54 protein-coding genes, 2 tRNA genes and 3 pseudogenes (2 of these 59 only partly in view) are annotated in these 55,636 nt (G+C 72.3%); 37 read left to right on the plus strand and 22 right to left on the minus strand.

The genetic code is table 11. The features are described 5' to 3' along the window. Positions 1–741: the 3' end of an Asp-tRNA(Asn)/Glu-tRNA(Gln) amidotransferase subunit GatA gene (gene gatA, locus ASG70_RS09400; RefSeq protein WP_056883565.1), read on the plus strand. The gene continues 777 nt to the left of window position 1, outside the view; only the last 741 of its 1,518 coding nucleotides appear in the window; its start codon lies off the left edge, out of view; its stop codon occupies positions 739–741. Between the two features lie 5 nt (positions 742–746). Continuing rightward, positions 747–2,288, plus strand: a complete 1,542-nt coding sequence (gatB, locus tag ASG70_RS09405; RefSeq protein WP_056884110.1) for an Asp-tRNA(Asn)/Glu-tRNA(Gln) amidotransferase subunit GatB — start codon at positions 747–749, stop codon at positions 2,286–2,288. A gap of 78 nt (positions 2,289–2,366) precedes the next feature. Here gatB and ASG70_RS19935 read toward each other — a convergent pair. The 4 genes and pseudogenes from ASG70_RS19935 to ASG70_RS09425 all read right to left on the minus strand — a co-directional run. After that, a partial coding sequence (locus tag ASG70_RS19935; RefSeq protein WP_162253910.1) for a VCBS repeat-containing protein occupies positions 2,367–2,681 on the minus strand: 315 nt, incomplete at its 5' end. A 1-nt stretch (position 2,682) separates the two neighbouring features. After that, positions 2,683–2,835, minus strand: a pseudogene (locus ASG70_RS20375) (FG-GAP repeat domain-containing protein); the annotation flags it as partial. 1 nt (position 2,836) lies between these two features. After that, positions 2,837–4,423, minus strand: a pseudogene (locus tag ASG70_RS20380) (fibronectin type III domain-containing protein); the annotation flags it as partial. Between the two features lie 186 nt (positions 4,424–4,609). Continuing rightward, positions 4,610–5,830 (minus strand): sorbosone dehydrogenase family protein, encoded by a 1,221-nt coding sequence (locus ASG70_RS09425; protein WP_056883569.1) that lies wholly within the window; start codon positions 5,828–5,830, stop codon positions 4,610–4,612. A gap of 39 nt (positions 5,831–5,869) precedes the next feature. Here ASG70_RS09425 and ASG70_RS09430 point away from each other — a divergent pair, with 39 nt between their 5' ends. The 3 genes from ASG70_RS09430 (at position 5,870) to ASG70_RS09440 (ending at position 8,249) form a co-directional block, all read left to right on the plus strand. Continuing rightward, on the plus strand, positions 5,870–6,796 hold the full coding sequence (locus tag ASG70_RS09430) for a 2-hydroxyacid dehydrogenase (protein WP_056883570.1): 927 nt from the start codon (positions 5,870–5,872) through the stop codon (positions 6,794–6,796). 86 nt (positions 6,797–6,882) lie between these two features. After that, positions 6,883–7,968 (plus strand): sialidase family protein, encoded by a 1,086-nt coding sequence (locus tag ASG70_RS09435; RefSeq protein ID WP_235531425.1) that lies wholly within the window; start codon positions 6,883–6,885, stop codon positions 7,966–7,968. Next, positions 7,965–8,249, plus strand: a complete 285-nt coding sequence (locus tag ASG70_RS09440) for a MoaD/ThiS family protein (RefSeq protein WP_056883572.1) — start codon at positions 7,965–7,967, stop codon at positions 8,247–8,249. Before ASG70_RS09435 ends, ASG70_RS09440 begins: the two co-directional genes overlap by 4 nt. A 3-nt stretch (positions 8,250–8,252) precedes the next feature. Here ASG70_RS09440 and ASG70_RS09445 read toward each other — a convergent pair whose 3' ends face one another. Continuing rightward, on the minus strand, positions 8,253–9,362 hold the full coding sequence (locus ASG70_RS09445; RefSeq protein WP_056883573.1) for a PLP-dependent cysteine synthase family protein: 1,110 nt from the start codon (positions 9,360–9,362) through the stop codon (positions 8,253–8,255). Positions 9,363–9,372: 10 nt separating this feature from the next. Then, entirely contained in the window at positions 9,373–10,074 is a 702-nt protein-coding gene (locus ASG70_RS09450; RefSeq protein WP_082590407.1) for a TetR/AcrR family transcriptional regulator, read from the minus strand. Between the two features lie 85 nt (positions 10,075–10,159). Here ASG70_RS09450 and ASG70_RS09455 point away from each other — a divergent pair, with 85 nt between their 5' ends. The 9 genes from ASG70_RS09455 (at position 10,160) to serA (ending at position 21,217) form a co-directional block, all read left to right on the plus strand. After that, the gene (locus ASG70_RS09455) at positions 10,160–10,777 is read left to right on the plus strand and encodes an ABC transporter ATP-binding protein (protein ID WP_056883575.1); all 618 of its coding nucleotides are present in this window, start codon (positions 10,160–10,162) and stop codon (positions 10,775–10,777) included. Next, positions 10,777–12,840 (plus strand): YhgE/Pip family protein, encoded by a 2,064-nt coding sequence (locus ASG70_RS09460; RefSeq protein WP_056883576.1) that lies wholly within the window; start codon positions 10,777–10,779, stop codon positions 12,838–12,840. The genes ASG70_RS09455 and ASG70_RS09460 overlap by 1 nt, the downstream gene beginning before the upstream one ends. Positions 12,841–12,951: 111 nt before the next feature. Next, the gene (locus ASG70_RS09465) at positions 12,952–13,476 is read left to right on the plus strand and encodes a histidine phosphatase family protein (protein WP_056883577.1); all 525 of its coding nucleotides are present in this window, start codon (positions 12,952–12,954) and stop codon (positions 13,474–13,476) included. A gap of 58 nt (positions 13,477–13,534) precedes the next feature. Further along, entirely contained in the window at positions 13,535–15,250 is a 1,716-nt protein-coding gene (gene ilvD / locus ASG70_RS09470; RefSeq protein WP_056883578.1) for a dihydroxy-acid dehydratase, read from the plus strand. A gap of 252 nt (positions 15,251–15,502) precedes the next feature. Continuing rightward, positions 15,503–17,359 (plus strand): acetolactate synthase large subunit, encoded by a 1,857-nt coding sequence (locus ASG70_RS09475; RefSeq protein WP_369818906.1) that lies wholly within the window; start codon positions 15,503–15,505, stop codon positions 17,357–17,359. Between the two features lie 5 nt (positions 17,360–17,364). Continuing rightward, positions 17,365–17,877 carry an acetolactate synthase small subunit gene (gene ilvN, locus ASG70_RS09480; protein WP_056884111.1) on the plus strand — a complete coding sequence of 171 codons (513 nt, stop codon included), beginning with the start codon at positions 17,365–17,367 and terminating at the stop codon, positions 17,875–17,877. A gap of 89 nt (positions 17,878–17,966) precedes the next feature. Beyond that, complete coding sequence (gene ilvC, locus ASG70_RS09485; RefSeq protein WP_056883580.1) at positions 17,967–18,995, plus strand: ketol-acid reductoisomerase; 1,029 nt, start codon at positions 17,967–17,969, stop codon at positions 18,993–18,995. 36 nt (positions 18,996–19,031) lie between these two features. Beyond that, positions 19,032–19,508: a DedA family protein gene (locus tag ASG70_RS09490; protein ID WP_056883581.1), complete on the plus strand. Its 477-nt coding sequence runs from the start codon at positions 19,032–19,034 to the stop codon at positions 19,506–19,508. A gap of 122 nt (positions 19,509–19,630) precedes the next feature. Continuing rightward, a complete protein-coding gene (gene serA / locus ASG70_RS09495; RefSeq protein ID WP_056883582.1) occupies positions 19,631–21,217 on the plus strand; it encodes a phosphoglycerate dehydrogenase in 1,587 nt (528 codons plus the stop codon). Positions 21,218–21,317: 100 nt separating this feature from the next. Here serA and ASG70_RS09500 read toward each other — a convergent pair whose 3' ends face one another. Next, positions 21,318–21,857 (minus strand): GNAT family N-acetyltransferase, encoded by a 540-nt coding sequence (locus tag ASG70_RS09500; protein WP_056883583.1) that lies wholly within the window; start codon positions 21,855–21,857, stop codon positions 21,318–21,320. Positions 21,858–22,132: 275 nt separating this feature from the next. Between ASG70_RS09500 and ASG70_RS09505 the strand changes: the two genes are divergently transcribed. From ASG70_RS09505 to ASG70_RS09515, 3 genes are all read left to right on the plus strand, one after another. Next, the gene (locus ASG70_RS09505) at positions 22,133–22,249 is read left to right on the plus strand and encodes a 3-isopropylmalate dehydrogenase (protein WP_200949234.1); all 117 of its coding nucleotides are present in this window, start codon (positions 22,133–22,135) and stop codon (positions 22,247–22,249) included. A gap of 124 nt (positions 22,250–22,373) precedes the next feature. Next, positions 22,374–23,441 (plus strand): 3-isopropylmalate dehydrogenase, encoded by a 1,068-nt coding sequence (locus ASG70_RS09510; protein ID WP_056883585.1) that lies wholly within the window; start codon positions 22,374–22,376, stop codon positions 23,439–23,441. Positions 23,442–23,527: 86 nt separating this feature from the next. Beyond that, the coding region (locus ASG70_RS09515; RefSeq protein WP_235531426.1) for a branched-chain amino acid aminotransferase at positions 23,528–24,478 on the plus strand (951 nt) is incomplete at its 3' end. 265 nt (positions 24,479–24,743) lie between these two features. Here the strand turns inward: ASG70_RS09515 and ASG70_RS09520 are convergent. Continuing rightward, positions 24,744–25,509 (minus strand): annotated as a pseudogene (locus ASG70_RS09520) (M50 family metallopeptidase); the annotation flags it as partial. 518 nt (positions 25,510–26,027) lie between these two features. On the opposite strand from ASG70_RS09520, the gene cimA reads away from it, so the two are divergent. Beyond that, positions 26,028–27,608, plus strand: coding sequence for a citramalate synthase (cimA, locus tag ASG70_RS09525; RefSeq protein WP_056883587.1), 1,581 nt, complete (start codon positions 26,028–26,030; stop codon positions 27,606–27,608). 391 nt (positions 27,609–27,999) lie between these two features. On the opposite strand, the gene ASG70_RS09530 is transcribed toward cimA, so the two are convergent. Together ASG70_RS09530 and ASG70_RS09535 are read right to left on the minus strand one after the other, a co-directional pair. Further along, a complete protein-coding gene (locus ASG70_RS09530; protein WP_056883588.1) occupies positions 28,000–29,562 on the minus strand; it encodes a PAS domain S-box protein in 1,563 nt (520 codons plus the stop codon). Positions 29,563–29,673: 111 nt separating this feature from the next. Further along, entirely contained in the window at positions 29,674–30,099 is a 426-nt protein-coding gene (locus ASG70_RS09535) for a response regulator (RefSeq protein ID WP_156399915.1), read from the minus strand. Between the two features lie 154 nt (positions 30,100–30,253). Between ASG70_RS09535 and ASG70_RS09540 the strand changes: the two genes are divergently transcribed. Beyond that, positions 30,254–30,934 carry a response regulator gene (locus ASG70_RS09540; protein ID WP_056883590.1) on the plus strand — a complete coding sequence of 227 codons (681 nt, stop codon included), beginning with the start codon at positions 30,254–30,256 and terminating at the stop codon, positions 30,932–30,934. A 3-nt stretch (positions 30,935–30,937) separates the two neighbouring features. On the opposite strand, the gene argG is transcribed toward ASG70_RS09540, so the two are convergent. Together argG and ASG70_RS09550 are read right to left on the minus strand one after the other, a co-directional pair. Continuing rightward, complete coding sequence (gene argG, locus ASG70_RS09545; RefSeq protein WP_056883591.1) at positions 30,938–32,362, minus strand: argininosuccinate synthase; 1,425 nt, start codon at positions 32,360–32,362, stop codon at positions 30,938–30,940. A 62-nt stretch (positions 32,363–32,424) separates the two neighbouring features. Then, positions 32,425–33,306 (minus strand): hypothetical protein, encoded by an 882-nt coding sequence (locus ASG70_RS09550; protein WP_056883592.1) that lies wholly within the window; start codon positions 33,304–33,306, stop codon positions 32,425–32,427. 59 nt (positions 33,307–33,365) lie between these two features. Here ASG70_RS09550 and ASG70_RS09555 point away from each other — a divergent pair, with 59 nt between their 5' ends. Next, positions 33,366–34,304, plus strand: coding sequence for an SGNH/GDSL hydrolase family protein (locus tag ASG70_RS09555; RefSeq protein WP_056883593.1), 939 nt, complete (start codon positions 33,366–33,368; stop codon positions 34,302–34,304). A gap of 14 nt (positions 34,305–34,318) precedes the next feature. Here the strand turns inward: ASG70_RS09555 and ASG70_RS09560 are convergent, their stop codons facing one another. Further along, a complete protein-coding gene (locus ASG70_RS09560) occupies positions 34,319–34,498 on the minus strand; it encodes a hypothetical protein (RefSeq protein WP_056883594.1) in 180 nt (59 codons plus the stop codon). A 95-nt stretch (positions 34,499–34,593) separates the two neighbouring features. Here ASG70_RS09560 and ASG70_RS09565 point away from each other — a divergent pair, with 95 nt between their 5' ends. After that, a complete protein-coding gene (locus ASG70_RS09565; protein ID WP_056883595.1) occupies positions 34,594–35,547 on the plus strand; it encodes a GlxA family transcriptional regulator in 954 nt (317 codons plus the stop codon). A gap of 18 nt (positions 35,548–35,565) precedes the next feature. Next, positions 35,566–36,336, plus strand: coding sequence for a fumarylacetoacetate hydrolase family protein (locus tag ASG70_RS09570; RefSeq protein ID WP_056883596.1), 771 nt, complete (start codon positions 35,566–35,568; stop codon positions 36,334–36,336). Positions 36,337–36,388: 52 nt separating this feature from the next. Here the strand turns inward: ASG70_RS09570 and ASG70_RS09575 are convergent, their stop codons facing one another. Then, a complete protein-coding gene (locus ASG70_RS09575; protein WP_156399916.1) occupies positions 36,389–37,072 on the minus strand; it encodes a DUF2306 domain-containing protein in 684 nt (227 codons plus the stop codon). Positions 37,073–37,142: 70 nt separating this feature from the next. On the opposite strand from ASG70_RS09575, the gene gltX reads away from it, so the two are divergent. From gltX to ASG70_RS09600, 5 genes are all read left to right on the plus strand, one after another. Then, the gene (gltX, locus tag ASG70_RS09580; protein WP_082590413.1) at positions 37,143–38,669 is read left to right on the plus strand and encodes a glutamate--tRNA ligase; all 1,527 of its coding nucleotides are present in this window, start codon (positions 37,143–37,145) and stop codon (positions 38,667–38,669) included. Beyond that, a complete protein-coding gene (locus ASG70_RS09585) occupies positions 38,666–39,139 on the plus strand; it encodes an SRPBCC family protein (protein WP_056883598.1) in 474 nt (157 codons plus the stop codon). The genes gltX and ASG70_RS09585 overlap by 4 nt, the downstream gene beginning before the upstream one ends. Further along, positions 39,136–39,348, plus strand: a complete 213-nt coding sequence (locus ASG70_RS09590) for a DUF2945 domain-containing protein (protein WP_056883599.1) — start codon at positions 39,136–39,138, stop codon at positions 39,346–39,348. Before ASG70_RS09585 ends, ASG70_RS09590 begins: the two co-directional genes overlap by 4 nt. Before the next feature lie 107 nt (positions 39,349–39,455). Next, positions 39,456–39,527, plus strand: a tRNA-Gln gene (locus ASG70_RS09595). A 107-nt stretch (positions 39,528–39,634) separates the two neighbouring features. Then, a tRNA-Glu gene (locus ASG70_RS09600) sits at positions 39,635–39,710 on the plus strand. Between the two features lie 53 nt (positions 39,711–39,763). Here ASG70_RS09600 and ASG70_RS09605 read toward each other — a convergent pair. After that, the gene (locus tag ASG70_RS09605; RefSeq protein ID WP_056883600.1) at positions 39,764–40,366 is read right to left on the minus strand and encodes a MerR family transcriptional regulator; all 603 of its coding nucleotides are present in this window, start codon (positions 40,364–40,366) and stop codon (positions 39,764–39,766) included. A 91-nt stretch (positions 40,367–40,457) separates the two neighbouring features. On the opposite strand from ASG70_RS09605, the gene ASG70_RS09610 reads away from it, so the two are divergent. Continuing rightward, a complete protein-coding gene (locus tag ASG70_RS09610) occupies positions 40,458–40,952 on the plus strand; it encodes a monooxygenase family protein (RefSeq protein WP_056883601.1) in 495 nt (164 codons plus the stop codon). An 8-nt stretch (positions 40,953–40,960) separates the two neighbouring features. On the opposite strand, the gene ASG70_RS09615 is transcribed toward ASG70_RS09610, so the two are convergent. After that, entirely contained in the window at positions 40,961–41,704 is a 744-nt protein-coding gene (locus ASG70_RS09615; protein ID WP_056883602.1) for an IclR family transcriptional regulator, read from the minus strand. A 141-nt stretch (positions 41,705–41,845) separates the two neighbouring features. On the opposite strand from ASG70_RS09615, the gene leuC reads away from it, so the two are divergent. The 4 genes from leuC (at position 41,846) to murA (ending at position 46,479) form a co-directional block, all read left to right on the plus strand. Next, positions 41,846–43,291: a 3-isopropylmalate dehydratase large subunit gene (gene leuC, locus ASG70_RS09620; protein ID WP_056883603.1), complete on the plus strand. Its 1,446-nt coding sequence runs from the start codon at positions 41,846–41,848 to the stop codon at positions 43,289–43,291. Beyond that, complete coding sequence (leuD, locus tag ASG70_RS09625) at positions 43,291–43,884, plus strand: 3-isopropylmalate dehydratase small subunit (RefSeq protein ID WP_056883604.1); 594 nt, start codon at positions 43,291–43,293, stop codon at positions 43,882–43,884. Before leuC ends, leuD begins: the two co-directional genes overlap by 1 nt. 395 nt (positions 43,885–44,279) lie before the next feature. Then, the gene (locus tag ASG70_RS09630) at positions 44,280–45,089 is read left to right on the plus strand and encodes an HU family DNA-binding protein (RefSeq protein WP_056883605.1); all 810 of its coding nucleotides are present in this window, start codon (positions 44,280–44,282) and stop codon (positions 45,087–45,089) included. A gap of 73 nt (positions 45,090–45,162) precedes the next feature. Continuing rightward, a complete protein-coding gene (gene murA, locus ASG70_RS09635; protein ID WP_056883606.1) occupies positions 45,163–46,479 on the plus strand; it encodes a UDP-N-acetylglucosamine 1-carboxyvinyltransferase in 1,317 nt (438 codons plus the stop codon). A gap of 72 nt (positions 46,480–46,551) precedes the next feature. Here murA and ASG70_RS09640 read toward each other — a convergent pair whose 3' ends face one another. Together ASG70_RS09640 and cofC are read right to left on the minus strand one after the other, a co-directional pair. Next, positions 46,552–46,770: a hypothetical protein gene (locus ASG70_RS09640; protein WP_056883607.1), complete on the minus strand. Its 219-nt coding sequence runs from the start codon at positions 46,768–46,770 to the stop codon at positions 46,552–46,554. Between the two features lie 49 nt (positions 46,771–46,819). After that, positions 46,820–47,479 carry a 2-phospho-L-lactate guanylyltransferase gene (cofC, locus tag ASG70_RS09645; protein WP_056884113.1) on the minus strand — a complete coding sequence of 220 codons (660 nt, stop codon included), beginning with the start codon at positions 47,477–47,479 and terminating at the stop codon, positions 46,820–46,822. Positions 47,480–47,584: 105 nt separating this feature from the next. Here cofC and ASG70_RS09650 point away from each other — a divergent pair, with 105 nt between their 5' ends. Then, positions 47,585–48,346 (plus strand): 1-acyl-sn-glycerol-3-phosphate acyltransferase, encoded by a 762-nt coding sequence (locus ASG70_RS09650; RefSeq protein WP_235531427.1) that lies wholly within the window; start codon positions 47,585–47,587, stop codon positions 48,344–48,346. Continuing rightward, positions 48,343–49,341, plus strand: a complete 999-nt coding sequence (locus ASG70_RS09655; RefSeq protein WP_056883608.1) for an NAD(P)H-dependent glycerol-3-phosphate dehydrogenase — start codon at positions 48,343–48,345, stop codon at positions 49,339–49,341. The genes ASG70_RS09650 and ASG70_RS09655 overlap by 4 nt, the downstream gene beginning before the upstream one ends. A gap of 45 nt (positions 49,342–49,386) precedes the next feature. Here ASG70_RS09655 and ASG70_RS09660 read toward each other — a convergent pair whose 3' ends face one another. Next, on the minus strand, positions 49,387–50,460 hold the full coding sequence (locus ASG70_RS09660) for a PLP-dependent aspartate aminotransferase family protein (protein WP_056883609.1): 1,074 nt from the start codon (positions 50,458–50,460) through the stop codon (positions 49,387–49,389). Between the two features lie 58 nt (positions 50,461–50,518). Here ASG70_RS09660 and ASG70_RS09665 point away from each other — a divergent pair, with 58 nt between their 5' ends. After that, positions 50,519–51,664, plus strand: a complete 1,146-nt coding sequence (locus ASG70_RS09665) for a D-alanine--D-alanine ligase family protein (protein ID WP_369818907.1) — start codon at positions 50,519–50,521, stop codon at positions 51,662–51,664. A 195-nt stretch (positions 51,665–51,859) separates the two neighbouring features. Here the strand turns inward: ASG70_RS09665 and ASG70_RS09670 are convergent, their stop codons facing one another. Then, positions 51,860–52,348, minus strand: a complete 489-nt coding sequence (locus ASG70_RS09670) for a hypothetical protein (RefSeq protein ID WP_056883611.1) — start codon at positions 52,346–52,348, stop codon at positions 51,860–51,862. Between the two features lies 1 nt (position 52,349). Further along, positions 52,350–52,583, minus strand: a complete 234-nt coding sequence (locus ASG70_RS09675) for an Lrp/AsnC family transcriptional regulator (protein WP_056884115.1) — start codon at positions 52,581–52,583, stop codon at positions 52,350–52,352. 166 nt (positions 52,584–52,749) lie between these two features. On the opposite strand from ASG70_RS09675, the gene thiL reads away from it, so the two are divergent. Further along, positions 52,750–53,721, plus strand: coding sequence for a thiamine-phosphate kinase (gene thiL, locus ASG70_RS09680; protein WP_056883612.1), 972 nt, complete (start codon positions 52,750–52,752; stop codon positions 53,719–53,721). Between the two features lie 231 nt (positions 53,722–53,952). Here the strand turns inward: thiL and rpmB are convergent, their stop codons facing one another. Beyond that, a complete protein-coding gene (rpmB, locus tag ASG70_RS09685; RefSeq protein WP_055814433.1) occupies positions 53,953–54,147 on the minus strand; it encodes a 50S ribosomal protein L28 in 195 nt (64 codons plus the stop codon). A 167-nt stretch (positions 54,148–54,314) separates the two neighbouring features. On the opposite strand from rpmB, the gene ASG70_RS09690 reads away from it, so the two are divergent. Further along, on the plus strand, positions 54,315–55,636 hold the 5' portion of the coding sequence (locus ASG70_RS09690) for a DAK2 domain-containing protein (RefSeq protein ID WP_056883613.1). The gene runs 367 nt beyond the window's last position; only the first 1,322 of its 1,689 coding nucleotides appear in the window; it begins with the start codon at positions 54,315–54,317; its stop codon lies off the right edge, out of view.

Here is a 55,636-nt window from a genome sequence, read left to right on the forward strand (position 1 = left end):
AAGGGCCTGCGCGTCGGGGTCATCAAGGAGCTCGGCGGCGAGGGCTACCAGGCCGGTGTCCGCGCGCGGTTCGACGAGTCCGTCGCCCTGCTGCAGGAGGCCGGGGCCGAGGTCGTCGAGGTGAGCTGCCCTAGCTTCGACTACGCGCTCGCCGCCTACTACCTGATCCTGCCGAGCGAGGCGTCGTCCAACCTCGCCAAGTTCGACGCCATGCGCTACGGCCTGCGCGTCCTGCCGGAGGGGGTCGACGACCCCAGCGCGGAGCAGGTCATGGCGGCGACGCGCGACGCCGGCTTCGGCGACGAGGTCAAGCGCCGCATCATCCTCGGCACCTACGCCCTGTCCAGCGGCTACTACGACGCCTACTACGGCCAGGCCCAGAAGGTGCGGCGGCTCATCGCCAACGACTTCTCGGCCGCGTTCGAGAAGGTCGACGTGCTGGTCAGCCCGACCGCGCCGACCACGGCGTTCAAGCTCGGCGACAAGCTCGACGACCCCATGTCGATGTACCTCCAGGACGTCGCGACCATCCCGGCGAACCTCGCGGGCGTCCCCGGCATGTCCCTGCCGAGCGGCCTTGCCGACGAGGACGGCCTGCCGACCGGCATCCAGATCCTCGCCCCTGCCACGCAGGACCAGCGCCTGTACGGCGTGGGCTCGGCCCTCGAGCGGATGCTCAACGACCGCTGGGGTGCCCCGCTGCTGACCCGGGCCCCCGAACTCTCCGCGAAGGGAGCGTGACCCTGATGGCCACCGCCGTCACCGAGGCCGTCGTCGACTACGACGAGGCGCTCGAGCGCTACGACCCCGTCATGGGCCTCGAGGTCCACGTCGAGCTCAACACCGCGACCAAGATGTTCTGCGGCTGCGCCACGGAGTTCGGCGCCGCGCCCAACAGCCAGGTCTGCCCCGTCTGCCTCGGCCTGCCCGGCGCGCTGCCCGTCGTCAACGCCAAGGCCGTCGAGTCGGCCATCCGCATCGGCCTGGCGCTCAACTGCGAGATCGCGTCGTGGTGCCGGTTCGCCCGGAAGAACTACTTCTACCCGGACATGCCGAAGAACTTCCAGACCTCGCAGTACGACGAGCCCATCGCCTACGAGGGCCACCTCGACGTGGAGCTCGAGGACGGCACGACCTACCGCGTCGAGATCGAGCGCGCCCACATGGAGGAGGACACCGGCAAGTCGCTGCACGTCGGTGGCTCCACCGGCCGCATCCACGGCGCCGAGTACTCCCTCGTGGACTACAACCGCGCCGGTATCCCGCTCATCGAGATCGTCACCAAGCCCCTGACCGGGGCGGGGGAGCGGGCGCCCGAGGTGGCCAAGGCCTACGTCGGCGCGCTGCGCGAGCTGCTGCGCGCCCTCGGCGTCTCGGACGTGAAGATGGAGCAGGGCTCGCTGCGCTGCGACGCCAACGTCTCCCTGCGCCCGAAGGTGGGCAACGCGACCAGCGAGGAGCAGGCAGCGGTGCCGCTGGGCACGCGCACCGAGACCAAGAACGTCAACTCGCTGCGCAGCGTCGAGCGCGCCGTCCGTTACGAGATCACCCGCCACGCGGCCGTCCTCGACCGCGGCGAGAAGATCACCCAGGAGACGCGCCACTGGCACGAGGACACCGGCGTCACCACCAGTGGCCGCGAGAAGTCGGACGCGGAGGACTACCGCTACTTCCCCGAGCCCGACCTGGTGCCCGTCGCCCCGACGCGCGAGACGGTGGAGGCCCTGCGCCAGACCCTTCCGGAGCCCCCCGGTGAGCGTCGCAAGCGCCTCCAGTCCGACTGGGGCTACAGCGATCTCGAGATGCGCGATGTCATGAACGCGGGCGCCGTGGCACTCATCGAGGAGACCGTCGCAGCGGGCGCCACCCCCGCCGGCGCCCGCAAGTGGTGGACCGGCGAGCTGGCCCGGCGCGCGAACGCCGAGGGCCGCTCCGTCGAGGACTTCAACGTCACCCCGGCCCACATCGCCGAGCTCGACGGCCTGGTCCGCGAGGGCCGGCTCAACGACTCGATGGCCCGCCAGGTGCTCGACGGCGTCATCGCCGGCGAGGGCACCCCGACCGAGGTCGCCGACGCCCGGGGGCTCGAGCTGGTCCAGGACGACGGCGCCCTCGAGGCGGCGGTCGACAAGGTCATCGAGGCCAACGCCGACGTCGCCCAGAAGGTGCGCGACGGCAAGGTCCAGGCTGCCGGCGCGCTCATCGGCCAGGTGATGAAGGAGATGCGCGGCCAGGCCGACGCCGGCAAGGCGCGGGAGATGATCCTCGCCAAGCTCGGCGCGAGCTGACCCCACCACGCCGTAGCACCCCGGACACCACGGAGCCACCCCCACGACGTCGCGTGGGGGTGGCTCCGTCGTTCGTGCCTAGCCGCCCGAGAGGATGTCGTAGATGCCCCAGCCGTTGCCGATCTGCCGGTAGGACGGGCTGGTGAAGACGCCCCTGCCGTTGCCGGTGTAGAGGTAGAGCGCACCGGAGGACTTGCGGGTGATGACGTCCGGGTGGCCGTCACCGTTGAAGTCGCCCGGCGACAGCAGCCGGTCGAACGCCTGCCAGCCGCTGGTGACCTGCCGGTAGGCGGGGCTGGTGAAGGTGCCGGTGCCCGTGCCGGTGAAGACGTAGAGCTCGCCGGTGGGCTTGCGGGCGATGATGTCGGTGTGGCCGTCGCCGTTGAAGTCCCCNGGGTGAGACGAGCCGGTCCAGGCCCTGCCAGCCCTTGCTGATCTGGCGGTAGGCCGGGTAGGTGAACCCGCCCTTGCCGTTGCCGGTGAACAGGTAGAGCTCGCCGGTGGGCTTGCGGGCGATGATGTCGGTGTGGCCGTCGCCGTTGAAGTCNACCGGGTGAGACCAGCCGGTCGAGCCCCTGCCAGCCGACGCTGATGCGGGTGGGGGCCGAGCTGAGGAACCCGCCCTTGCCGTTGCCCCGGAAGAGGTACAGCTCGCCGGTGGGCTTGCGGGCGATGACGTCGCCGCGGCCGTCACCGTCGAAGTCCGACGGGGACAAGATCCTGTCGTACACCTGCCAGCCGATCGCGATCCGCCGGGCAGCCGGGCTGCCGAAGTGACCCGTGCCGCTGCCGCTGTAGAGCCACAGCTCGCCGTTGGGCTTGCGGGCGAGGATGTCCGACCTGCCGTCGCCGTCCAGGTCGCCCCAAACCGTGGCGACGCTGTGGACGCTGTTGCTTGCCGTGCTCGGCGCGGAGGGGCCGACCGAGTTCACGGCCTGGACGACGAACCGGTAGGTGCCGCCGAAGAGGTTGAGCTTCGTCGTCAGGCCCGGGGCCGCGACGACGGTGCTCGTGCCGCCGGGGCTGGCCGTGACGCGGTACTGCGTGACCGGGCTGTTGCCGTCGGAGGCCGGGGCGCTCCAGCGGATCGTGGCCGTGTTGCCCGTGGCCGTCGCGGTGACGCCGGTCGGGGCGCCGGGCGCGGTCTTGGGGGCCGCGACGGGGGTGACGGGGTTGCTCGGCAGGCTGGCGGGCGAGGCCCCCGCGCTGTTGTAGGCCTTGACGGTGAACGTGTAGGTCGTGCCGTTGATGAGACCGGTGAAGTCCGCCGTCGTCGCGGGGCTCAGGGTGTCGTACGACAGGGCGCCCGGCTGGACGTTCACGCGGTAGTGCTGGATCGCTGCGCCGTTGGAGGCCGGTGCCGTCCACGTGACGGTGGCGCGACCGTCCCCGGCGGTGGCCACGACGTTCGTGGGCGCGTCGGGTGGCGAAGCCGGCCCACCGGGGGTCACGGCAGCGCTCGGCGCGCTCGGCAGGGACCGTCCCACCGAGTTCACGGCGCGGACCGTGAAGGTGTACGCGGTGCCGTTTGCCAGCCCGGTGAAGTCGGTCGACGTCGTCGTGCCGTCCACGGGGAACGTGGTGCTGCCGGGCTGGCTCGCCACGATGTAGCTCTCGATCGCAGCGCCGCCGTCGTTGGCCGGCGGGGTCCAGCTGACGGTGGCCATGGAGTCGCCTGCCGTGGCGGTCACGCCGGTGGGCGGGTCGGGGTTGGTGGCGGGGGTGCCGCCGCCCACGACGACCGGGTCGCTCTTGGCGCTGGCGACGGAGGTGAGGCCGTCCGCGTTGGTCGCCTTCACCGTGAAGGTGTAGGTGACCCCGTTGGTCAGGCCGGTCACGGTCGCCGTGGTCTCCGTGCCCGTGATGGTGGACGCCGTACCCGGCTGGGCGGCGACCTTGTAGGACGTGATGGCTGCCCCGCCGTCGGACGCGGGGGCGGTCCAGGTCACCGTGGCCTGGCCGTCACCGGCGGTGGCGACGACGTTGGTCGGCGCGTCCGGGGCGACCGAGGCCACCGCCTGCGTCGCCGTGGACGCGAGGCCCCCGCCCACGAGTGCCATGACGAGGGCGCCCACGCGCCACCGTTGCCGCCAGGCCTTGGTGGTCCCCCTGCTGCTGCTGCGGCTCCTGCTCATGTCCCTGTCCCGTCCGAGTCCCTGCGTCCACGAGGGCGCGGTCTGCGCCTGCAATGGATTGGACCCCTGCAGGAGGACGACCACACGACCCTGCTGCTGTAGGCCCGGCTCCACCGTCTGGGGGAGACCTCGGTCGTGACCGCTTTGCGCCGGTATGGCGTGGCCGTGCGGGCCGGCGCGGCAGGGTCAGCCGAGGTCGCGCAGGGGGAAGGCGAGGAGCTTGTCGTCGTCGGCGGCCGGGGTGCCTCGCGCCGTGTTGTTCGTGAGCACCCACAGGCGGCCGTCGGGGGCGAGGACGGCGTCGCGCAGCCGCCCGTACCGGCCGTGCAGGAGGCGCTGCGGGTCGCCGGCGCGCCCGCCGGACACGGGGATGCGCCACAGCGACTCGCCCCGCAGAGCTGCCATCCAGACCGCTCCGTCGGCCCAGGCGATGCCGCTGGGGGAGGCGTCGGAGGTGGGCCACTGCAGCAGCGGGTCGACGTACCCCGCCCGGCCGACCCGGCCCTCGACGACCGGCCAGCCGTAGTCGCGCCCCGGCTCGATGCGGTTGAGCTCGTCCCAGGTGTTCTGCCCGAACTCGCTCGCGTACATCGTGCCGTCCGGCGCCCAGGCGATGCCCTGGACGTTGCGGTGGCCGTAGCTCCACACGGGCGACCCCGGGAAGGGGTTGCCCGGCGCGGGTTTGCCGTCGCGGGTGACCCGCAGGATCTTGCCCCCGAGCGAGGACCGGTCCTGCGCGCGCTGCGTCCGGCCGGCGTCACCGGTGGTCACGTAGAGGTAGCCGTCCGGCCCGAAGGCGAGCCGCCCCCCGTTGTGGTTGCGCGCCTTGGGGATGCCGGTCAGGATGGCGCGCTGGCTCGTGGTCCGGCCGCCCTCGAACGTCACCCGCACGACGCGGTTGTCCTGCGCAGCCGTCGTGTAGAGGAAGACGGTGTGGTCGCTGGTGAACGCGGGCGACACCGCCACCCCGAGCAGACCGCCCTCGCCACCCGGGACCACCCCGCCGACCCGGCCGAGGTCGACCGGTGGCCTGCCGTCGCGCACCTGCAGCAGGTGGGCCCGGTCGCGCAGCGTGACCAGCGCCGAGCCGTCGGGCAGGAACGCGGTCGACCACGGCACGTCGAGGTCGCGGGCCACGATCGACCGACGGGGCGAGAGGGCCGGCGACGACGGGCTCGCCGACGGGCTCGTCGGCCCCGAGGACGTGCCACCGGACGGCGCCGACGTCGCGGGCGCGGTGGTGCCGGGCGAGCTGCCGGACGACGAGCTCACGACCGGCGCCGTCAGGGACCCCTCGGCACCGGGGCCCCCGCTGCACGCGCCGACACCGAGGACGACGGCGAGTGCGACCGGCGCGACGAGCCCGGCTCGTCGGTGCCCGGAGGACGCGTCCCTTCGGTGCGGCATACCCCATTGTGCTCGACGACCACCGGTTAGCGTGGGCGCATGACGCTCGTGACGCTGCCGGGGCAGGACTGGGTCGACGCGGTCGGGCCGGTCCCCGGGCTCGAGCTCGTGGTGTGGGAGATGGACGGCCCACCCGAGCGCGCCGACGAGGTCAAGGTCGTCGTGCCTCCCTACATGGGCGCCGGTCCGCGCATGCCGGCGATCCGGTACGCCACCTCGCTCGAGCTCGTGCAGCTGCTCACCGCCGGCTACGAGGACGTGCAGCGGCTCCTGCCCGACGGCGTGGCCCTGGCCAACGCCGCGGGCGTTCACGACGCCTCGACCGCCGAGCTGGCCGTGGCCCTGGCCCTGGCCTCGCTGCGCGACCTCCCGGCGTTCCACGCGGCGCAGCAGCAGGGCCGGTGGCTGCCGTCGGCCATCCACCCGGCTCTGGCCGACAAGCGGGTGCTCATCCTGGGGTACGGCTCGATCGGCCGCGCCGTGGCAGCCCGCCTCACGCCGTTCGAGGTGCAGCTCACCGCGGTCGCGAGCCGCGCACGCGCGGGCGACGAGCTCGTGCGCTCGGTGCACGGGGTGGACGAGCTGCCTTCGCTGCTGCCGGAGCACGACGTCGTCATCGTCATCGTGCCGTTGAGCGACGCGACCTCGGGGCTCGTGGACGACGCGTTCCTTGCCGCCATGCCCGACGGTGCACTGCTCGTCAACGTCGCCCGTGGCGGCGTCGTCGACACCGACGCGCTCGTGCGGCACCTGGAGGCGGGGAGGCTCCGCGCCGCCCTCGACGTCACCGACCCCGAGCCTCTGCCCGAGGGCCACCCGCTGTGGTCCGCCCCGGGCGTGATCATCAGCCCCCACGTCGGTGGGGCGTCCACGGCGTTCATGCCGCGGGCAGTGCGCCTGCTGCGCGAGCAGCTCGGGGCGTACGCCGCGGGGCGCCCGCTGCGCAACCTCGTGCGGGGCGCCTGAGCAGCGACGCGATGAGTTTCCGCGACCGGGCGAGTCCACCTCGAAGGACGTAGTCGTCGAGAGCGAGGAGTGCCAGCATGGGGCGCATGGACACAACGATCGTGGGCATCGGGACGCGCAAGGGGCTGTGGCTCGCCCGCAGCAGCGACCGTCGCCGGTGGGAGCTCGACGGACCGCACTTCCTCATGAGCGAGGTCCTCTCACTCCTGTTCGACACCCGGTGGGAGACACCGCGCATGGTGGTCGGGTTCCGCTCCTCGCACTGGGGCCCGTCGCTGCAGCACTCGGACGACCTCGGGGCCACGTGGGTCGAGCACCCCGAGGGCTCGATCAGGTTCCCGGAGGACACCGACACGGCGCTCAAGGCCACGTGGCAGCTGGTCGCCGACCCGCACGACCCGCAGGTGGTCTGGGCCGGCACCGAGCCGCACGCCCTGTGGCGCAGCGAGGACGGCGGTGAGACCTTCGAGCTCAACCGCGGGCTGTGGGACCACCCGCACCGCACGCAGTGGGGCGACGGCGCAGGCGGGGGCGCCATCCACACGGTGCTGCCCAGCCCGACCGACGCCGGCTCGATGCTGGTGGCGATGAGCGCCGGCGGTGTCTACAACACCCGCGACGGCGGCCAGTCGTGGACGCCCGGCAACAAGGGCATCCACGCCTACTTCATGCCGCACGACGAGTGGCCGGAGTTCGGCCAGTGCGTCCACAAGGTGGCCCGTGACAGCGCCCAGCCGACGCGCCTCTACGCGCAGAACCACCGTGGCGTCTACCGCTCCGACGACGACGGGGTCACGTGGACCTCGATCGAGGCCGGGCTGCCGACCAACTTCGGCATGACCGCCGTGGCCAACCCCGCGCAGGGCGACAGCCTCTGGCTCGTGCCCATCGCCTCCGACGGCGAGCGCATCCCCCCGGGCGCCGTGCTGCAGGTCCAGCGCACCGACGACGCGGGTGCGACCTGGCGCACCCAGGACACCGGCCTGCCCCACCCGAGCTACACCAACGTCCTGCGGGACGCGGCCGGGACCGACCAGCACGACGAGCCGGGCCTCTACTTCGGCACCCGCAACGGCGACGTCTTCGCCTCGATCGACGGCGGCGACTCGTTCACCCGCATCGCCGAGCAGCTGCCCGACGTGCTCTGCGTGCGGGCGGTGACGCTGCAGTGACGGCGCGGGTGGTGCTCCCCGGGCTGCTGCGCGACCTCGCCGAGGGGGCGGCCGAGCTGCCCGTCGAGCTCGAGGGCCCGGCGACGCTCGCCGAGGTCCTCGACACGGCGTTCGGCCCGTGGCCGATCCTCGCCTCGCGCGTGCGGGACGAGCGCGGCCAGATCCGGCGGCACGTCAACGTCTTCGTCGACGGCGAGGACGCCAAGCGGGCCGAGGGCGTGCAGACGCCGGTCGGCCCGCAGGCCACCGTGCACGTCATCAACGCCGTGTCGGGCGGCTGAGGCTCAGCCGGTCCAGACGCCCTCGTCCCAGGCCCGTTCGAGGACGGCGGTGTAGGGCGCGAGGTCCAGTCCGCGCTCGGCGAGCCAGGCGTCGTCGTTGTACGTCGCGGCGTACCGCTCCGCCCCGTCGCACAGCAGGGAGACGATGCTGCCGCCTTCCCCGCGGCTGCCGAGCTCGCACGCGAGGCGCAGCACGCCGTACAGGTTGGTGCCGGTGGAGGCGCCGGCCCGGCGGCCGGTGCGCTCGGTGAGGAAGCGCATGGCCGCCACCGAAGCGGCGTCCGGCACGAGCATCATGCGGTCGACGACGGTCGGCACGAAGCTGGGCTCGACGCGGGGGCGACCGATGCCCTCGATCTGGGAGCCGCAGGCGCCGGCGACCCCGGCCTCGTCGGCGCGGAACGCCGGCAGGAACGCAGAGTGCTCCGGGTCGACCACGCAGACCTGGCTGGCGAGCCCGCGGTAGCGCACGTAGCGACCGATGGTCGCGCTGGTGCCGCCGGTCCCGGCGCCCACGACGACCCACCGGGGGACGGGGTGGCGCTCCAGGGCCATCTGCTCGAAGACCGACTCGGCGATGTTGTTGTTGCCGCGCCAGTCGGTGGCGCGCTCGGCGTAGGTGAACTGGTCGAGGTAGTGGCCGCCCAGCTCGGCGGCCAGCCGCCGGGCGACGTCGTAGACCTCGCCCGCGTCGTCGACGAGGTGGCAGCGGCCGCCCTCCCGCTCGATGAGGGCGATCTTCTCGGCGCTGGTGCTGCGGGCCATGACCGCGATGAACGGCAGCTCGAGCATGCGGGCGAAGTAGGCCTCGCTGACCGCGGTCGAGCCGCTGGAGGCCTCGATCACCGTGGTGCCCTCGCACAGCTCGCCGTTGCACAGGGCGTAGAGGAACAGCGACCTCGCCAGCCGGTGCTTGAGGCTCCCCGTGGGGTGGGTGGACTCGTCCTTGAGGTAGACGTCGACGTCCGGCAGCCCCGGGACCGGCACGCGCACGAGGTGGGTGTCGGCGCTGCGGTTGGCGTCGGCCTGGATGCGGCGGACGGCCTCGTCGAGCCAGGCCCGGTCGGTCGGGGTCGCTGCCATCACGTCCAGGATCGGGGGCGGCTGCTCCATGCAGAGGAGGCTAGCGGTCGGTGCGTGCCGCTCGGTCCGCTGCGGTCCCGTCCGCGGCGGCCCGCACCAGCAGGGGGAGGAAGCTGCGCTCCAGCGACCCGGGCGGCACGGCTTCCGGGTCGAGGAGGTGCTGCTCGAGCCCGCCGTGGAGCACGATGCCGATGAGCCGCACGAGCTCGGTGCTGGCGACTACCGGGCGCAGGTGCTGGGCCTGCGCGATGCGGTCGACGACCTCGGCGAGCTCCTCGCGCAGGGTGCGCTGCAGGTTCGCCCAGGCCACCCGGGCCTGGTCGTCGCGCAGGGCGTGGAGGGCGAACTCGCTCGTCAGCAGGTGCCAGCGCCGCCGCGCCTCCGGGTCGTCGGTCCACACGTCGAACACCGCCTCGAGGACCTGCTCGAGCGACAGCCCCGGCGTCTCGGCCACCTCGGCCACGCGGGCGTGCAGGCGTGCAGCGTGCTGGGCGTAGAGCTCGAGCAGGAGCTCGTCCTTGGAGGCGAAGTTGGAGTAGAAGGCGCCGCGGGTGAAGTCGGCCCGTTCGCACAGGTCCTCCACGCTGGCGCCGTGGAAACCGCGCTCGGCGAAGACCTCCTCGGCCGCGGCCATGAGCCTCGCCCGCGTGGCGCGTCGCCGGGGGCTGAGGGGGAGGGCATCGGGTGGGGATGCGTCGTGCGGCGTGGTGCGGCTCACGGCGTCCCGGCTGGCGGTCGGCATGCACGAAGAATACACTTCTGTATCGAATACAGTTGTGTATCGAAAGGTGCGGCCCCTCGAGACTGCACCGGAGAAGGCAGATCGCATGGAGCTCATCGCCGACCACGTCAGCGTCGCGGGCCTGCACGGCCCGTTGCTGCTGCCGACCTCGCTCACCGCCCGCCCGGGCCGGGTCACTCTCGTCGCCGGCGACCCCGGGCACGGCCACGTCGCCCTGGCCCTCGCGCTGGGTGGCCGGGTGGCGCTCGCCGAGGGTGAGGTCACCGTGGACGGCGACCCCGACGAGGGGCTGCGGCGCCGGCACGTGGCGCTCGTCGACGTTCCGGACGTCACGGCCCCCGAGGACGCGGTCAGCGTTCGCTCGGCCGTGGCCGAGCAGCTCGCCCTGGCGGGCCGTCCGGCGAGCCGGGCCGCGACGCGCGCCTTCCTCGGCGCCCACGACATCGACGACGGTCGAGGGCGGTTCGAGGGGCTGGAGCCGTCCGAGCGCACCCTGCTGCTCATGGACGTGGCGGCCGCACGTGCAGCCACGCGCGTCCTCGTCGTGGCTGCTCCCGACCGTTTCGGTGGGCACCCCCGGTCCTGGTACTCCGCGGCCGAGCGCCTCGCCGCCGAGGGGCTCACCGTGGTCGTCCAGGTCACCCACGCGACCGCGCGCCAGCTCGCCGCCCCGTCGGCCACGTTCGAGCTGGGGGTGGCGTGATGACCGCCCTGCGCCTCGCCCTCACCGAGCTGCGGCGGGTCACGGCGGGCCGCCTCCCGCGCGCCGCGCTCGCGGCCCTCGTCCTCGTGCCCACGCTCTACGGCGGCCTGTACCTCTACGCCAACAAGGACCCGTACGGGAACCTCGACCGGGTCCCCGCGGCGGTCGTCGTCGAGGACACGGGCACCACCCTGGCCAACGGAGAGCGGCTCGAGGTCGGCGACCAGGTGGCGACCGAGCTGGTGAGGTCGCACAGCTTCGGGTGGCACCGGGTGTCGCGGGCGAGCGCCGAGCAGGGTGTCGACGACGGCGACTACGACTTCGCCCTGGTCGTGCCGGCGAGCTTCTCGGCAGACCTGGCGTCCAGCGCCCGGTTCACGCCGAAGCAGGCCCAGCTGAAGGTGCTCACCAACGACGCCAACAACTACCTTGCCCGCACCATCGCCAACCAGCTCGTCGCCCAGGTGACCAAGAGCGTGGCCTCGCAGGTCAGCTCGACCGCGGCGAGCCAGCTGCTCGTCGGGTTCGCGACCATCCACGACAAGGTCGCCGAGGCGGTCAAGGGCTCGGGCGACCTCGCCGACGGCCTCGAGAGCGCTGACACCGGCGCCTCGAAGCTGCGCGCGGGGGCCGACCAGCTCGTGACGGGGGAGCAGCAGCTCGTCGCAGGGGCACGCGACCTCTCCGCCGGGGCCACCCGAGCGGCCGACGGCGCGCAGTCCCTCGCCTCGGGGGCCGACCAGCTGCAGTCCGGCCTCGACCGGCTCGACCGGGGCACCGCCTCGCTGCCCGCCGACACCAGGGCGCTGGCCACCGGTGCCCACCAGGTCGCCGACGGCAACGCGAAGGTCGCGACCGCGGGCAAGCAGGCCGCCACCGCGTCGGGGCAGCTCGTCTCGACCCTCACCTCGGCCCAGGGCGACCTGGCGACCCGCCTGCGCGCGGCAGGGTTCACCGACGCCCAGGTGCAGCAGGTGCTCGACGCCGCCACCCAGCTGAGCGGCCCTCTCACCGACGCCAACACCCGGGTGCAGGCCGCCTCCGGGCAGCTCGACCAGCTGGCGACCGGCTCGCAGCAGGTGGCCGCCGGGGCGGACCGCTTGGCCGCCGCCGCGGGACCGCTGCACACCGGGATCCACCAGGCCGCGACCGGCAGCCAGGACCTCGCCTCCGGTGCGCACGACCTGGCCGACGGCAACCGGGCGCTGGCCGATGGTGCGAGCAGGCTGGCGGCCGGCCAGCAGGACGCCCTGGACGGCGCGAACCGCCTGCGCTCCGGCGCAGGTGACCTCGCCGACGGGCTCGACCGGCTCTCCGCCGGCGCCACCAAGCTGCACGACGGGCTCGCCAAGGGTCTCTCCTCCATCCCCGATCCCAGTGCGGCGCAGCGCAAGGCGGTGGCGCAGACGCTCGGCAACCCGGTCGGGGTGCAGGGCAGCTCACTCGCCTCGGCGGCCACGTACGGCGCCGGCCTCGCCCCGTTCTTCCTCAGCCTGTCGCTGTGGATCGGTGCCTACGTGCTCTTCCTGCTGGTCAAGCCGCTCTCGTCGAGGGCACTCGCCACCGGTCAGCCCAGCTGGCGCAGCGCGCTCGGCGGCTGGCTCGCCCCGGCGCTGCTCGGGCTGGTCCAGGCCGTGCTGGTCTACGCCGTCGTCATGCGCGGCGTCGGCATCTCGGCAGCCCACCCCGTCGCGCTGGTGGCCTTCATGCTGGTGGTGTCGGCCACGTTCGTCATGGTGCTGCACGCGCTCGCGGCCAGGCTCGGGGCGCCGGGCAAGTTCCTCGGCCTGGTCCTCATGGTCGTGCAGCTGGTCAGCGCCGGCGGCACCTTCCCGTGGCAGACCCTGCCGACGCCGCTGCACCCGCTCCACCACGTGCTGCCCATGTCCTACGCCGTCGACGGCATCCGCAGGCTCATGTACGGCGGGTCGCTCGGGCCGTTGGCGCTCGACCTCGCGGTCCTGGCGGCATACCTCGTCGGCGCGTTCCTGGTGTCCACGTGGGCGGCGCGCAAGGCCGGCCGGTGGTCCGCGCTGCGCATCAAGCCCGAGCTCGCCCTGTAGCCCGTGACGACGGTCGGCCGGTCGGGCCCCGCGCCCTGCCGGCCTCACGCTCGAGGGTTCTCGCGCAGGTCCTGACTGGCTGTCGGGGCCCGGGAGGGCCATGCTCGACTCATGACCCGCGCCGGCGATGACAAGGTCCTCATCCTGGTCCGGCACGCCAAGGCGGAGCAGAACCTCGGCACCCCGGACCACGAGCGGCAGCTCACGATGAGGGGCCGCCGCGACGCACGTGCCATCGGGGCATGGCTGCACGAGCACGAGCTGGGCCCCGAGCTCGTGCTCTGCTCCACGGCGACCCGGACCCGGCAGACCTGGGTCGAGGCCGAGATGGGCGGTGCGTGCGGGGAGAGCGTCGCCTACGAGGCGTCGCTGTACTCCGGCGGCGTCGAGACGGTGCTGCGTACGGTGCGGGAGAGCGCGGGGGAGGCCCAGGTGGTGCTCGTGGTGGGGCACAACCCGACCATGGCCGCGCTGGCGAGCGGCCTGGCCGACGGCAACGGCTCGACCGCAGCCCACGACTGCCTCGCCGCCGGCTTCCCCACGAGCACCGTCGCCGTACTCCGCTACGCCGGCTCGTGGGACGACCTCGCCCTCGGCGCGGCCGCCCTCGAGCGCTGCCACGTCGCGCGCGGCTGACGGCTCGGCACGTGAGACCGGCGTCCCACGTGCTGGACCCCGGTCCTAGGATGCAGCCATGACGACCACCGAGCCCCCCACCACCGGCGTCGACATCAAGCCGCGCAGCCGCGACGTCACCGACGGCCTCGAGAAGACCGCCGCCCGCGGCATGCTCCGCGCGGTTGGCATGGGGGACGACGACTGGGTCAAGCCCCAGGTCGGGGTGGCCAGCTCGTGGAACGAGATCACCCCCTGCAACCTGTCGCTCGACCGGCTCGCGAAGGCCGTCAAGGACGGCGTGCACGCGGCGGGTGGCTACCCCCTGGAGTTCGGCACCATCTCGGTGAGCGACGGCATCTCCATGGGCCACGAGGGGATGCACTTCTCCCTGGTCAGCCGTGAGGTCATCGCCGACTCCGTGGAGACGGTGATGAACGCCGAGCGCCTCGACGGCTCGGTCCTGCTCGCCGGCTGCGACAAGTCGCTGCCCGGCATGCTCATGGCAGCTGCGCGCCTGGACCTCAGCTCGGTCTTCCTCTACGCCGGCTCGATCCTGCCCGGCATCGCGAAGCTGTCGGACGGCAGCGAGAAGACCGTGACGATCATCGACGCGTTCGAGGCCGTCGGTGCCTGCGCCGCGGGCCTCATGTCCCGCGCCGACGTCGACGCCATCGAGCGCGCCATCTGCCCGGGCGAGGGCGCCTGTGGCGGCATGTACACCGCCAACACGATGGCCTCGGTCGCCGAGGCCATCGGCATGTCGCTGCCCGGCTCGGCCGCGCCGCCGGCCACCGACCGTCGGCGCGACGGCTTCGCCCGCAAGTCCGGCGAGGCGGTCGTCGAGCTGCTGCGCCGTGGCATCACGGCCCGGGACATCATGACCAAGGAGGCGTTCGAGAACGCCATCGCCGTCGTCATGGCGTTCGGCGGATCGACCAACGCCGTCCTGCACCTGCTCGCGATCGCCCACGAGGCCGAGGTGGACCTGACCCTCGACGACTTCGCGCGCGTCGGCTCGAAGGTCCCGCACCTGGCCGACGTGAAGCCGTTCGGCCAGTTCGTGATGACCGACATCGACCGTGTCGGGGGAGTGCCTGTCGTCATGCGCGCCCTGCTCGACGCCGGCCTGCTGCACGGCGACTGCCTCACGGTGACGGGCAGGACGATGGCCGAGAACCTCGCCCACATCGCGCCCCCGGACGTCGACGGCAAGGTCGTGCGCGCCATGCAGGAACCGATCCACAAGACCGGCGGCATCACCATCCTCAAGGGCTCGCTCGCCCCCGAGGGCGCCGTCGTGAAGTCGGCCGGGTTCGACTCCGACGTCTTCGAGGGCACGGCTCGTGTCTTCGACGGCGAGCGTGCCGCCATGGACGCCGTCGCAGAGGGCTCGCTCAAGGCCGGCGACGTGGTCGTCATCCGCTACGAGGGCCCCAAGGGCGGACCGGGTATGCGGGAGATGCTCGCCGTCACCGGTGCCATCAAGGGCGCGGGGCTGGGCAAGGACGTCCTGCTGCTCACCGACGGGCGGTTCTCCGGTGGCACCACCGGCCTGTGCGTCGGCCACGTGGCGCCCGAGGCCGTCGACGGCGGCCCCATCGCGTTCGTCCGCGACGGGGACCGGATCACCCTCGACGTCGCCAACGGGCTGCTCGACGTCCACGTCGACGAGGCCGAGCTGGCGCGCCGCGCCGAGGGGTTCGAGCCGCCCGCGGCGCGGTACCCCCGGGGTGTGCTCGCGAAGTACCGCAAGCTCGTGGGCAGCGCCAGCGGCGGCGCCGTCTGCGGCTGACCCCTGCGGTTGACCGGCTCGGCGGTCCTGACCTGTGACTGAGACGACAGGTCCGGATCGCGAGACCGGTCGTCTCGCGCGTTGACACTGCGAAGGGGCGGGTGGAGAGTGCTCGTGTGGCACGAATTCTCGTACTTCCCTAGCGNCGAAACCAGTGAGCGAAACCAGCAGGACCAGCACGCAGAGCCAGACCGAACCGAAAGCGGTGCAGACGTGAGCGACACGAGGACGACGGCCCCCAGCCCGTCCCAGGTGGCCCAGAAGGCCCAGCAGGCGAAGCAGCAGGCGCGGGCGAACGAGCCGGTCGAGGTGACCGGCGCGCAGAGCCTCGTCCTCGCGCTCGAGGCGATGGAGGTCGACACGGTCTTCGGCATCCCGGGTGGCGCGATCCTCCCCGCCTACGACCCGCTGCTCGACTCGGTCAAGGTGCGCCACATCCTCGTGCGCCACGAGCAGGGCGCCGGCCACGCGGCCGAGGGCTACGCCAGCGCGACGGGCAAGGTGGGCGTCTGCATGGCGACCTCCGGCCCGGGGGCGACCAACCTCGTCACCGCCATCGCCGACGCCTACATGGACTCGGTCCCGGTCGTCGCGATCACCGGCCAGGTGAGCTCGGCGGCCATCGGCACCGACGCCTTCCAGGAGGCCGACATCCGCGGCATCACGATGCCGATCACCAAGCACAACTACCTCGTCACCGACGCGTCGCAGATCCCTCGCGTCGTGGCCGAGGCGTTCCACATCGCCTCGACGGGCCGCCCCGGACCGGTGCTCGTCGACATCTCCAAGGACGCACTCCAGGCCCGCACCACCTTCAGCTGGCCCCCGAAGTTCGACCTGCCGGGCTACCGCCCGGTGGCGCGTCCGCACACCAAGCAGATCCGCGAGGCGGCCCGCCTCATCGCCGCCGCCGAGCGGCCGGTGCTCTACGTCGGGGGTGGCGTGATCCGCAGCGGCGCCTCCGACGCGTTGCGCGAGTTCGTCGAGCTGACGCAGATCCCGGTCGTCACCACGCTGATGGCTCGGGGCGCGGTCCCGGACAGCCACCCGCTGCACCTCGGGATGCCGGGCATGCACGGGTCCGTCGCCGCCGTGACGGCCCTGCAGAAGTCCGACCTGCTCATCACCCTGGGGGCGCGGTTCGACGACCGCGTCACCGGACAGCTGTCGACGTTCGCCCCGCACGCCAAGGTGATCCACGCCGACATCGACCCGGCCGAGATCTCCAAGAACCGTGTCGCGGACGTGCCGATCGTCGGCGACGTCCTCGAGGTGGTCAAGGACCTCACCCAGATGGTGTCCGCCGACCATGCGGCCGGAACGATGGGCGACTACACCGCCTGGCGTGAGCAGACGGCGGCGTGGAAGGCCGACTTCCCGCTCGGCTACACCACCCCCGAAGGTGGGGAAACCGTTGCGCCGCAACACGTCATCGAGCGGATCGGTGCGATCAGCGGACCCGAGTCGGTCTACGTCGCCGGCGTGGGGCAGCACCAGATGTGGGCGGCGCAGTTCGTGCAGTACGAGCGCCCCAACTCCTGGCTCAACTCCGGCGGCCTCGGCACGATGGGGTATGCCGTGCCGGCCGCCATGGGCGCCAAGGTCGCCCAGCCGGACCGCACCGTGTGGGCCATCGACGGGGACGGCTGCTTCCAGATGACCAACCAGGAGCTCGCGACCTGTGTCATCAACAACATCCCGATCAAGGTGGCGGTGATCAACAACAGCAGCCTGGGCATGGTGCGCCAGTGGCAGTCGCTGTTCTACAACGAGCGCTACTCCAACACCGACCTGCACACCTCCGTCGGCAGCCGCATCCCCGACTTCGTCAAGCTCGCAGACGCGTATGGCTGCGCGGGACTTCGTTGCGAGCGTCCCGAGGACGTCGACGCGACGATCAGGGCCGCCATGGAGATCAACGACCGACCGGTCGTCATCGACTTCGTGGTCCACCGCGACGCGATGGTCTGGCCGATGGTGCCGGCGGGCGTGAGCAACGACGCGATCCAGGTCGCCAAGGACACGGCCCCGCAGTGGGACCGCGAGGAGGACGAGGCCACCGCGCAGCCCGAGGGCAACGACGGCACCGAGCGCAGGGACGGGAAGTGACCACGATGAGCAAGCACACCCTCTCGGTCCTGGTGGAGAACAAGCCCGGAGTCCTGGCGCGGATCGCCGCCCTGTTCTCCCGACGTGGCTTCAACATCGACTCGCTCGCGGTCGGTCCCACCGAGCACCCCGAGATCTCGCGGATGACGGTGGTGGTCGACGTCGAGGCCCTCCCGCTCGAGCAGGTCACCAAGCAGCTCAACAAGCTCGTCGAGGTGCTCAAGGTCGTCGAGCTCGAGCCGACCGCGTCGGTCCAGCGCGAGATCCTCCTGGTCAAGGTGCGCACCGACCTGCACAGCCGCAGCCACGTCCTGGAGACCGTCCAGCTCTTCCGGGCCAAGGTCGTCGACGTCGCCAGCGACACCCTGACGATCGAGGTCACCGGCAACCGCGACAAGCTCGCGGCCTTCCTCGAGGTCCTCGAGCCCTTCGGGGTCAAGGAGCTCGTGCAGTCGGGCATGGTGGCCATCGGGCGCGGCTCGCGCTCGATCACCGACCGGGCCCTGCGCAGCGCCTGACCCCGCGCCGTGGGGAGCACACGGCATACCGTGAACCGACCGATCCCCAAGAACCACAACGAAACCCGCAACCGAAGGAGTTGGCCACCGTGGCCGAGATGTTCTACGACGACGACGCTGACCTGAGTGTGATCCAGGGCAAGAAGGTGGCCGTCATCGGCTACGGGAGCCAGGGGCACGCCCACGCGCTCAACCTGCGCGACTCGGGGGTCGACGTCCGCGTCGGCCTGGCCGAGGGCAGCAGGAGCCGGGCGAAGGCCGAGGCCGAGGGCCTGACGGTCAAGACCGTCGGCGAGGCGGTCAAGGAGGCCGACCTCGTCGTGATCCTGACCCCCGACCAGGTGCAGCGCACGGTCTACGCCAACGAGATCGAGCCCAACCTCAAGGAGGGCGCGGCCCTGCTCTTCGGGCACGGCTTCAACATCCGCTTCGACTACATCAAGCCGCGGGCGACGTCCGACGTCCTCATGGTGGCCCCCAAGGGGCCCGGCCACCTCGTGCGCCGCGAGTACGTCGACGGCCGCGGCGTGCCGGTGCTCCTGGCCGTCGAGCAGGACCCGTCCGGCACCGCGTGGGACCTCGCGAAGTCCTACGCCAAGGCGATCGGCGGCCTGCGTGCCGGCGGCATCAGGACGACCTTCACCGAGGAGACCGAGACGGACCTCTTCGGCGAGCAGGCGGTCCTCTGCGGTGGTGCGAGCCAGCTGGTCCAGTACGGCTTCGAGACCCTCACCGAGGCGGGATACCAGCCGGAGATCGCCTACTTCGAGGTGCTCCACGAGCTCAAGCTCATCGTCGACCTCATGGTCGAGGGCGGCATCGCCAAGCAGCGCTGGTCGGTCTCCGACACGGCCGAGTACGGCGACTACGTCTCCGGCCCGCGCGTCATCGACCCGCGGGTGAAGGAGAACATGCAGGCGGTGCTCGCCGACATCAAGAACGGCGCGTTCGCCAAGCGCTTCATCGAGGACCAGGACGCCGGCGCACCGGAGTTCACGTCCCTGCGCGAGAAGGGTGCCCAGCACCCGATCGAGGCCACGGGCAAGGACCTGCGCAAGCTCATGTCGTGGATCAAGGACACCGACAACGACTACGTCGAGGGCTCCGCGGCCCGCTGACCGGACGGTGCTCCACGGCGCCCTAGGGTGGGCGCCGTGGACCACCTCGTCGACGGCTGGCCGTATGCGGCCGTGTTCGCCCTGTTCTTCGCCAGCGGCATGGCACGGTCCCACCTGACCTACTGGGCCGGTCGCGGGCTGCGCCACGGAGGTGGGCGCAGCCGCCTCGCGGGTCACCTCGACCGTCCCGTCGTGGCCCGGGCAGAGGGCGTGGTCCGCAGGCTGGGTGCGCCGGTCGTGACGCTGTCGTTCCTCACGGTCGGCCTGCAGACCGCCGTCAACGCCGCGGCCGGGTCGCTGCGGATGCCGATGTCGCGCTACCTGCCAGCGACGGTGGTGGGTTCGCTCGCCTGGGCCGCGCTCTACACGACCGTGGGGTTCGCGGTGGCCCGGGCGTGGGTGGACGGCCTCGCCTGGCCCTGGGCGGTCGGCGGTCTGGCCGCCGTGGCGCTGCTCGTCGCGACCTCTCTGGCGGTGGGTTCCCGGCTGCGCCGCAGGCCTGCCGCGGTGTGACGTGCGTTCCAGATGTCGAGCCACTGCATCCACATGGTGAGAGCGCGCCTATGCTGGCGACGGCACAGCGCGGTGCCGGAACACCTTCTGTCCACGCCCTTCCCACCCCAGAGGACTGACCTGTGAGCAAGCCGATCGTCCTGATCGCCGAGGAACTCTCGCCCGCCACCATCGACGCCCTCGGGCCCGACTTCGAGGTGCGCAACGTCGACGGCGCGTCCCGCGAGGCCCTGCTGCCGGCGCTGGCCGACGTCGACGCCGTGCTGATCCGCTCCGCCACGAAGATGGACGCCGAGGCCATCGCCGCGGCGAAGAACCTCAAGGTCATCGCCCGCGCCGGCGTGGGCCTGGACAACGTCGACGTCCCGGCCGCGACGCAGGCCGGTGTGATGGTCGTCAACGCCCCGACCTCCAACATCACCTCCGCCGCAGAGCTCGCGGTCGGCCTCCTGCTCTCCACGGCCCGCAACATCGCCCCCGCCAACCAGGCGCTCAAGGGTGGCGCGTGGAAGCGCAGCAGGTACGGCGGCGTCGAGCTGCTCGACAAGAAGGTCGGCGTCGTCGGCTTCGGCCGGATCGGCCAGCTCGTCGCCGAGCGTCTCAAGGGCTTCGGCGTCGAGATCCTCGCCTACGACCCGTACGTCTCGGCGCAGCGCGCGGGCCAGCTCGGTGCCCAGCTCGTCACCCTCGACGAGCTCCTCGAGCAGAGCGACTTCATCACGGTCCACCTGCCCAAGAGCCCCGAGACCCTCGGCCTCATCGGCAAGGAGGCGCTGACCAAGGTCAAGCCGACCGTGCGCATCATCAACGCCGCCCGCGGCGGGATCGTCGACGAGCAGGCCCTGGCCGAGGCGCTGCGCGAGGGCCGCGTCGCCGGCGCGGGCATCGACGTCTTCGCCAAGGAGCCGACGACCGAGAGCCCGCTCTTCGAGTTCGAGTCCGTCGTCGTCACCCCACACCTCGGTGCCTCCACCGACGAGGCGCAGGAGAAGGCCGGCGTGGCCGTGGCGAAGTCGGTGCGGCTCGCCCTCGGTGGCGACCTGGTGCCGGACGCCGTCAACGTGTCAGGTGGCGCCGTGCCCGAGGAGGTCCGCCCGGGCATCGCGCTCGTCGAGAAGCTCGGCCGCATCTTCACCTCGCTCGCGGGGTCGGTGCCGGTGCAGCTCGACGTCGACGTCAAGGGTGAGATCACCGCGCACGACGTCTCGATCTGGAAGCTGGCTGCCCTCAAGGGCCTGTTCACCGACGTGACCGAGGACCCGGTGACCTACGTCAACGCGCCGCTGCTCGCGGAGCAGCGCGGCTGCCAGGTGCGGCTGCTGACCGACCCGTCGACGCAGGACTTCCGCAACGTCACCACCCTGCACGGCACCCTGGCCGACGGCTCGTCGGTCAGCGTCTCGGGCACCCTCACCGGCCCGCGGCTCATCGAGAAGATCGTGGGCGTCAACGGGTTCGACATCGAGGTGCCGCTCACCGACCACCTCGCGTTCTTCACCTACGTCGACCGCCCCGGCGTCATCGGCACGGTGGGTCGCCTGCTCGGTGACGCGCAGGTCAACATCGCCGGAATGCAGGTCGCCCGCAACGAGAAGGGCGGCCAGGCGCTCGTCGCCCTGACCGTCGACAGCGCGATCCCGGCCGACGTCCTGCAGGCCATCGTCGCCGAGGTGGGGGCCGAGGTCAGCGTGGTCGACCTCGCCGGCTGACCTCTGACACACCCGATGCCGTGAGGCATCCCGGTACGCCGCCAGCTCACCCGAGCGGGCGGCGTACCCGTGTGCGGGTCGCAGGCGGGACCCGGCTGGGTCAGCCGCGCGGGGGACCGTCGTGCAGGACGCGGTTGAACAGCAGGCTGTCGCGCCAGTCGCCGTCGAGGTAGAGGAACGCCGGGATCCGGCCCACCTCCTCGAAGCCGCACCGCCGCAGGACGCCCTGGGAGGCGAAGTTGGCCACCATGGTGCTGCCACCGAGGCGGTGCAGCCCCAGGTCGTGGCCGCGCTGCACCAGGTGCTGCAGCAGGGCGACGGCCAGGCCGCGGCGCAGGTGGCCGTGGTCGACCCAGTAGCCCACGTCGGCGCCGCGCATCGCCCCCATGACGATGTTCTGGAGGTTGGCGGACCCGACGACGTCGTCCCCGTGCCACAGCAGCCAGCAGTCGAAGAGCCCGAGCTCGACCTGGCGCAGGCGCCCCGCGACCACCTCACGCTGGCCCGCCTCGGTGAAGAAGGACTCTGGGCGCGAGGGCTCCCAGGGGCGCAGGTGCTCGCGGTTGCGGGCTGCGGCGGCGGCCAGGGCGGGGGAGTCGTCCGCCGACAGGGGGCGCAGGACGTAGCCATCGGCGAGCACCGGCCCACCCTAGGACGCCGCGGCGGACGGGGAAGCCCCAGGACCGCCCTCCCGTCCAGAGGCGTCTCACTGCGTGGGAACTGGGTACCGAATAGTTGGACGTCCACCTAATCTCGAAGACATGGCGCAGCGGTTCGTAATTCTTATCCGCCGCGGCGAGCTCCGGTAGTCAGCCACCTCGCCGCGGAGATCCCGCGTGCACGGCTGACCGTGGCACCCCGTCATCCGGGAGTGGCCCCCGCAGAGCTCCACCCCATCCCAGACATCCAATCCCTGTGTCGCACAGGGAGATCCGCGAAGGATTGATCCACATGAGCGAAGAGGCGCAGAAGGCACGTCAGGCACTGCAGGAGTCGATGGACCTGCGCGAGCAGGGCCACTCCGACGACTGACGCAGCCCCATCACCGCGGGTGCGAGAGTGCACCCCACGACGAACGGCCCCAGGCAGCGCTCCGGGGCCGTTCGTCATGTGAGACGTCGATATCAGACTGCAAGACCCCTCCTAGGCTGCCTCCATGGCTCCGCACCCCACCGCCCCTGACACCGTCAACCTCGCCGTCATCGGCGGGGACGGCATCGGGCCCGAGGTCGTCGCCGAGGGCCTCAAGGTGCTCGACGCCGTGACCGGTGGCTCCGGTCCCAAGGTGCACACCACCGACTACGACCTGGGGGCGCGTCGCTGGCACGCCACGGGCGAGACCCTGCCCGACTCGGTCCTGGACGAGCTGCGCGGCCACGACGCGATCCTGCTCGGGGCGATCGGCGACCCGACGGTCCCGAGTGGTGTCCTCGAGCGCGGGGTGCTGCTGCCGCTGCGGTTCGCGTTGCAGCACTACGTCAACCTGCGGCCGGCCAAGCTCTACCCCGGCGTCCAGAGCCCGCTGGCGGTCGAGCGGGTCGCCCCCGACGGCATCGACTTCGTCGTCGTGCGTGAGGGCACGGAGGGGCCCTACGTCGGGAACGGTGGCTCGCTGCGTACCGGCACGCCGCAGGAGATCGCCACCGAGGTGAGCATCAACACCCGTTTCGGGGTGGAGCGCGTCGTCCGCGACGCCTTCGCCCGCGCCGCGGCGCGGCCGCGCAAGCACCTCACGCTGGTGCACAAGCACAACGTCCTGACCCACGCAGGGCACCTGTGGCGCCGGACCGTCGAGGAGGTCGGCGCGGAGTTCCCCGACGTCGAGACCGCCTACCAGCACGTCGACGCCGCCACGATCTTCCTGGCCACCGACCCGGGCCGGTTCGACGTCATCGTCACCGACAACCTGTTCGGCGACATCATCACCGACATCGCGGCGGCCATCGCCGGCGGCATCGGCCTCGCGGCGAGCGGCAACATCAACCCCGAGCGCACCACCCCGAGCATGTTCGAGCCGGTGCACGGGTCGGCTCCCGACATCGCGGGCCAGGGCAAGGCCGACCCCACTGCGACGATCCTGTCGGTCTCCATGCTGCTGGAGCACCTGGGGCTGCCCGAGGCGTCCGCCGCGGTCGAGCGCGCGGTCGCCGCGGACCTCGCAGAGCGCGGCGACCGGGTACGCAGCACCACCGAGGTCGGCGACGCGATCGCCTCCCGCCTCTGAGTCGCGGCTGCGCTGAGTCTCCTGCCGGGGGTGCCAGCCAGGCAGGTAACCTCGGCAGGAGATCCGCAACGACGCAGGAGGACTCCATGAGCCAGACCACCGCCCCGCTGACCTTCGAGGTCACCCGCCGCACCGACCCGCGGCCGGAAGCGGAGCGCGAGGCGGTACTGGCCAACCCCGGGTTCGGGACCACGTTCACCGACCACATGGTCACGGCGACGTGGACCAAGGGGCAGGGGTGGCACGACGGCAAGGTGACGGCGTACGGGCCCATCTCCCTCATGCCGTCGGCGGCGGTGCTGCACTACGCCCAGGAGATCTTCGAGGGCATGAAGGCCTACCGGCACGAGGACGGGTCGATCTGGACCTTCCGCCCCGAGGCCAACGCCCAGCGCATGATCCGCAGCGCTCGCCGGATGACCCTCCCCGAGCTGCCGGAAGAGGACTTCATCGCCTCGCTCAAGGCGCTCGTCGAGGTCGACCAGGCGTGGGTGCCGTCCGGCACGACGGGGGAGGCGAGCCTCTACCTGCGCCCGTTCATGTACGCGTCGGAGGCCTTCCTGGGGGTCCGCCCCGCCGCCGAGGTGACGTACTCGGTCATCGCCTCCCCGGCAGGCGCGTACTTCAGCGGCGGCATCAAGCCGGTGACGCTGTGGCTCACCACCGACTACGCCCGCGCGGGGGACGGCGGCACCGGCGCCGCCAAGTGCGGCGGCAACTACGCCTCCAGCCTGGCCGGCCAGCTCGAGGGCATCGAGCACGGCTGCGACCAGGCCGTGTTCCTCGACGCCTCGACGCACACCTACGTCGAGGAGCTCGGCGGCATGAACTTGTTCTTCGTGACGCGCGACAACCGGCTCATCACCCCCGAGCTCACCGGTTCCATCCTCGAGGGCGTCACCCGGTCGTCGGTGCTGGCCCTCGCCAAGGAGATGGGCCTCGAGCCCGAGGAGCGGCGCATCCCCATCCAGGAGTGGAAGGACGGCGCCGCCAGCGGCGAGATCACCGAGATCTTCGCGTGCGGCACGGCAGCCGTGNATCACGCCGGTCGGCGAGCTGCGGTGGGAGGGCGGGAGCTGCGACCACCGGGGCGGCGTCGACTACGGGCCGGTCACCCGCGCCATCCGCGAGAAGCTGCTCGACATCCAGTACGGCCGCGCCGAGGACACCTACCACTGGCTCACCCGCCTGGTCTGACGCACCCTGCGGCTGCGCGCCGGTCCCTGATGGGCCGGCGCGCAGCCGTGTCCGGCCCGTGGCCGGGAGGCCTCACACCATCGCGAGGACGCTGCGCACGGCCCNGCCAGCTCGCGGCGGCCAGCACGACGACGTACCCGGCGTTCCAGGTCCACGCCGGGAGGTGGGTGAGGCGGGCGAGCACCCCCGGGTCGGAGCCGGGGGAGGGGTGGGCCACGACGGCGCCGAGGTGCCGCCAGGCCCCGACCAGCAGGAAGATGCCCACACCCAGAACCACCGCACCCTGGAGCCTGGCACCGCCCTGCCACCACAGCGCGCCGGTCACCACGGTCAGCGCGACCATGACGACAGCCGTGTAGAGCGACCGCACCCGGACGAGGCAGGCGAGCAGCACCAGTCCGGTCGCGGCCAGGGCGGGTGGCGCCCATCCCGCGCGCGCGGCATGGACCGCGAACGCGCCCACCAGGGCCGGAGCCGGGTACCCCGCCCAGGTCGACAGGACCCGGCCGACGCCCCGCGCCGGGCCGACGGTGACGGCGTGGCCCGACATGTCGCCGCGCAGAACCAGTCCGGTGAACCTTCGCCCGAACAGCATCCCCACGAGGCCGTGCCCGAGCTCGTGGACGACGGTCACCACGACCCGCGACCGCAGCCACAGGGCCGGCACGCCGATGACCACGACCACGGTCACCAGCACCGTCCAGAGCCCGCTCGTGGTCGGGGTCGACAGCGGCTCGGGCTGCAACCGGGCGCTCACCTGGCTCCAGAGGTCGCTGCCGGTGGTCGACGGGGCCAGGGAGGTCGGGTGCACCGGGACATCCTCCCGGTCGAGGCTGTGCAGCCCCCACCGGGCTGGGTGCGGGCGGGGCATCGGGCGGGGTAGCACCCGAGGCGGCGGCGCCCATACCCCGAAGTCCCAGACCTCGGGGCATGAGCGGGCCTTTGACCCGAAGTCCCAGACCTCGGGGCATGAGCGGGCTTTTGACCCGAAGTCCCAGACTTCGGTGCAAGGTGCAAGGCGCGGGGGCGGGCATGGGGCCGGGGTGTCGGTCCCGGGTTCGGGGGCGGGGTATGGCCGCCGAGGGCGGGGTATGGCGCGGGGTGACCACGATCCGGACCGGGGGTTCAACCGGCGGACGTCGCGTGTCACAGTGCTCTCGTGACCTCCTGGCAAATGGCGACCGCCATGGTGATTATCGACTAGCGCGACGAGACCTCCTCGTCGCGCAGACCTCCCGCACCCGGGGGGTCTTTTGCTTTGTCAGGACCTCCGCCGGTCGCCACCCCCGGCCACGGAGGCGCGGCGGCGGAGAATGAACCACCAGGACCCACGGCCTGTGAAGCCACCCAGCACCACCCGACTCCGATGACCCGACGGGAACCACCACGATGAGCGACCTGCACGTCTACGACACCACCCTGCGCGACGGTGCGCAGCAGGAGGGACTCAACCTCTCCGTGTCGGACAAGCTCGCCATCGCGGCGCACCTCGACGAGCTGGGGGTCGGCTTCATCGAGGGTGGCTGGCCGGGCGCCAACCCGAAGGACACCGAGTTCTTCGCCCGCGCCCAGCAGGAGCTGCGGCTGCGCAACGCCACGCTCGCGGCGTTCGGGGCCACCCGGCGGGTCGGCGGTCGCGCGGCCGACGACCCGCAGGTCCGCGCCCTCCTCGACTCCGGCGCGTCCGTCGTCACCCTCGTCGCCAAGTCGCACGTCCGGCACGTCGAGACGGCCCTGCGCACGACGGTGCAGGAGAACCTCGAGATGGTGCGCGACACCGTCTCGTTCCTCACCGCGGAGGGCCGGCGCGTCTTCCTCGACGCGGAGCACTTCTTCGACGGGTATGCCGCGGACCGCGGCTACGCCCTCGAGGTGGTCCGCGCGGCGATGGAGTCGGGCGCCGAGGTGGTGGCGCTGTGCGACACCAACGGCGGCATGCTGCCCGACCAGGTGGCCGCGGTCGTCGCCGACACCGTCGGCACCACGTCGGCCCGCGTCGGCATCCACTGCCACAACGACACCGGCTGCGCCGTGGCCAACTCGATGGCCGCGGTCGAGGCGGGCGCGACGCACGTGCAGGGGACGGTCAACGGGTACGGCGAGCGCACCGGCAACGCCGACATCCTCACGGTCGTGAGCAACCTGCAGATCAAGCGCGGGCTGCCGTTGCTGGAGACCGAGCGTCTGCAGGAGGCGACGCGAATCGCCCATGCCATCAGCGAGATCACCAACGTCCCGCCCTACAGCCGTCAGCCCTACGTCGGCGCGAGCGCGTTCGCCCACAAGGCCGGTCTGCACGCCAGCGCCATCCGGATCGACCCCGACCTCTACCAGCACACCGACCCCGTCCACGTCGGCAACGACATGCGCATGCTCGTCTCCGACATGGCCGGCCGTGCGAGCATCGAGCTCAAGGGCCGAGAGATGGGCTACGACCTGGCCGGCAACGACGAGCTGCTCTCGCGGGTCCTCGCGACGGTCAAGGACCTCGAGCTGCGCGGCTACACCTTCGACGCCGCGGACGCGTCCTTCGAGCTGCTCCTGCGTCGCGAGGTCGAGGGCCACGGCTACGAGTTCTTCGACGTCGAGTCGTGGCGCGTGATCACCGACGCCCGAGGCAACGAGGACGCGCTGTCCGAGGCCACCGTCAAGGTGCGCGCAGGGGGTGAGCGCGTCGTGGCCACCGGCGAGGGCAACGGACCGGTGAACGCCCTCGACCACGCGCTGCGGCAGGCGCTCATGCCGGCCTACCCGGAGCTGGCCAAGCTCGAGCTCATCGACTTCCGCGTGCGCATCCTCGACGCTGCGCACGGCACGGATGCGGTGACCCGCGTCCTCATCGAGACCTCGGACGGGCAGACCTCGTGGGAGACCATCGGGGTGGCCGGCAACATCCTCGAGGCGTCCTGGCGGGCGCTCGTCGAGGGGGTCACCTACGGACTGGTCCGGGCCGGGGTGCCCGTCCGGTAGGGCGTGAGGCCGGCGGTCGTCCATCGCCGTGTCCCGAAAAGGGGACGAGCACCGATCGGCCCCGGTTGCAGGGGGGTAGGGCCGAACGGTGCTCGTCACGCGAGCTCCGGTGCGCATGACGCGAGGGGGACCACCCGAGCTCTTGGCACCAGTCTGGCCGGTGTCGCAGGGGGGTGAACCGATGCCTGCGTCGCATCTCCACTAGTACATCGACACCAGGAACGGTGTCGGGAGGTCGAGCGCCGGCCGGCCCTCAGGGGACGCAGGCCGACCGGCGTACCACCACGATGCGCCAGCGTTCACCTGCCGTCACGGTGCCCCCGCCCCAGCCCCTCTAGTGCGCGCGCACCCTACGGTGCCCCACCCCGCGTGTCCCGCGCCGTGTGGTGCCTCAGCCACGGGCGGCGGTGGAGGTCGACGCGTCCGGAATGCCTTGGGCGAAGCCGAGACTCGTGCTCCGGCTCGCCGCGAGGGTGAGGCCGAGACCCGCCCCGAGGCCCGGAGCCGCCGCTGGTGCTGCCGTCGGGCCGGGGAGCCAGAGCGACACGAGCGTGCCACCCAGCGGGCTGTCCCCGACCGTGCAGTGGCCGCCTGCGAGCGTGGCGCGGTCGCGCATGCCGGAGACACCCCGGTGTCCGGGGGCCGAGGCGCCGAGGGCATCCCCGGGGCCGACGCCGTCGTCGTGGACCTCGACCTGCAGGCCACCGTCGACCGCGGCGAGCGCCACCTGCACCTGAGTGGCCCGGGCGTGCTTGAGGACGTTGACGAGGGCCTCTTTGGTGATGCGGTAGGCGACTGCCCGGGTCGCCTCCGGCATCACCGGCTCGGAGCTGCCGTCCACACGGGCCCGCACGCCGGTGCCCTCGTAGATCTCCTCGGTGGCCCGCTGGAGCGCTCCGGCGAGCCCGCTGACCGAGAGCTCGGGGGGCTCGAGGTCGAACAGCAGTGACCGCAGCCGGTCGGTCGCCGCTCCCAGGGTCTCCTGCAGCCCGTCGAGCTCGGACATCAGCGAGGGGGCCTGTTCACGAAGTCGCTTGCGCAGCAGGCCCATGCGCAGGTCGACGGCCGCGACGGCCTGCACCGGGTCGTCGTGCACGTCGGCTGCGATCCGCGCGCGCTCGGCGTCCTGGGCGTCCACGAGCCGGGTGAGGAGCGCGGTCCGCTGCTCGAGGAGGTCGGCCATGGCCCGGTCGGCGGCGACCCGATCGCTGATGTCGCGCTGCACGGTGGCGAGGGCGAACGGGGCGCCGGTGGCCACGTCGAACATGAGGAAGCTGGCGACGGCCACCGGGATCGCGTGCCCGTCCTGGTGCTTGAGCGTCGTCTCGCCCTCGAAGTGGCCGTCGCGGACGACCGCGGGCTGCTCGACCTCCACGGACAGCTCGAGCCCTTCCGGCGTGAGGTAGTCGGAGATCGTCGTCGCGGACACGTCGGCGTCTAGGGCCATGCCGATGAGCTTGCGCCCACCGGGGTTGACGTACTCCACGGCGCCGTCGAGGCCGGCGATGGCGATGAAGTCGGGGGAGGCCTCGACGAGCGCCTTGAAGCGGCTCAGGTCAGCGGCCAGCTCGAGGGTGCGACGAGCCTGTGCGCGCGCCTGGGCCTCGGCGCGACGTTGCTCCGTCACGTCGGTCGCGATGCCCACGGCCCCGGTCAGCACCCCGGCCTCGTCGTGGATCGGCTCGAAGTACAGCGCCAGCCGGCGCCCGAGGTACTCGCGCTCGCCGTGGTATCGCTCGCCGGACAGTGCCGCGTCGAGCGCCTCCGTGCCCAGCGGGTCGTCGCGGTAGACCTCGCGCAGGTTCTGGCCGACCAGCTCGCCCGGGGCGAACCCGAGGGCCGCCAGGCCGGGGCCGACCGAGGTCGTGCACGTCCCGTTCGCGTCCATCCCGAAGACGACCTGCGGGCCGACCTCGATCCCGTCCTCGGCCGACAGCCACTTGTCCTGTGTCATCCCGGGGTCCCCTCACGTCGTCCTGCACGAGCCACGCGGCCACCCACCCCGGCCACTCGTGGCCCATCGTAGGCATGACGCGGTGCAGGCACCACGGTGCGACGCAGGGCGTCAGCGGTCCAGCAGCAGCCTCAGGGCGCCGGCGCCGGACCCGGTGGCGAGGACGACCTCGCCCGCGGCGCAGCGCGCCAGCACCTCGGGCAGGGTCTCCCCGATCCTGCCCTTGGCCAGGTAGCCGACAGCGCCCGCCCGCACCATGGCAGCCACCGTGCCGGCGGACGTCTCGGCCGACACCGCCACCACGGCTGGCGGGGAGGGCAGGGCGTGCAGGGCCCGGACCGCGGCCGGGCCGCCCCCGGGCATGCGCACGTCGAGCAGGGCGACGTCGACGTCCATCTCCCCGGCGAGGCGGATGGCGTCGTCCCCGGTCGTCACGGTGCCGACGACGGTGAAGCGGTCGTCGGAGTCGACGACGTGGGCCAGGGCCCCGAGCATCTGGGGGTGGTCGTCGGCGATGAGCACACGAACCGCTGACACGTGCCTGCCTGTCTGTCCTGGAGGGGGGCGCGGGGACGGCTGGGTCGACGACACCTGGAAGGTCAATGGTCGCGCTCGCGGGCCCCGGCCGGGCAGTGCGCGCGCGCCGGGGGGCCTAGTGCATGGATACTAGGCGCGGAGGAGGGGCCCATCCATGAGTGAAGCCGACGGTGCGCACCGCATGCACCGGACCGACCAGCCGATCAGGGTGCTGATCGTCGACGACCACGAGGTGATGGCGGCGAGCCTTGCCCGTGTGCTGGAGGACGAGCCCGACATCGTCTCCGTCGGCGTGGCCGCAACCCTGGCCCAGGCCCGCGCGCGGGTGCAGTCCAGCGCGCCCGACGTGCTCGTCCTCGACCGGCGGCTGCCCGACGGCGACGGTGTCGACGCCATCGCCGACCTGAAGGCCCTGCGCCCCAGCATGAACGTCCTGGTGCTCACGGGGTCGAGCTCGGACGACGTGCTCGTGCGGGCCCTGCAGGCCGGTGCGGCAGGCTTCCTCTCCAAGACCCGTAGCCTCGCCGAGGTGACGTCGGCGGTGCGCGCGGCGTCGCAGGGTGAGGCCTCGGTCTCGGCCGAGATGCTCGCGCGGCTGCTCCCACGGCTGACGAGGGTCAACGCGCCCGCCCCCACGCTCACGCGTCGGGAGGAGGAGGTGCTGGCGATGCTCGCCCAGGGCCTGTCCAACGCGGCGATCGCGGAGGAGCTGACGGTGAGCGTCAACACGGTCCGCAACCACGTCGCCAACCTGTCGGCGAAGCTCGGCGCCCACAGCAAGCTGGAGGCGATGTCGATCGCGATCCAGCGCGGCCTGCTCTCGCCGCCGCAGTAGCCGTCAGTCGGTGCCGAACTCGATCGCCGCGCGGTCGAGCGCCTCGTCATCGCCCTCGGACTTCACGAACGGGTTGGACGAGATCGCCTTGGCGCCACCGGGCTCGAGGTCGCCCACGAGCGCCTGGTGCCGCGCGACCAGCTGGCCCTGCGCGGCATACAGCTCGAGCTTGGCCCGCGAGTCGGCGATGTCGAGGTTGCGCATCGTGAGCTGGCCGATCCGGTCGACGGGACCGAACGCTGCGTCCTCGGTGCGCTCCATCGACAGCTTCTCGGGGTGGTAGCTGAACGCCGGGCCGGTCGTGTCGACGATGGAGTAGTCGTCGCCGCGACGCAGCCGCACGGTGACCTCACCGGTGACCGCGGAGGCGACCCAGCGCTGCAGCGACTCGCGCAGCATGAGTGACTGCGGGTCGAGCCAGCGGCCTTCGTAGAGCAGTCGTCCGAGGCGGCGGCCCTCTGCGTGGTAGTTCGCGATCGTGTCCTCGTTGTGGATCGCGTTGAGGAGACGCTCGTAGGTGAGGTGCAGCAGGGCAAGGCCGGGCGCCTCGTAGATGCCGCGGCTCTTGGCCTCGATGATGCGGTTCTCGATCTGGTCGGACATGCCGAGCCCGTGCCTGCCGCCGACGGTGTTGGCCTCGTGGACGAGCGCGACGGCGTCCCCGCCGAAGTCGTTGCCGTTGATGGCGACCGGGCGACCCTGCTCGAACCGCACGGTGACGTCCTCGGGGGCGATCGCCACCGACTCGTCCCAGAACCGCACACCCATGATCGGCTCGACGACCTCCATCGACTCCGAGAGGAACTCGAGCGTCTTGGCCTCGTGCGTCGCACCCCAGATGTTGGCGTCCGTCGAGTACGCCTTCTCGGCGCTGGCGCGGTAGGGAAGGTCGCGCGCGGTGAGCCACTCGGACATCTCGTGGCGTCCGCCGAGCTCGTTGACGAAGTCGGCGTCGAGCCACGGCTTGTAGATGCGCAGCGAGGGGTTGGCCAGCAGCCCGTAGCGGTAGAAGCGCTCGATGTCGTTGCCCTTGAAGGTGGAGCCGTCGCCCCAGATGTCGACACCGTCCTCCTTCATGGCGCGCACGAGCAGCGTGCCGGTCACGGCGCGGCCGAGCGGCGTGGTGTTGAAGTAGGTGCGGCCACCGCTGCGGATGTGGAACGCCCCGCAGGCCACCGCGGACAGACCCTCCTCGACCAGCGCAATGCGGCAGTCGACGAGGCGCGCGAGCTCGGCGCCGTACTGGCCGGCGCGGCTGGGCACCGTGTCGACCTCGGGCTCGTCGTACTGCCCGAGGTCGGCGGTGTAGGTGCAGGGGACCGCACCCTTCTCGCGCATCCAGGCAACAGCGACCGAGGTGTCCAGACCGCCGGAGAAGGCGATCCCGACACGCTCACCAACGGGCAGGGACGTCAGAACTTTGGACACGGCGCCCAGACTAGGGCCCCGGCCGTCGCGGCCACGAAACGGACCACCCTGCGGGCGCCGGCTCACGCGGGCGCGAGGGCGCGCACGGCGTCGATCGCGGCGACGAGCCGGTCGCGCAGCAGCTGGCCGCGCTCGGCGAACCCGCGCTGCGCCGCGGCGTACTCCGCCCTCCCGGCCGGTGTCTCCACCCGGACGGGCGCGTAGCCGAGGGCGGAGAGGTCGTACGGCGAGGCGCGCATGTCGAGCTCGCGGATCGCGCGGGCGTGGTCGAAGCAGTCGAGGACGAGGTCGCCGGGGACCGCGGGCGCGAGCTTCATGGCCCACTTGTAGAGGTCCATCCCGGCATGGAGGCAACCGGGCTGCTCGAGGGCGACCTGCGTCTCGCGCGTCGGCTGCAGCAGGTTGAGCGAGCGCGCCGGCGGCGTGTAGAAGCGGAACGCGTCGAAGTGGGTGCACCGGATCTGCAGGCCGTCGACCACGGCGTCGGTCCCGTCGGCACCGAGGCGCAGGGGCCAGTCGCGGTGCCGCACCTCGTCGGCGCCCTGGCGGTAGACCATGGCCCACTCGTGCAGACCGAAGCAGCCGAGCTGGGCAGGCCGAGCGGCGGTCGCTGTGAGCAGCTCGCGGACGAACTCCACGGTCCCACCGCGGGCGGCCAGGTATCCCGCGACGTCCAGCTCCACGTCGCGCCCCACCTCGCGGTAGTGCTTCCACCCGGCGCGGGGGAGCCCGGCGGCGTCCTCGAGGACCACGCCCGGGCCCGGGTGCCAGCGACGCAGGAGCGCGGGCCGGAACGGGTAGTAGGTGAAGAGGAAGTCCTCGACGGGGTGGGCGACCCGGTCGCTGCGGCGGCCGCGGTGCGCCTCGGTGGCCGCGTCGGCCCGCTGCTCGTGGGAGACCTCCAGGGCACGCCACAGCTCACGCGTCAGCACCCGGGACTCCATCGCCGGCAAGGGTAACCCGCACGGCCGGGCTCCCAGCAAGGCGTGGCACCGTGGCCCCCATGAGCAGACGGACCCTCGCCGCGGTGGTGACGGTGCTCGTGCTGCTCGTCGGCGCGGGGACCGTCGTCGGCTTCGCGTCCGGCCGCTTCAGTGACACTCCCCGGGCCGGCGGGACGTCCGCGCCGCCGACGACGTCGGCCGACGTGCCTCGGACCGGGGAGGCCGTCACCACCCCGGGCCCGGCTCCGTCAGGGGCGGGTTACCACCTCGCCCTGGGGGACTCGCTCGCCGCCGGTTTCCAGAACGGCAGCGACCACCGCACGCAGGGCTACGTCGGCGCCGTGCGCAAGGCGGTCGAGGTCCGCGACGGCCCGACCGAGCTGGTCAACCTCGCCTGCTCCGGTGAGACGACGACCTCGATGCTGCGGGGTGGCGGGTGCACCTACGACCGGGGCACGCAGCTGGCCGAGGCGGAGCAGTTCCTGCGGGCCCATGCGGCCGACGTGCGCCTGGTGACCCTCGACATCGGCGGCAACGACGTCGCCCGGTGCGGCTTCGGCGGGCTCGAGCCGTCGTGCACGGGGCCGGCACTCGCGACCCTGAGGACCAACCTGCCCCAGATCACGAGCCGGCTGCGCGCTGCGGCCCCGCACGTGCAGGTCGTCGTCCTCAACTACTACGACCCGTTCCTGGTGCTCGACCTGTTGGGGAACTCGGGTGGCACGGGTCCGGGGCAGCAGTCGGTGGCCGAGCTCGCCAAGGTCAACGCCAGCATCGCCGGCAGCGCGCGGGCCAGCGGTGCGCGGGTGGCCGACGTCGCGAGCGCCTTCGACACCACCGTCACGACCCCGACGGTCGTCAGGGACATCGGCACCCTGCCGACCAACCTCGCCCGCATCGTCACGTGGACGTGGATGGCCCCGCCGCGCTTCGACTTCCATGCCAATGACGCGGGCTACGCGGTGATGGCGCGAGCTGTGGTGCGCCAGCTGCGCTGAGCTCGGGGGGAGGTTCAGGCGCGGTGGGCCTCGACGTCGTGCAGCACGCGGTCGACGTCGTGGTCGAGGTCGATGAAGGCGATCGTGGAGTCTGCGCCGTGCGGTGCGCGGGGCAGCGACCACGTACGGCGGTGGTGCCGCTCGAGGGCGGCGACGACGGTGGTGACGAAGGCCAGGAGCAGGAGAATGGTCATGTCAGTAATCATGCGCTCGGCAAGATCCAGCCACGAGTGGCAGAACTGACGCACAAGGCTCTCTTTCTGCCATGTGACGTGGCACCATGGACGGTATGGCGCTCACGACGGTCGCAGCCCTGGCCTCCAACCCCATGGCCATGTTCGAGATGTCGGTGGCGTGCGAGGTCTTCGGCCTCGACCGCACCGACGACGGGGTGCCGCCCTTCACCTTCCTCACCTGCGGCGAGCGCGCGGGCGCACCGGTGGACACGACCAGCGGCGGCCAGTTCGTCCCCAGCCACGCGTGGGCCGACGCCGTCGACGCCGACCTGGTGGTCATCCCCGCCGGGGGCGTCCGCGACGAGTACCCCGAGGCGCTGCTCGAGACGATCCGCGAGGCGCACCGCCGGGGCGCCACCATCCTGTCCATCTGCACGGGCGCGTTCGTGCTGGGGGAGACGGGCCTGCTGGACGGACGCAGCGCCGTGACGCACTGGCGCTACGCCGACGAGTTCGCCCGGCGCTTCCCCCGCACACGGGTCTCGATGGACGTCCTGTATCTCGACGAGGGGTCGATCATCACCGGCGCCGGGACCGCCGCCGGCATCGACGCCTGCCTGCACCTCGTACGCCGCGAGCTCGGCTCCGCGGTCGCGACCCGGATCGCGCGCCGGATGGTGGTACCGCCCCAGCGCGACGGCGGCCAGCGCCAGTACGTCGAGTCGCCGCTGCCCGAGACCAGCTGCGAGAGCATCCAGCCGGTGCTCAACCACATCACCGAGAACCTCGACGAGCCGCATACCGTGCCCGACCTCGCGCGGCTGGCGATGATGTCCGAGCGCACCTTCGCCCGGCGGTTCGTCGCCGAGACCGGGACGACGCCGCACCGCTGGATCGTGCAGCAGCGCGTGCTGCGTGCCCGCGAGCTGCTGGAGCAGACGGACCTCCCGGTCGACTCGGTGGCCACCCACAGCGGCTTCGGCTCGGCGGCACTGCTGCGCACGCACTTCCAGTCCGTCGTCGGCACCTCGCCCCAGCGCTACCGCCGGGAGTTCTCCGCGCGGTAGGCGGTTAGTCTCGGGTGCATGCGCATCGCGAGATTCACGACGGGTGAGGACCCGGTCTTCGGGCTGGTCGACGGGGCAGGGGAGAAGATCGCCGAGATCACCGGCGACCCGCTCTACACGAAGATCGAGCTGACCGGGGTGACACACCTCGTCGAGGACGTGCGGCTGCTCGCGCCGGTCATCCCGCGCAGCAAGGTCATCGGCATCGGCAAGAACTACGCCGACCACGCCAAGGAGATGGGTGGCGAGGCGCCGGCCGAGCCGCTGATGTTCCTCATCCCCAACACCGCGGTCGTGGGCCCCGGCGAGCCCGTGGTCATCCCCGACCTGACCACCGAGGTCCACTACGAGGGCGAGCTCGCGGTGGTGATCGGCCGGCTGTGCAAGGACATCGAGCCGCAGGAGGTCCCCAAGGTCGTCTTCGGCTACACCTGCGCCGACGACGTGACCGCGCGCGACCTGCAGCGTGGCGACGGCCAGTGGGCGCGCGCCAAGGGCATGGACACCTTCTGCCCGATCGGGCCCTGGATCGAGACCGACCTCGACCCTGCCGACCTGAGGCTGCGCACGCGCCGCGACGGCGAGGTCGTCCAGGACGGCACGACGGCTGACATGGTCCACGACGTCGCTGCCCTGGTCTCCCACGCCTCGAAGGCGTTCACCCTGCTGCCCGGTGACGTGATCCTCACCGGCACGCCGGCCGGGGTCGGCCCGGTCGAGGAGGGCCAGCGGGTCGAGGTCGAGATCGAGGGCATCGGCACCCTGTCCAACCCGTTCGTCCGCCGCTGAGGCGAGGTGTGGCGTGGGGCCGGCCCCGCGCCGTACCCCTCACCTGACCGGCTCACCCGTCGAGGGCGGGGGTGCGGCGCAACCACCACTCGGCGAACGCCACGTGCATGGTCAGCCCCAGCCAGAACGCCACACCGAAGGTGGCTCGCAGCGGCATCGTGCGGTCCTGCATACCCAACAGGCCGAGCTCGATCCCGGTGAACACCCCCACCCAGATGCGGATCGTGGCCACGCCCACCCCGACGGCGAACGCACGCACCATCCACCGGCGGTGCTGCGCCACGTGTCCGCCCCGGATGGCCAGGAAGGCCAGCACCAGGCACGCGACGAACCACGACCCGAACACCAGGGTTGCCGTCGTCTCGGCGCCGCCGCCCCAGGCGAAGACGATGCCGAGGACGACGGACAGCGCGCCCGACAGCAGGGCGCACCCGAGCAGCACCCGACCCAGCCGCCGGTGCAGGGTGTAGTGCCGGCTCCTGAAGCGGTGCGACAGCTGGAGCGGCGCCCCGAGCAGGTACACGACGCCCGGCACCATGTGCCCGTAGGCCAGCCACGGGTGCGCGACGTACTTCTCGGCGAGGTCGTCGTCCGGCACGGTGCCGTCGAGGACGTGGGGCACGTCCGTGACGAGGCGTCGGACGAAGAACACCAGCACGATCGTCACCAGGACGCCGATCACGACCGCCACCGGCCGCGGCCGTCCCGTGCGCCCCTGCTGCGCCACCCCCGCCACGCTGGCAGTCTGGGCCGGTCCGCCCCGGAAAGCCACCCCCTGCGGTTCGCTCCCTAGAATCGGGTCCACCATGAGTGAGCAGACCCCCACCGCCCCCCGCCTGCGCGTCGCCCCGTCCCCGACCGGCGACCCCCACGTCGGCACCGCCTACATGTCCCTGTTCAACCTGGCGTTCGCGCGCCAGCAGGGTGGCAGGTTCGTGCTGCGCATCGAGGACACCGACCGCGCACGGTTCCGGGAGGACAGCGAGCGGCAGGTCTTCGACACGCTGCACTGGCTGGGGCTGCAGTGGGACGAGGGGCCGGACGTCGGTGGCGCCTACGCGCCGTACCGCCAGTCCGAGCGCCTCGACACCTACCGCCCCTACGTTGAGGGGCTCCTCGCCGAGGGCAAGGCGTACCACTGCTGGTGCTCCACCGAGCGGCTCGCCACGATGCGCGAGATCCAGCAGAAGTCCAAGCAGCCCACCGGGTACGACCGCCTCTGCCACGGCAAGACGCGCGAGGAGCGGGCGCAGCTGCCGGGGTTCTCCGAGACCCCCGTCGTGCGGATGCTCGTGCCCGAGGACGTGGAGCTGCACTTCGAGGACCTCATCCGCGGCCGGGTCTCCGCGCCCCGCCCCGACGACCAGGTGATCCTCAAGGCCGACGGGTTCCCGACCTACCACCTTGCCGTCGTCGTCGACGACCACGAGATGGGCATCACCCACGTCGTGCGCGGCGAGGAGTGGATCTCCAGCACTCCCAAGCACATCCTGCTCTACCGCTGGCTCGGGCTGGAGCCGCCGAAGTGGGCGCACATGCCCCTGCTGCGCAACACCGACAAGTCCAAGATCTCCAAGCGCAAGAACCCCGCGGCACGGCTGACGTGGTTCCGCGAGGAGGGCTACCTCCCTGAGGCGCTGGTCAACTTCCTCGCCCTGCTGGCCTACCCGCCGAAGGAGGGGGAGAGCGGCGAGGACGTCGAGGTCTTCACCTTCGAGGAGTTCTCGGCCGACTTCGACTGGCGCAAGGTCAACCCCGTCGGGCCGATCTTCGACCTCAAGAAGCTCGAGTGGCTCAACGGCGTGCACATCCGGCAGCTGCCGGTCGAGGAGCTCGCCTCGCGGCTGCTGCCCTACCTCGAGCGCGCGGGCGTCCTGCCGGCCGAGCCGAGCCTCGGGCAGCTTGCGCGGCTGGCCAAGGTGACCGAGCTCATCCAGACGCGTATGGCGCTGCTCACCGAGGCTGCCGCGCTCGTGGGTCCCTTCTACGTCGGTGACGACGAGGTCGTCGTGGCGGACGACGCGCGGGCGCAGCTGAAGGACGACGCCGGCGCGGTGCTGACCGCGGCCGTCGAGGCCCTCACCGCCGTCGACGAGTCGCGGGGCGGCGTCCTCGGCGACGAGAGTGCGTGGAACGCGGCGGCGATCGAGGCGGCCCTGCGATCGGCCATCGTCGAGGGCATGGGCATCAAGCCGAAGTTCGCGTTCGGCCCGCTGCGCGCGGCGGTGTCGGGCCAGCGCATCAGCCCGCCGCTGTTCGAGTCGATGGAGATCCTGGGCAAGGCCTCGACCCTGGCGCGCCTGACCCGCCTGCGCGACGAGCTCGCGGCATGAGCCGGGTCGTCTCGTCGTCCATCGACGTCGACGCCCCGGCCGCGACCGTGTTCGCGATCCTGGCCGACCCGCGCCAGCACGCCCGCATCGACGGTTCCGGCTCGGTGCGCGACACCGTGTCAGGGCCGCAGCGGCTGGAGCGCGGGGCGACGTTCGGTGTCGACATGAAGCTGGCCGGGGTGCCCTACCGCATCAGCAACCGGGTCGTGGAGTTCGAGGAGGGCCGGCTCATCGCCTGGCGGCACTTCGGCGGCCACCGCTGGCGCTACGAGCTCGAGCCGACCGCCGAGGGCGGCACCCGCGTGACGGAGTCGTTCGACTACTCCATGTATGCCGCGCCGCAGCGACTGCTCATCGAGGCGCTCGGCTTCCCTGCGCGCAACCGTCGCGGCATCGAGCAGACGCTGGTCACGCTGAAGTCCGTCGCCGAGGCCGACGCCCGCACCGCTCGAGAAGGAGATCGCCGATGAGCCTGCGCAAGGGAAGCTCCGTCTCCTGGTCCTGGGGCCAGGGGACGGCCGAGGGGACCATCGCCGAGGTCCACCACGACAAGGTCACGAGGACCGTCAAGGGGTCCGAGATCACCCGCGACGGCAGTGATGACGACCCTGCCTACGTCATCGAGCAGGAGGACGGCACGACCGTCCTCAAGCTGCGCAGCGAGCTCCGCGAGTCCTGACCGCAGTGGCCGGCGGGAGCCGATTTGGGCAGGGTCCGGCCGACCGGTAGTATCGCTTCTCGGTTCACCCCCTGAAGGCCTTCGGGCGCGCGGGGCGTGATACCCCTTGGGGTATGGTGTAATTGGCAACACTACGGTTTCTGGTACCGTCATTCTAGGTTCGAGTCCTGGTACCCCAGCTCAGGCGCAAGTCTCTTGGGACACACGCCGATTCGGAGAAATCCCCAACCTTTCGGTAAGGTTCTCTCCGCTGCCCGGAGCCGCAAGGCGCCGGGCGACCAGCTAGGGCCCCGTTGTGTAGCGGCCTAGCACGCCGCCCTCTCAAGGCGGTAGCGCGGGTTCGAATCCCGTCGGGGCTACCAGTTCGCGAAGGCCCCCGCCCAGTAGGGCGGGGGCCTTCTATGTCTGCCCCGGCTCATCCGCGTCGGGCGCTGACCGACTCCTGCGCGAGCCGCCGCAGCGCGACGAGCACGGGGTCCACCATCACGGTGCCGACCACGACGGTGTGCATCGCTGCGGCCGGGCTCTCGGCGGCCAGCGCCACGTCGAGGTCCACCGCGGCGACGTCGGCCATCGCCGCGGCGTAGCGGTGCAGCGACCCGGTGGACAGCTCCACGCCGGCGGCGCGCGCCGCGGCCACCGCTGCGCTCAGCGCCCGCAGGGCCGGCGCCTCGGGCCACACCGGCCAGCCGAGGTCGTCCACCAGCGCGCCGACCTCCTCGCTGACCGGCCCCTGGTCGCCCGGCGTCGGCAGCGCGCAGTGGGCGACCCCCAGCAGCTCGTGGTGCGAGGGCGGGGGAGCGGCGAGGGCCGCGAGGATCGAGTGCACGCCGGCGATGCCCACCCCGCTGTGCTCGACGAGCGCGCGCACCAGGCGCACCCGCTCCACGTGCTCGGCGCCGTACTCCGCGCGGGTGCGGCTCGTCGCCTCGCCGGGCATGAGCAGCCCCTCGCGCAGGTAGTACTTCAGGGTGTGCACGGGCACGCCGGTCGTCTCGGCGAGCTCGGAGATGCGCATCGGGACCGCTCCTGGTCTTGACATCGGATAGTGCTGCTGCCCAATATGGCAGAAGCGTCAATGGACAGCGGCACTATCCAAGGAGAACGTCATGGTCGAGCGCGTCACCCACGCCTACGAGGGCCCCCTGGCGGTCTTCCTCATCGGCCTGCGGGTCCACAAGCCGTGGCGGGTGGGCGTCGTCGGCTCCGCGGTGCGGGCGATGCCCAGGATGATCGTCGAGCTCGAGCGCAACAAGGCCGCCGCTGCCCGCGGCGAGGCCGAGTCGCTGGGCTACCTCGGGAGCCGGTCGACCGTGCACGGCCTCGGCACGACGATGATCCAGTGGTGGCGCAGCGTCGACGACATCTACGCCTACGCCAACGCGACCCCGCTCGAGCACCGGCCGGCATGGCTGGCCTTCTACCGCGCCGCCGGCACCGATCCGTCGGCCGTGACGATCTGGCACGAGACGTATGCCGTGTCGTCGGCGGAGAGCATCTACGCCGGGCCCGCGCCGTTCGGGCTCGCGGCCATCTCCGGCACCGTACCCGTCGGCCGCAGGGGTGATAGCGCGCACGAGCGGATCGCAGCCCCCGGGCGGTAGGGGAGCCCTCAGGCGTGGTTCTGCTGCTGCTGCTGGGCGTGGTGGCGGGCGAGGACCTCGGTGAGCTTGTTGGCGCCGGCGATGACCGTGGCCGCGTGCAGGCGTCCCGGCTGGCGGGACAGGCGCTCGATGGGACCCGAGATGGAGACGGCAGCCACGACGCGGCCCGAGGGCCCCCGCACCGGCGCCGAGACCGAGGCGACCCCGGCCTCGCGCTCGCCGACGCTCTGGGCCCAGCCGCGGCGACGGACGCCCGAGAGGGTCGTGGCCGTGAACTTGGCCCCGTGGAGCCCGCGGTGCAGCCGGTCCGGCTCCTCCCAGGCGAGGAGCACCTGGGCGGCGGAGCCGGCGAGCATCGACAGCGTGGCGCCGATCGGGATGGAGTCGCGCAGGCCGACCGGGCGCTCGGCGGCGGAGACGCAGATGCGGTGGTCGCCCTGGCGGCGGAAGAGCTGGGCGCTCTCGTTGGTGTGGTCGCGCAGGGCCCCGAGGACGGGGCCTGCGGCGGCGAGCAGCCGGTCCTCGCCCGCGGCGGCAGCGAGCTCGGCGAGGCGCGGCCCCAGCACGAAGCGGCCCTGCAGGTCGCGGGTGACGAGCCGGTGGTGCTCGAGGGCGACGGCCAGCCGGTGGGCCGTCGGGCGGGCGAGACCGGTGGCGGTCACCAGCTGCGCAAGGGTCGACGGCCCGGCCTCGAGGGCGCCCAGGACGATGGCCGCCTTGTCGAGAACGCCGACTCCACTCGTGTTGTCCATGGGATGATATTGCCGTCTCATCGGATGAGACGCAAATCCGTGGGCGTGTCGTGCGTGCCAACCTCGGAGAACCGCGCGGCGTGGCGCCCCCAGGCGCACGCGCGCGTGCAGCACGCAGGACGCGACGGAGGAGTGGGAGACGTGTCAGGAACTTTGGCCGAGAAGGTGTGGGACGCCCACGTGGTGCGTCGGGCGGAGGGTGAGCCCGACCTGCTCTACATCGACCTCCACCTCGTCCACGAGGTCACCTCGCCCCAGGCCTTCGACGGCCTGCGGCTCGCGGGGCGCCCGGTGCGCCGGCCCGACCTGACCCTCGCCACTGAGGACCACAACGTCCCGACGACCCCCGGACCCATCACCGACCTGGTCAGCAGGACCCAGGTGGAGACCCTGCGCCGCAACTGCGAGGAGTTCGGGGTCCGCCTGTTCCCGATGGGTGACGCCGAGCAGGGGATCGTGCACGTGGTCGGGCCCCAGCGCGGCCTGACCCAGCCGGGCATGACCATCGTCTGCGGGGACAGCCACACCTCGACCCACGGGGCGTTCGGCGCGCTGGCGTTCGGCATCGGCACCTCCGAGGTCGAGCACGTCCTGGCCACGCAGACGCTGCCGCTCAAGCCCTTCCGCACCATGGCCATCAACGTCGAGGGCGAGCTCCAGCCGGGCGTGACCGCCAAGGACATCGTCCTCGCCGTGATCGCCAAGATCGGCACCGGCGGGGGACAGGGCTATGTCCTGGAGTTCCGAGGCAGCGCCATCCGCGCGCTGTCCATGGAGGCCCGCATGACGGTGTGCAACATGTCGATCGAGGCAGGTGCGCGCGCGGGCATGATCGCCCCCGACCAGACGACCTTCGACTACCTGCAGGGCCGCGACCACGCCCCGACCGGCGCCGACTGGGACGCCGCCGTCGCCGAGTGGTCGCAGCTGCGCAGCGACGACGACGCGGTGTTCGACGCCGAGGTCCACCTCGACGCCGACGCCCTGACGCCGTTCGTCACCTGGGGCACCAACCCCGGTCAGGGCCTGCCGCTGAGCGCCGCCGTCCCCGACCCCGAGACGATGGGCGACGACAACGAGAAGGCCGCCGCTCGCCACGCCCTCGAGTACATGGGACTCACGGCCGGCACGCCGCTGCGCGAGATCAAGGTCGACACGGTCTTCGTCGGCTCCTGCACGAACGGCCGTATCGAGGACCTGCGCGCCGCCGCCGAGGTGGTCAAGGGCCGGCGGGTGGCCGACGGCGTACGGATGCTCGTCGTCCCCGGCTCGGCCCGCGTGCGGGTCCAGGCCGAGCAGGAGGGGCTGGACCGGGTCTTCACCGCGGCCGGCGCCGAGTGGCGCCTGCCCGGGTGCTCCATGTGCCTCGGCATGAACCCCGACCAGCTCGCCCCTGGGGAGCGCAGCGCCTCCACCTCCAACCGCAACTTCGAGGGCCGGCAGGGCAAGGGCGGTCGGACCCACCTGGTCAGCCCGCTGGTCGCCGCCGCCACCGCCGTGCGCGGCACGCTGTCCAGCCCCGCCGACCTCGTCGAGGTCGGTGCCACCGCAGGTGCCCCGGGCGCCTCGAGCGAGGGGAGCAAGTGATGGAGGCCTTCACCACCCACACCGGGATCGGCGTGCCGCTGCGGCGCAGCAACGTCGACACCGACCAGATCATCCCCGCGGTCTACCTCAAGCGGGTCACCCGCACCGGTTTCGAGGACGGCCTCTTCGCTGCCTGGCGGCGCGACGAGACGTTCATCCTCAACAACCCTGCGTACTCCGCCGGGTCGGTGCTCGTGGCCGGCCCCGACTTCGGGACGGGCTCGTCGCGCGAGCACGCGGTCTGGGCCCTGATGAACTACGGCTTCCGGGTCGTGCTGTCATCCCGGTTCGCCGACATCTTCCGGGGGAACAGCGGCAAACAGGGCCTCCTGACCGCGCAGCTGGCCCAGGACGACATCGAGCTCATCTGGAAGTACCTCGAGAACGAGCCGGGCGCCTCGGTGACCGTCGACCTCGTGTCCCGGAGCGTCACGGCGGGCGACATCGTGGCCCCCTTCGAGGTTGACGACTACACCCGGTGGCGCCTCCTCGAGGGCCTCGACGACATCAGCCTGACGCTCCGTCACGAGCAGGACGTGACCGACTTCGAGGCTCGTCGACCCTCCTGGAAGCCGTCGACCAAGGCGGGCTGAGGTCCGGCGCGCCGACACGGCGACGAAAACCTTTGGCGGACCGGCTGGTTCGCCGTCGCAGGGCCCGGGCGGGGTGTGCCCGGGCCCTCTCGGCGTCGCGGTACGGTGTCGCCGACTCCACTTGGGTGGGCGAATTGCGTTGCCTCGCAACGCAACTGCATGGCCGTCTGGTCTGGCGCGAGGCACATCCCTCCAACGGTGCGCGACGCGCCTACTGAGCCTCGCGGAGTACTCCCGAGCGCCTGAATCCGTTGCGACACAATGGATCAGCTGGTCCGGATGGTGGACGGGGCCCCCGTTGCGCCCTAACGTCAGACTCAAGTCGGGCACAGGCTCGGCCGCCCACCGCGTCGGACCCAGGGGTCCGGCACCACCAACCCTGTGGAGGGGAAGCCGTGAACAAGGCAGAACTGATCAAGGAGCTCGAGTCGCGACTCGGCAGCCGCAAGGCTGCCAGCGAGGCGCTGACCGCCGTCGTCGACGTGGTCATCCGTGAGGTCGCCAAGGGCGGCAGCGTGGCCATCACCGGCTTCGGCACCTTCGAGCAGGCCGCTCGGGCCGCCCGCACGGGCCGCAACCCCCGCACCGGCGCCGCCGTGAAGATCAAGAAGACCGTCGTCCCCAAGTTCCGCGCGGGCTCGGCGTTCAAGGATGTCGTGAAGAACCCCCGCTCGCTGCCCAAGACGGCGGTGGCGGGTGCTCGTGCCGCAGCCGGCACGGCCAAGACGACGACGGCGAAGTCGGCCACCGCCGCGAAGAAGACGGCCACGAAGGCCGCCCCCGCGAAGAAGGCAGCCACCAAGGCAGCCACCACCAAGTCGGCCGCCGCGAAGTCGACGACCGCCAGGAAGACGACCGCCACCAAGGCGGCGCCGGCCAAGAAGGCCACCGCCACCAAGGCGACCACGACCAAGGCCGCCGCCCGGAAGGCGACCGCGACCAAGGCCACCACCGCCAAGGCCACCACCGCCAAGGCCGCGACCACCCGGAAGTCGACCGCCACGAAGGCGGCCCCGGCCAAGAAGACCACGCCCGCCAAGAAGACGACGGCCACCAAGGCCGCCACGAAGGCCACGACCACCCGGAAGACGACCGCCACGAAGGCGGCGCCGGCCAAGAAGGCGGCCCCGCCCAAGAAGGCGACGGCCACGAAGGCGGCTCCCGCCAAGAAGGCCGCGACCAAGCGCACGGCCAAGCGCGCCTGACCCGGCGCACGCCCGTGGGGCCGGCACCCCCCTCGGGGTGTCGGCCTCTTCGGCTCTTTGGGATGCTTGCGCCATGGCAGACATCCTCACCGTGAACGGTGGCTCACCGCTGGTCGGAGACCTCGAGGTCCGCGGGGCCAAGAACCTGGTCTCGAAGGCCATGGTGGCGGCCCTGCTGGCCGAGGGACCCTGCCGACTGCGCAACGTCCCGGAGATCTCGGACGTCAAGATCGTCTCGGGTCTGCTCGAGCTCCACGGCGTCAAGATCGACTCCACCGACCGCGACGGCGAGCTGCTGCTCGACCCGACCAACGTCGAGCAGGCGCACGTCGCCGACATCGACGCCCACGCCGGCTCGTCCCGGGTCCCCGTGCTCCTGTGCGGCCCCCTCCTGCACCGCCTCGGTGAGGCCTTCATCCCCGACCTCGGCGGCTGCCGCATCGGTGAGCGACCGATCAACTACCACCTCGACGTGCTGCGCCAGTTCGGCGCCGACGTCCAGAAGCGTCCCGAGGGACTGCGCCTCACCGCGCCGGAGGGCCTCAAGGGCACCCGTATCCAGCTGCCCTACCCCAGCGTCGGCGCCACCGAGCAGGTCCTCCTGACGGCGGTCCGCGCCCAGGGCGTGACCGAGCTGCGCAACGCCGCCGTCGAGCCCGAGATCCTCGACCTCATCGCCGTCCTGCAGAAGATGGGGGCGATCATCAGCGTCGAGACCGACCGCGTCATCAAGATCGAGGGCGTCGACCGCCTCGGCGGCTACGACCACCGGGCCATCCCGGACCGCATCGAGGCCGGCTCCTGGGCCTGCGCCGCGCTCGCGACCCGGGGCGACGTCTACGTCCGCGGGGCCCAGCAGCTCGCGATGATGCCGTTCCTCAACGTGTTCCGGAAGATCGGCGGCGACTTCGACGTCGACGACGAGGGCATCCGGTTCTGGCACGCGGGGGGCACCCTCAACTCCCTGGTCCTCGAGACCGACGTCCACCCGGGCTTCATGACCGACTGGCAGCAGCCGCTCGTCGTCGCCCTGACCCAGACCACGGGCCTGTCGATCGTCCACGAGACGGTCTACGAGAACCGTCTGGGGTTCACCGAGGCGCTGGGGGAGATGGGCGCCGTCGTCCAGCTCTACCGCGAGTGCCTCGGCGGCTCGCCCTGCCGGTTCGGGCGGGCGAACTTCCGGCACAGCGCCGTCATCTCCGGCCCGACCCCGCTGCGGGGCGCCGAGATCACCGTGCCCGACCTGCGCGGTGGCTTCAGCTACCTCATCGCGGCCCTCGCCGCGGAGGGGCAGTCCAAGGTGCACGGCATCGAGCTCATCTACCGCGGCTACGAGCGGTTCTCCGAGAAGCTCGACGCGCTGGGCGCCGACTACCAGGTCGGCTGACCGGGGCGGCTGACCGGGGCGGACGACTCTCCGACGGGACAGCAGGAGGGCTTCCGGACCGGTCGGACGGCGTCAGCCGATGGGCTGGTCGTCGCCGATGCCGACGATCCACAACCGCTCGACGGCCCTGCCGCCGGCGTCGAGGTCGAGGCTGAGCCGCTGACCGGCGCGCAGGTGGCGCAGGGCGCTCGCGCCGAACACCTCGGCCGTGAAGGGCACCTCGCGACCGTCGTCCAGCAGCACCGAGCCCGCACCGGAGTGCTCGTCGAAGGTGTGCACGCTGCCCTGCATGCCCGGCAGCGTAGCCCGCAGCCGCAGGACCCGGTCGAGCCCCGGTCGGCTACCGGGCCGGGTCGCCCGCGAGCTCGAGCACCGCGGAGGTCAGGGGGCCCAGGCCCAGCCGCGCAGCTGCGGCGAGGTCCACGTCCTCGTCGACGTCGGTGCGCAGGCGCGGCAGGTCGACGTCGAGCCTGGTGTGACCTGCCTGCTCGTGTGCCCGCACCGAACCGGGCCCGAACCTCGGCACCAGTGCGCCGGCCTCGCGAGCCGTGAGCAGGACCGTCCCCTGGCCCGAGGCGTCGGGCACGACGGCGAGCCGGTGGTCGGTCGCCGCGCCGAGGGCGGCCACCAGGTCCTGCGGCCGCAGGGCCGGCAGGTCGCCGAGCAGGGCCGCCAGCGGTGCCCCCGGCGACGTCGACACGACGTGGTCCCGGCCGGCCACGACGGCGGCGTTCAGCCCGCGGCCCGGGTCGGCGACGAGCGCCGTACCGAGCCGGGTCGCCACAGCGACCACGCGGGGGTCGGACGTGACGACCACGACCTGCGACGCCGGGAGCGCAAGACAGCAGGCGGTGAGGCAGTCGCCGGCCAAGGCCAGGGCGAGGTCCTCGCGGGCCACGCCCGCGGGCGGGTGCAGGCGTGACTTGGCTGCCGTGCCACCCTTCACGGGCACCACGAGGTGCCAGGGCAGACCGGCTGGTCCGGGGCTCGCAGAGGTCATCGACCCGATCGTCGCAGTGGTGGCGCGGTCGCTCGACACCGACCCCCTGAGCCGCGAGGATGCACACTCGACCCGTCGCCCCCGACCTGACCACGGAGACCCCACGTGACCGCCAGCGGCACACGCACCCTGCCCTTCGCCTACCGCCTCGCGGTGGCGATCGTGCGTCCCCTGATGCTGCTGCTGACCAAGCGGACCTGGCGTGGGACCGAGAACCTCCCGACGTCCGGTGGGTTCATCGTCTGTCCCAACCACCTGTCCTACGCCGACCCGTTCACGTTCGCGCACTTCCTCTACGACAGCGGGCACCCGCCCTACTTCCTGGGCAAGGAGGCGGTCTTCCGGATCCCCGTCGCGGGCGCGATCCTGCGCGGGGCGCAGCAGATCCCGGTCTACCGCAACACCGGTCGTGCGGCGGACGCCTTCCGCGCGGCGGTGGCGGCGGTCAACGAGGGCAAGTGCGTCGGGGTCTACCCCGAGGGCACACTCACGCGGGACCCCGAGCTGTGGCCGATGGTCGGCAAGACCGGCGCCGCGCGCATCGCCCTGACGACCCGCTGCCCCGTCATCCCGGTGGCGCAGTGGGGACCCCAGGAGATGCTCGCGCCGTACTCGAAGAAGCCGAAGCTGTTCCCCCGCACGCGGGTCGTCATGTCCGCCGGTCCGGCCGTCGACCTGAGCGACCTCTACGACCAGCCGGTCACCGGTGCCCTGCTTCGACAGGCGACCGACCGCATCGTCGATGCGATCACGGTGCAGCTGGAGGCGATCCGCGGTGAGAAGGCCCCGCTGGAGCGCTTCGACTCGCGCAAGCACGGGCTGCCGGAGACGGGCAACTTCCACCGGCGCAAGGGTGGCGGCCAGTGACCAGGGCTGCAGTCTTCGGGACCGGCAGCTGGGGCACCGCGTACGCCGCCGTGCTCGCCGACGGTGGCACGCCCGTGACGATGTGGGGCCGTCGCCAGGCGATGGTCGACCAGGTCAACGCCGGCTGCAACGAGGACTACCTGCCGGGTATCGCGCTGCCGCCCGGGATCAGGGCCACTGCCGACCCGGCCGAGGCGGCCGCAGGTGCCGACATCGTCGTCCTCGCGGTGCCCTCGCAGACCCTGCGCACCAACCTCGCCGAGTGGGCGCACGTCCTGCCCCGTGAGGCCGCGGTCGTCTCCCTGATGAAGGGCGTCGAGCTCGGCACCACCAAGCGGATGAGCGAGGTCATCGCCGAGGCCGGGGGCGTGCAGCCGGGTCGCATCGTCGTGGTCTCGGGACCCAACCTGGCCAAGGAGATCGCGCAGAAGCAGCCCGCTGCCAGCGTCGTGGCGTGCGTCGACGAGCGCGTCGCCGAGATGGTCGCCGAGGCATCCAACCCGCCCTACTTCCGCCCCTACACCTCCAGCGACGTGATCGGCGTCGAGCTCGGTGGAGCGGTCAAGAACGTCATCGCCCTCGCGGTTGGCATGGCCGAGGGCCTGGGCATGGGCGACAACTCCAAGGCGTCGATCATCACCCGCGGCCTGGCCGAGACCTCGCGCCTCGGCATGAAGCTCGGGGCCGACCCCGTGACCTTCTCGGGGCTCGCGGGCGTCGGCGACCTGATCGCCACCTGCATGTCGCCGCTGTCACGCAACCGCACCTTCGGCGTCAACCTCGGCAAGGGGATGAGCGTCGAGGAGGTCGTTGCCGTGACCCGGCAGACGGCCGAGGGCGTGAAGTCGTGCGAGTCGATCCTGCAGCTCGCCCACGACCACGGGGTGTCGGTCCCGATCATCGAGCAGGTGGCAGCCGTGGTGCACGACGGCCGCAGCCCGCAGGAGGTCGTGGGCGCGCTCATGCTGCGCGCGCTGAAGAACGAGGCCGAGTAGCCCAGACCCGAGAGCCGTCGGCTCCGTTCCCTCGCTCGCGTTCTGTCAGCCGCGGAGGGCCTGGTCGAGGTCGCGCCAGAGGTCCTCGACGTCCTCGATGCCGACCGACAGCCGCAGCAGGTTCTCCGGCACGGTCCGCGGTTCCGCCGGGTGCCGGCGGCGCCGCTCGATCTGGGACTCCACCCCACCGAGGCTCGTCGCGTGGGTCCAGAGCTCCGTCGCGGCGGCGACGCGCTCCGCGCCCTCGGCTCCACCGGGTACCTCCACCGCGATGATCGCCCCGAACCCGGGGTAGCGGGCCGTCTCGACGCCGGGGTGGCTCTCGAGGCGGCCGGCGAGCTCGCGGGCGTTGGCCGTTGCGCGCTCGAGGCGCACGTGCAGCGTCCGCAGGCCGCGCAGGGCCAGCCACGTCTCCATCGGGCCGGCGATCGCGCCGCCCAGCAGGCGGGCCGTCGCCAGCCGGGCCCGGAGCTCGCGTCCGGCCTCGGTCGCGCCCGTGACCAGGGCGCCGAGGATGACGTCGCTGTGGCCGGAGAGGTACTTGGTCACCGAGTGGAGGACGACGTCGACGCCGTCCTCCAGGGGCCTCTGCACCAGGGGCGTCGCGAACGTGTTGTCGCACACCGTGACCGCGCCCGCCTCACGGGCCATGGCCGCCAGGGCGCGCAGGTCCGACACCTCGAGCATCGGGTTGGTCGGCGACTCCAGCCACAGCATGGCCGCGCCCTCGAGCGCGGTCCGCACCGCCGCCTGGTCGGTGGGGTCGACGCGCCGCACGACCGCGGCGCCGGCGCCGGCCAGCTGGTCGAGCAGGGCGGTGGTCCCGTTGTAGGCGTGGTGGGGGACCACGACCGCGCCACCGTGGGGGAGCAGCGACACCGCCGCCGAGACCGCGGCCATGCCCGAGGCGAAGACCAGCGCGTCACCACCCTCGAGGGACCCCAGCGCCTCCTCGAACGCGGTCCACGTCGGGTTGCCGCCGCGCGCGTAGTTGACCGGGCCGTCGGCGATGTAGGTCGACGACAGCTCGAGCGGCGCGTTGACGCCGGCACCGGGGGTGCGCGGCTGGCGGCCGAGGGCGACGACGCGGGAGGCGGGGGAGAGGTGCTCGTGGGTCACCCGGCCAGCGTAGGCGGCGTGCTCCGCGAGCCGTGTCCGTGCCCGGCCGGTGGGCCGGATACGCTCGTCCGCGATGACCACCGACCAGCCCGCAGCCCGTAAGCCCCGAGTTGCCGTCGTCTTCGGCGGACGTTCCTCCGAGCACGCGGTCTCCTGCGCCACCGCAGCTGGGGTGATGCGGGCCATCGATCGCGACGCCTACGACGTCGTGCCGATCGGCATCTCCCGCGACGGGCACTGGGTGCTCACCGACGGCGACCCCGACCGCCTCGAGCTGACCTCGACGCGCACCCCCGAGGTCGCGGCCGACGGAGCGGGCGTGGTCATCCCGCTGGCCACCACCGACCGCACCCTGGTGACCCTCGAGCCGCGTGAGGTGCCGAGGTCGCTGGGTGAGGTCGACGTCGTCTTCCCGCTGCTGCACGGGCCGTTCGGTGAGGACGGCACCATCCAGGGACTGTTCGAGATGGCCGACATCCGTTACGTCGGCTCAGGGGTGTTCGCCTCCGCGGCCGGCATGGACAAGCACCACATGAAGGTGATCTTCGCCGGCGCCGGCCTGCCCGTCGGGCCGTACGTCGTCATCACCGACGCACAGTGGCAGCGCGACAAGGCCGCGGCCATGGACGCCGTCGGGGCGCTGACCTTTCCCGTGTTCGTCAAGCCCGCCCGGGCAGGCTCCAGCATGGGCATCTCCAAGGTGTCGACCCCGGAGGCCCTCGAGGGGGCGATCGAGCTCGCGCGCACGCACGACCTCAAGGTCGTCGTCGAGCAGGGCATCGTCGGCCGGGAGATCGAGTGCGCAGTGCTCCAGGGCCGCGGCACCGACGAGCCGCGGGTGTCGCACGTCGGCGAGATCGAGGTGACGGCCGGCGGCGGCCACGAGTTCTACGACTTCGAGGCCAAGTACCTCGACGACGGGGCGGTGCTCTCGTGCCCTGCAGCGGTCCCGGACCACGTCGCGGCCGAGGTGCAGCGGCTCGCGCGCGCGGCGTTCGAGGCGCTCGGGTGCGAGGGACTCGCGCGGGTCGACTGCTTCTACACCGACAGCGGTGAGGTCGTCGTCAACGAGATCAACACGATGCCCGGGTTCACCCCGCACTCGATGTACCCGCAGATGTGGGAGGCGACCGGGCTCTCCTACCCCGACCTCATCGACGAGCTCCTCCAGCTCGCCCTCACGCGCCCCGTCGGTCTTCGATAGGTCCCGACCCCCGGGCCTCCGGCCTCCGGCCTCCGGCCTCCGGCCTCCGGCCTCCGGCCCGCGGCCCGCGCGCTCCCGACGCCCCCCTCTTGTTGCCAGCTCGTCGTCACGGGCGGGCCGCGAAAGGCCCTTCGTGACCATCAGCTGGCAACAAGAGGGGGATGGGCGGCGGCGGGGGGCGGGGGCTGGGGGTCGTCAGCTGCAGGTGCGGCCGGTGGCGGGGAGGGACTTGGCGGCGGGGCCGAGGGCGGGGAGCAGGAGGGGCGCGGGGTCGTAGGCGTGGGGGACCAGGACCTCGATCGCGGGGTCGCGGCCGAACGTCGTGAACCGGACGCCGTCGCTCAGGGGCTCGGCGACCCAGTCGACGCCGTCCACGTCGAGGCACTGGTCGGGAGTGGGGCCGAGGGGTGGCCAGCCGCAGGTGGCGATGATGGCGGGGTCGCCCCAGACGCGGATGTCGCGGGGGTCGCCGCGCTCGGCGACGAACGCGTCGGAAGCGGCCTGCCCACCGACGGTGGAGGGCATGAGCGGCATGGCGACCTCGCAGTCGGCGCGGTGCGGCGGGGCCGCGACCTCCACGCCGTGGTGCCGTACGGCATACAGCACTCCGCCGGCCACCCCGAGGAGGAGGAGGAGGCCGGCGGCTGCGACGATCAGGCGACGCCGACGGGCGGCGCGGTGCACCTCAGACGTGGACGACGGTGCAGGTCAGGGTGCGGGTGATCCCCGGGACGTCCTGGATCTTGGCGATCACGAGCTTGCCCAGCTCGTCGACCGTGTTGGCCTCGACGCGGGCGATGACGTCGTAGGGGCCGGTGACGTCCTCGGCCAGCACCACCCCGGCAATGCCGGCGATGGCCTCCGCGACGGACGCCGCCTTGCCGACCTCGGTCTGGATCAGGATGTAGGCCTGGACCACCACTGAGCACCTCACGTCTGTCGAAGATGGAACATGTCTTGTCCGGTCGGCCGGGACTTCGGCCTGCCGGGAGAACCCGACCGCGGCGCAGCGCCACGGCCTTGCCAGACGCTACCGTGCCGGTGTCCCGGCCGTCTCCCCCGGGCCGTCACGAGGAGGTCAAGTCATGGTCACGGGCCCGCGCACGCTGGCACAGGTGTCGGAGGGGGCCCTGCTGGCCGAGATCTTCCCGTACTTCGCCGCCCACGACGGCCTGCTCATCGGGCCGGGCGACGACGCTGCCGTCATCGCGACGAGCGGCTCGGTGGTGGCCACCACCGACGCGATGGTGCGCGGCCGGGACTGGGTCGACGAGTGGTCCACGGCCGCCGACGTGGCCAGCAAGGCGTTCACGCAGAACGTCGCGGACGTCGCCGCCATGGGGGCCGTCCCGACCTCGCTGCTCGTGACGCTCGTGGCCGACCCGCAGACGCCCGTGCAGTGGGCCGTCGACTTCGCCCGCACGCTGGGGCGGCTGGCGCAGCAGTCGTCGGTCGCGGTGGCCGGGGGAGACCTGTCGTCCGCACCCACCGGCACGCTGATGATCTCGATCGCTGCGCTGGGCGACCTGGGCGGCCGGGCGCCGGTGCTGCGCAGCGGAGCCCGGCCCGGCGACACGATCGCGGTCTGTGGCACCCTCGGCCGCTCTGCCGCTGGTCTTGCCCTGCTACAGGCCGATGCGGCAGCGCTCACCGAGGCTGACGGGGTGGGCGCCGAGTGCGTGGCCCACCACCTGCGGCCGACCGCTCCCGTGGAGGCGGGCCCGCGCGCCGCGACCGCCGGAGCCACGGCGATGCTCGACCTGTCCGACGGGCTGCTGCGCGACGGCGACCGCATCGCCCGGGCCAGCGGGGTACGGCTCGCGCTGGACTCGGCGCTGCTGCGGCCGGACACCGAGGTCCTCGAGCCGGTCGTCGGAGGCGCGGAGCCGGCGCTCGAGTGCGTGCTGGCGGGTGGGGAGGAGCACAGCCTGCTCGCGACGTTCGCCGGTGAGCTGCCTACCGGGTGGCGGCCGCTGGGCCGTGTCGACAAGGGGGAGGGCGTCACCCTCGACGGCGTGCCCCAGGCACCGCGCGGCTGGGACCACTTCGCCGGCTGACGCGCAAAGCCCGCCCTCTGCCCCCCGCCCCCCTTCGCATTTGGGGGCAGCAGGGTGAACCACTGCTCACCCTCATGCCCCCAAATGTCAGGAGAGGGCGGGGAGGGGAGGGACGGGGAGAGGGCGGGGAGGGGACTGGGTATGGCGCGGCGTCGGCGCCGTACCTGGGAACGACGAAGCCGACCGTCCCGCGAGGGGAGGTCGGCTTCGGTCAGTGCCGGTGGGGCAGGGTCAGCGCTTGACCTTGCCGGCCTTGAGGCACGAGGTGCAGACGTTGAGACGCTTCGGGGTCACACCTGCGTCGCCCACCAGCGCCTTGACGCGCTGGATGTTGGGGTTCCAACGACGCTTGGTGCGGCGGTGCGAGTGCGAGATGTTGTGACCGAAGCTCGGTCCCTTGCCGCAGACGTCGCAGTTGGCAGCCACGGGTGTTCTCCTGAATTCGATGTGACAAGACTTGGATCCCCGCAGTGGTCCGGGCGCGGGCACAGGCCAGCACCAACACGGTCCACGGGAACCGGTCAAGAGTAGCCGAGGAGGGGTGCTGCGACCAAAACGGGTCCGCTGACGTCGGTGGGCACTAGCCTGCCACCGTGCTCGAAGCCCTCTCCGCCGTGGATGCGCGGCGGTGGGCCGTGCTCACCCGGGCGGCGTTCGCCGCGCGCAGGGCGGAGATCGACGCGCTCAACGTCTTCCCCGTGCCCGACGGCGACACCGGCACCAACCTCTACCTCACCCTCGACGCCGCGCTCGACTCCGTCCGGACCGAGCACGAGGCCGCCGGCATCCTCGGCACCGCGACGCTGGAGCAGGAGTGCACGGCGCTCTCGCGCGCGATGCTGCTGACGGCGCGGGGCAACTCGGGCGTCATCCTCAGCCAGCTCGTCCGGGGGTTCGCCGAGGCGATCGCCGACAGCGGCCTGCCAGAGGTGGGTGCCGAGGTCGTCGCCGACGGGCTTGCGCGGGCGAGCCGCCGTGCCTACGCGAGCGTCACCCGGCCCGAGGAGGGCACCATCCTGACGGTGGCGAAGGCTGCCGCCGGCGCCGGTGGGTCCGCCGTGTGCCGGGGCCTGGCCGCCGTGGTGGAGGCGGCCCTCGACGCCGCGACCGACGCGCTGCGTGCGACCACCGAGCAGCTGCCGGCCCTCACCCGGGCCGGCGTGGTCGACGCCGGCGCCGCCGGGTACCTCCTGCTGCTCGAGGCGCTCGCGCGGGTGGTGCACCAGGACGGGGCCCACGTGGGCGAGCGCATGGAGCCGTTTGCCGAGGACCCCTCCATGCGCCGCCGCGAGGGCTGGAGCAGCCACGGTGGGGTCGTCGAGCCCACCGGGCACCACGGCGGGCCACCCGCCAGCCTGGCCGACGGGACCGACGGCGGGCCCGGGTACGAGGTGATGTACCTGCTGCGCGACAGCGACGAGGAGCGCGCAGCCACGCTGCGTACGGTGCTCGACGGGCTGGGGGACTCGCTCCTGGTCGTGGGCGGCCCGGACCTGTGGAACGTCCACGTGCACGTGGACGACGTCGGCGCCGCCATCGAGGCGGGGCTCGACGCCGGCCGCCCCTACCGCGTCCGCGTGACCCACTTCGCCGACCAGGCGTCGCACCGCCAGCCCTCGAGCGGGGTCGGGGTCGTCGCCTGCGCCGCGGGCCCGGGCCTGGCCGCGGTGTTCGAGGAGGCCGGCGCGGTCGTGGTCACCAGCGGGCCCGGTCAGCGCGCCTCGGCCGGCCAGCTGCTCGACGCCATCCGCGCGTGTCACACGCTCTCGGTGATCCTGCTGCCCAACGACCGCGACACCGAGCTCGCGGCCCAGGCCGCGGCCAGCGCCGCCGAGCAGGACGGCCTCGACGTCCACCTCGTGCGCTCGCGGACCGCGGTGCAGGGACTGGCCGCGTTCGCGGTGTTCGACGCCTC

The organism is Phycicoccus sp. Soil748 (genome assembly GCF_001428025.1).
Classification (GTDB): Bacteria; Actinomycetota; Actinomycetes; order Actinomycetales; family Dermatophilaceae; genus Pedococcus.

Bases quoted from the DNA above. Each gene is read 5' to 3' on its own strand.
- ASG70_RS09455 (WP_056883575.1), top strand. From the start codon at position 10,160: ATGGAGCTCATCGCCGACCACGTCAGCGTCGCGGGCCTGCACGGCCCG.
- ASG70_RS09450 (WP_082590407.1), bottom strand. From the start codon at position 10,074: ATGCCGACCGCCAGCCGGGACGCCGTGAGCCGCACCACGCCGCACGAC.
- ASG70_RS09540 (WP_056883590.1), top strand. From the start codon at position 30,254: ATGAGTGAAGCCGACGGTGCGCACCGCATGCACCGGACCGACCAGCCG.
- ASG70_RS09530 (WP_056883588.1), bottom strand. From the start codon at position 29,562: ATGACACAGGACAAGTGGCTGTCGGCCGAGGACGGGATCGAGGTCGGC.
- ASG70_RS09550 (WP_056883592.1), bottom strand. From the start codon at position 33,306: ATGGAGTCCCGGGTGCTGACGCGTGAGCTGTGGCGTGCCCTGGAGGTC.
- ASG70_RS09465 (WP_056883577.1), top strand. From the start codon at position 12,952: ATGACCCGCGCCGGCGATGACAAGGTCCTCATCCTGGTCCGGCACGCC.
- ASG70_RS09610 (WP_056883601.1), top strand. From the start codon at position 40,458: ATGGTCGAGCGCGTCACCCACGCCTACGAGGGCCCCCTGGCGGTCTTC.
- ASG70_RS09585 (WP_056883598.1), top strand. From the start codon at position 38,666: ATGAGCCGGGTCGTCTCGTCGTCCATCGACGTCGACGCCCCGGCCGCG.
- ASG70_RS09590 (WP_056883599.1), top strand. From the start codon at position 39,136: ATGAGCCTGCGCAAGGGAAGCTCCGTCTCCTGGTCCTGGGGCCAGGGG.
- ilvD (WP_056883578.1), top strand. From the start codon at position 13,535: ATGACGACCACCGAGCCCCCCACCACCGGCGTCGACATCAAGCCGCGC.
- ilvN (WP_056884111.1), top strand. From the start codon at position 17,365: ATGAGCAAGCACACCCTCTCGGTCCTGGTGGAGAACAAGCCCGGAGTC.
- ASG70_RS09435 (WP_235531425.1), top strand. From the start codon at position 6,883: ATGGACACAACGATCGTGGGCATCGGGACGCGCAAGGGGCTGTGGCTC.
- ASG70_RS09640 (WP_056883607.1), bottom strand. From the start codon at position 46,770: ATGCAGGGCAGCGTGCACACCTTCGACGAGCACTCCGGTGCGGGCTCG.
- gltX (WP_082590413.1), top strand. From the start codon at position 37,143: ATGAGTGAGCAGACCCCCACCGCCCCCCGCCTGCGCGTCGCCCCGTCC.
- cofC (WP_056884113.1), bottom strand. From the start codon at position 47,479: ATGACCTCTGCGAGCCCCGGACCAGCCGGTCTGCCCTGGCACCTCGTG.
- ASG70_RS09445 (WP_056883573.1), bottom strand. From the start codon at position 9,362: ATGGAGCAGCCGCCCCCGATCCTGGACGTGATGGCAGCGACCCCGACC.
- gatB (WP_056884110.1), top strand. From the start codon at position 747: ATGGCCACCGCCGTCACCGAGGCCGTCGTCGACTACGACGAGGCGCTC.
- ASG70_RS09425 (WP_056883569.1), bottom strand. From the start codon at position 5,830: ATGCCGCACCGAAGGGACGCGTCCTCCGGGCACCGACGAGCCGGGCTC.
- ASG70_RS09555 (WP_056883593.1), top strand. From the start codon at position 33,366: ATGAGCAGACGGACCCTCGCCGCGGTGGTGACGGTGCTCGTGCTGCTC.
- thiL (WP_056883612.1), top strand. From the start codon at position 52,750: ATGGTCACGGGCCCGCGCACGCTGGCACAGGTGTCGGAGGGGGCCCTG.
- ASG70_RS09560 (WP_056883594.1), bottom strand. From the start codon at position 34,498: ATGACCATTCTCCTGCTCCTGGCCTTCGTCACCACCGTCGTCGCCGCC.
- cimA (WP_056883587.1), top strand. From the start codon at position 26,028: ATGAGCGACCTGCACGTCTACGACACCACCCTGCGCGACGGTGCGCAG.
- ASG70_RS09565 (WP_056883595.1), top strand. From the start codon at position 34,594: ATGGCGCTCACGACGGTCGCAGCCCTGGCCTCCAACCCCATGGCCATG.
- ASG70_RS09605 (WP_056883600.1), bottom strand. From the start codon at position 40,366: ATGCGCATCTCCGAGCTCGCCGAGACGACCGGCGTGCCCGTGCACACC.
- ASG70_RS09615 (WP_056883602.1), bottom strand. From the start codon at position 41,704: ATGGACAACACGAGTGGAGTCGGCGTTCTCGACAAGGCGGCCATCGTC.
- murA (WP_056883606.1), top strand. From the start codon at position 45,163: ATGGCAGACATCCTCACCGTGAACGGTGGCTCACCGCTGGTCGGAGAC.
- ASG70_RS09510 (WP_056883585.1), top strand. From the start codon at position 22,374: ATGGCTCCGCACCCCACCGCCCCTGACACCGTCAACCTCGCCGTCATC.
- ASG70_RS09430 (WP_056883570.1), top strand. From the start codon at position 5,870: ATGACGCTCGTGACGCTGCCGGGGCAGGACTGGGTCGACGCGGTCGGG.
- leuD (WP_056883604.1), top strand. From the start codon at position 43,291: ATGGAGGCCTTCACCACCCACACCGGGATCGGCGTGCCGCTGCGGCGC.
- ASG70_RS09570 (WP_056883596.1), top strand. From the start codon at position 35,566: ATGCGCATCGCGAGATTCACGACGGGTGAGGACCCGGTCTTCGGGCTG.
- ASG70_RS09460 (WP_056883576.1), top strand. From the start codon at position 10,777: ATGACCGCCCTGCGCCTCGCCCTCACCGAGCTGCGGCGGGTCACGGCG.